The organism is Nonomuraea sp. NPDC003214 (genome assembly GCF_053590035.1).
In genome coordinates, this window is sequence record NZ_JBSFSX010000005.1 from 544,162 (window position 1) to 599,398 (window position 55,237).

Sequence of the window (55,237 nt, forward strand, 5' to 3'; positions counted from 1 at the left end):
CGTTCCGCATGCCGCCTCCGGTGGGTCGGTTCGGGCGCGTCCGCAATGCCGCCGCCGGTGGGCTGCTCCCGGCAGGCGCCCGGGGTCGCGCCCCCCCGCAGCCCTCGCCCTCCCGGTGTGGTCGGTTCGGGCGCGCCCGCATGCCGCCCCGGTGGGCCGTGGCCGGAGGCGGGTCCTCGCAGTTGTCTCCAGGTGGGGCGGGTCTGGTGCGGGGGTTGGGAAGGGGGCTTCTCGCGGCAGCGGGCGGGATTGACTTGTCGTCAGTGTCAGGGTTTTAGCGTGGCGGGGTTCGGGCGGGCCGCGCGGGGCGCGGCGGTGATCGGGGGTTGGGCGATGAAGTTCGGGATCAGCTATGGGACGCCGCATCAGGGGGTCGATCCTGACAAGCTGGCGGGGTTCGCCAGGCTGGCGGAGGAGTGCGGGTTCGAGTCGCTGTACCTGCCCGAGCACGTCGTGCTGTACCCGGGCGCCAAGGTGGGGGCGTTCGAGCTGCCGCCGACGCTGCCGTACGTGGACCCGCTGGACGCGCTGGCGTTCGTGGCGGCGGCGACGGAGCGGATCCTGCTGGGCACCGGGGTGCTGCTGGTGCCGTACCACCATCCGGTGATCCTGGCCAAGCGGCTGGCCACGGTGGACGTGCTGTCGAAGGGCCGGATGCGGCTGCTCACGGTGGGGGTGGGGGCGCTGCCGGGGGAGGCCGAGGCAGTGGGGGTGGAGTTCCGGACGCGGGGGCGGCGCGCTGACGAGGCGATCGACGTGCTGCGGCTGCTGTGGGAGGGCGGGGCGGAGGGGGTGGGGTTCGCCGGGGAGTTCTTCTCGTTCGAGGCGTTGTGCAGTTATCCGAAGCCCGCCGGGCGGCTGCCGATCCACGTGGGGGGATCGTCGCGGGCGGCGGCGCGGCGGGCGGGGCTGCGGGGGGACGGCTACTTCGCGGGCGGCGCGCTGGGGCCGGAGGAGCGGGCGGCGCAGTGGGAGCTGGCCCGCGAGACGGCCGCGGCGGCGGGCCGCGATCCGGACGCGCTGGAGTACACGCGGTTCGGGTCGATCGGCATGTCCGGGGAGCGTGTCGCGGAGCTGGCCGGGCAGGGGGTGACGCGGCTGGTGGTGAGCTCGTCGGCCACCGATCCGGGCGAGCAGCGCGAGGAACTGTCGGCGTTCGCCGAGCGGTGCGGTTTCCTGCCCTAGCATTTCGCACGTGACCGCCTACGACGATCCCGACCTGTTCGAGCATCTGAACGTCTCGGCCCTGCCGCCGCGCCAGCAGCGCATCCTGGCCACGATCCGCGACTGGGTGGTCAGGCACGGCTACCCGCCGAGCACCCGGGAGCTCGGCCGGGCGGTGGGGCTGCGGTCGTCGTCGGCGGTGTCGAAGCATCTGCGGAGCCTGGAGGAGAAGGGGTTCCTGACGCGCGGGTCGTCGGTGAGCAGGCCGATCGACGTGCGGATGTTCCTGCACGGGGCGGCGCCTGAGCAGGCGCGCGACCTGGTGAGCGTGCCGGTGGTGGGCGACATCGCGGCGGGCGCGCCGATCCTGGCGGACGAGCGCCTGGACGACACGCTGACGCTGCCGCGCGACCTCACCGGGCGCGGCAACGTGTTCGGCCTGCGGGTGCGGGGCGATTCGATGGTCGACGCCGCGATCTGCGACGGCGACCTCGTCGTCGTACGGCAGCAGCCCGAGGCGCACTCGGGCCAGATCGTCGCGGCGATGATCGACGGGGAGGCCACGGTCAAGGTGTTCCGCCGGCGCGGCGGGCACGTCTACCTGGAGCCGCGCAATCCCGCGTACGAGGTCATCGACGGCGACGACGCGGTGGTGCTGGGCATCGTGGTGTCGGTCCTGCGCAGCGTCTGAGCAGCCGTCTCTGGGCGGTGTCAGGAGCTGTGCGAGCGGGCGAACTCGGTCACCGTGACGGCCCGGAGCAGGCCCGGGTGCAGGAGTTCGGCCCGGTGCCGGGGTAATCCGGCGGCCAGCGCGGCGTCGGTGAGCGCGGCGGTGACCCAGCGCGCGTCGACGTCGCGCCCGTGGGGGCCGGTGATCAAGGGCTCGCCGGCGGCCCGGCCGCCGCACAGCTCGCGCAGCAGCGGGCGGGCGCGCGGCGGGATCGGGTACGCGACGGGCCCGTCGGGCTCGCCGTGCAGGACGAGCACGAGGGGGTGTTCGCCGCCGGGCAGCGCGTGGATGTCGTGGACGGTGAGCGCGGCCAGCGCGTCGACCGACGCGCCGGTGGCCTCCAGCAGCGCGACGGCCAGGGCTTCGGCCGCCCTGCCGTCCTCGGCCAGCCGGGCGACGCCGCCGCGCAGCAGCCGCCGCTCGGCCGGGGTGAGCGGCGGTGCGCCGTCGGCGGAGCGCCGGGCCCGGGTCGCGCCGGACGCCTCGGCGAAGGCGTGGAAGGAGGCCAGGACGGTGCGCCTGCCGGCGACGGTCGCCTTGGCCAGCGGCCTGCCGGCGGGGCCGACGCCGGTGGTGAGCGCGGTGTAGCAGTAGGCGTCCAGGTGGGACCCGGTGGCCGCGAGAGGTTCGAGCGCCGGTTCGGCCGCGTACAGCCAGCGCAGCCACGAGGCGAGGACGCGCAGGCAGGTGCGGCGCCGGGCCGCCGACGGGCGGCCCTGGAGCCAGGCCACGGCCACCTGCCACGTCAGCGGGTCGAGCCCGTCGATCAGCTCGACGTCGGCGGCGGGGACCTGGCCGGGGCGCAGGCCGTCGATCCGCCCGACGCTGGTGAGGTCGGGGTCGGCGGCGCGCGTCACGACGCGACCACCGCGCCCGCACCCGCGCCCGCGCCCGCATCGGGCATGGCGCCGGCGCGCGGTCGCGCGCCGGACCCGGGCAGGGGCGCGCCGTCGGACCTCGTGGCGGCGCCGTCAGCCGACGCCCGGGCGAGCCCGGCAGGGCGGCCCGTGCCTGACAGACCCATCATGAACTAGATCATCTCACGGGTGCGCCCTCCGCGATTCTCGATCGGCGGAGTCAGCGGAAGTCTCGGCCGTGGTCAAGGTGACGCCGATCTCCGCCATCCGCCCGGCCGCGTAGCCGGGGTCGATCAGCGACTCGGGCGTGTGGAGGCCGGGCGGCACGGGGTCGCCGCGCAGGCCGAGCAGCCGTTCGACGCCGAGGGCGATGCCGAGCGCGGTCAGCGGGCGCTGTCCCTCGGGGTGGAGGAGGTAGTGGCTGGTCGTGAGCGGCGCGCTCGCGTGGTCCACGCCGCCGAGGTCGATCCTGACCTCGGTGGACGGCGGCCCACCGCGCCGCCTGCCCGAGGATTCGCCGAACGCGAACGCGAAGCCGACGTCGGGCGCCCCCGTCGCGAGGGCCAGGCTGGGCACGTCGGGGATGGGGACGTACTGGGCGGGCAGCACGGTGCCGTCGGCGCTGGTGACCTCGGTCTGCGCCTCGGCGCCGGGGACCCAGTGGAAGACGCCGTCGCGGCGGACGTACCCGGAGGAGGTGGCGGCCAGCAGGCGCTCCAGGTCGGTCGCCGCCGCCGGTCCGCCGCTGTCGAGCTCGTCCAGCACGCCGCCGACCCGGATGCTGTCGAGCCTGCCGAACTCCCGGGCGAGGTCGAGCACGGCCAGGACGACGAGCCCGGCGTACCAGTGGCTGGCGAGCAGGACCGGCGCCGCGCCCGGCCGCGCGGCGGCGGCGACGACCTCGGGCCCGATGTCGACGAGGCCGCTGGAGATGCTGAGGTACGGCAGGCCGCGCTCCTGCGCGTAACGCAGGCCGTGCAGGCGGCTGTCCCACACGGTCGCCACGACCGCCGAGTGGGCGGCGTCGTCCGCGAGGCCGAGATCGCTCCGGTCCAGGTCGGCGGTGACGGCGGTCGCGGCCCCCAGGTCGTCGGCGACCCGGCGGGCGCGGCCGAGGTCACGGCCGGCGATCGTCAGCGGCAGGCCGGGATGCCATCGGCGCAGGAGGGCAGCGGTCGCCGAGCCTGCCTGCCCGGAGCCGCCCAGGATGAGTACGGAGTGTTCCACGGGGGTGTCCTCTCACTAACCTACATTCTGTAACTTACATTTTGTAGCTTAGGCTGGGGCGGCGACGCAAGGAGGACGATGACCACCGGATCCACCCGCCTGTCCAAGCAGGCCCGGCGCGAGCAGCTGCTCGACACCGCCCTGGCGATCGTGCGCGCCCACGGCACCGACGGCCTCACGCTGCTGAGCCTGGCCGAGGCCGCCGGGGTGAGCAGGCCGATCGTCTACGACCACTTCGGCACCCGGCCCGGCCTGCTCATCGCGCTCTACCGGCGGCTCGACGAGCGCCACCGGGCAGCCTCGGAGGAGGCCCTGCGCGGCGCCCCGGCCGTCCCCGGCGAGATCGCCCGAGTCCTGAGCGCCGCCTACTTCGCCTGCGCCACCGACATGCCCGAATGGCACGCCGTCTCCGCCGCGCTCAAGGGCAACCCGGAGATGGAGGCGATCGAACGCGACCTGTTCGACGACTACGCGGAGCTGATGGCCACCGCCCTGCGCCCCCACACCGGACTCCCGCCCGAGGCGCTACGGCTGCGCTGCGCCGGGGTGCTCGGCGCGGCCGACGCGCTGGCCGCCGAGCTGAACCAGGGCCGCGCCAGCGCCGCCGACGCCGCCGAGGCGCTGACCGCCCTCATCGTCGGCAGCCTCGACGCCCCGCCCTGACGCCGCCCCGCATGTGGCGGCCCTGTGGAGGTATCGGGCGGTTACCGTGCAAACCATCGCCCCGGCCGGGCGCCGCCCCTAGCGTCGCAGGGTATGCAGACAGTGGACGCCCTGGTCGTGGGCGCGGGCCTGGCCGGGCTGAGCACCGCCCGGCTGCTCGCCCGGCAGGGGCTGGACGTGCTGGTGACCGAGCGCCGCAGGACGCTGACGGCCGGCATCCGCACGACCGGCATCTTCGTACGCCGCACCCTCGACGACTTCGACCTGCCGGACCACCTGCTCGGGCCCGGCGTACGCGACGTGCTGCTGTACCCGCCGTCGCGGCGGGCGCCGATCCGCCTCACCAGCGACCGCGACGAGTACCGGGTCGCCGACATGGCCGGCGTGTACGAGCACGCGCGCCGCGAGGCCGAGTCGGCCGGGGCGCAGGTCCGGCTGGGCGCACGGTTCCGCGGCGTGCGGGCGGGAGTGGCGCGGTTCGAGGGGGCGGAGCCGGTGGCGGCCCGGTTCGTCGTCGGCGCGGACGGCGCCCGCTCCCAGGTGGCCCGCGACCTCGGCCTCGACGTCAACCGGCGCTTCCTCGTCGGCGCCGAGCTCGTCCACCCGGTCGCGTCCGGCACAACCGTCCCGGCGTTCCACTGCGTGCTCGACCCCAGGATCGCCCCCGGCTACCTGGGGTGGGTCATCGACGACGGCCGCCACGCCCACGTGGGCGTCGCGGGCCGCCCGGACGCGATGCGCGCCGGCGTACGCCACCTGCTGGACGCGTTCGCCGCAGGCGCGCCCGGCCGCGCCGACCCGGCCGGGCCGGTCGAGCGGCGCGGCGGCCCGATCCCGGTCGGCGGCGTGCTGCGCCGGCTCGCGTGCCCCGCCGGGCTGCTCGTCGGCGACGCGGCCGGCGCGGTGTCGCCGCTGACGGCGGGCGGCCTGGACCCGTGCCTGCGGATGGCGGCCCTGGCCGCCTCCGTCACCGCCGCCTACCTGCGCACCGGCGACCGGCGCGAGCTGGAGCGGTACGACGGCGCCGCGCTGCGCGCCCGGTACCGGACCCGGCTGATGCTGCGCCGCGCCTTCGCCGGCATCCGGTCGCCGGTCGCGGCGGAGGCCGCCGTGGCCGCCCTGCGCGGGCGCGCCGGACGCGCCCTGGCGGCCCGCATCCTCTTCGGCGACGGCTCCTTCCCGAACGTGGAACCGGCGCCCGCGACAGGCTGACGCGCCCCCGCTTGCGCCGGAGGTCAGGCCAGGGCGAGACGGCGTACGCCTGTCATGGTCGGGGTCGGCATCAGCTCCGGGGGGTCGTCCGGGTCGGTGCGCAGGGACGGGAGGCGGTCGAGCAGGATGTTCAGCGCGACCCGCCCCTCCAGCCTGGCCAGCGGCGCGCCCAGGCAGAAGTGGATGCCCCGGCCGAACGCCAGATGCGGGTTCGGGTCGCGGCCCGGATCGAACATGTCCGGATCGGGGAACTGCCTCGGGTCGCGGTTGGCCGACCCCAGCCACGCCATGACGAGCTGGTCGGCGGGGATCTTCACGCCGCCCAGCTCGGCCTCCCGGGTCGTGGCGCGGCCGAGCGCGGCGAACGGCGTGAGGTAACGCAGCGACTCCTCGATCACGGCCGGGATCGTCGACCGGTCGGCCCGCGCCCGCTCCTGCTGCTCCGGGAACGCGTCCAGGCAGAGCACCGTGTTGCCGAGCAGCATCGTCGTGGTGACGTGCCCGGCCAGCAGCAGGACGATCGCGAAGTTCACCACCTGGGTGTCGGGCAGGCGCTCGCCGTCGACCTCCGCCTCCACCAGCAGGCTCAGCAGGTCGCCGCGCGGCCGGGCCCGGCGCTCGGCCGCGTGACCGGCGAGGTAGTCCGACATCTCCTTCCACGGGCGCAGCGACTCCTGTCGCTGCGCGAGCTGCCTCTCGTCGGGCTCGGTGAGCGAGACCTTGGTGTCACGCTGGAACAGCGCGTCGGCCCACCGCTTGAACAGCGCCCGGTCGGTGGCGGGCACCCCGAGCAGCTCGGCGATGACGATGACCGGCAGCGGGTAGGCCAGGTCGGTCACCAGCTCCAGCCGGCCGCGCTCGCGGGCCGCGTCCAGCAGCTCGTGGGTGAGGGCGGCGATGCGCGGCTCCAGATCCGCGACGATCTTGCGGGTGAAGGCGCTGCTGACCAGCCTGCGCAGCTTGCCGTGCGCCGGCGGGTCGATCTGTGTGATGAAGCCGTCGAGCGAGAACTCCTCGACCTCGGGCACCAGGCCCTTCGGCACCACCCGCATGGTGTCGGAGGAGAACGTCGCGGGGTCGCCGAGAACCTCGTGCAGCTCCGGGTAGCCGTAGACGTTCCACATCCCCGAGGCGGGGTCGAACTCGACGGGCGGGCCCGAGCGCGGGCCGTGCAGCCAGAAGTGCTGTTCGGGGATTCCGTACCGTTCGGCGAAGTCGGCCATCGCCTCTCCTTGGTCGTAGATCCGCGTCGGCGTGGGGCGGCCACCCCAGGTCCTTACCCCGCCTTGGCAGCCGGGGCCCCTGCCCGTGCGGGGTGTTTTCGCGTACGTACGAGATCCGCGCGGTCGCTCATGGAAGGGCGGTCGCTCATGGGAAGGGGAGCAAACCGGACAGCGGGGCGGACGGCGAGGGGGCGGGCGGCGGCGGCTCGGTGGGCTCGGCGCCGGTCGGCGGCGGCGTGGCGGGCCGGTCGGTGGGCTCCTGGGCGGGCGGCGCGGCCGGCCGGTCGGTGGGCGCGTCCGTGGGGGAGGGGGCGGTGGCGGTCACGGTCGCGGACGCCGACGGCGTGGCCAGCGGGCCGGTCGCGGACGGCGTGGGCGACGGGGAGCCCGACGGCGTCGGCGAGACCGGGTACGGGCGGGAGTGGCGCAGGGCGGGCTCGGTGCGGCGGTCCTTGCCGGCGTCCCGGCCGGCGGGCACGGCCTTGCCTTCCGTCGCGCCCTTGAGCTGCTCGGACACCGTCTGCCCGGCGATCGCCTGGTAGATCAGGATGCCGCCGAAGCTGAGCGTGAACACCAGCGCCGCCGCCCCGCCCAGCCGGAGCCACCCCACCCGCCCCGCCGGGGCCTGGTCCGTGGGGTGGGCCTGGTCCGAGGGATGGGCTGGGCCGGAGGGGCGGGCCCGGTCCGACGGGCGGTGCCGCCTGCCGGTGACGGTGTGCTGCCTGACCTTGGCGCGGGTGCGGCGCAGGTAGTGGGTGTACAGCTCGGTGCCGACCGTGGTGGCCACGCTCATGACCGCCGCGCCGATCACCGTGCCCGCCACGCCGAGCCACGAGGCCGCCACCGCCGCCGTGAGCGCGGCCATCGCGCCCCCGGCCACCTGCACGACGCTCACCCGCCCCCGCCACTTCCCGGGCGCGTCCGGGTCCGGGACGGCATCCGCGCGGACGGCCGCGCCCGTACGCGCCCCGGCGACCGCGCCGGTGGCCGCCTCGGTGGCCGCGTCGAGGCTCGCGCCGGTGGCCGCACCGGTGGCCACGCTGGTGGCCGCCCCGGTGGCCGCGCCGGTGGCCACGCTGGGGGCCGCCCCCGTGGCCGCGTCGGGGGTGGTGAGGTCGGTCGGGGTGTGTCGCCTGCCGGTCATGCTTACGCTGGCCAGCCTTCCTCGTGGTCGGGCGCGAGCGCGCCGCGGGTGTGGGATCGTGATCCGCCGAACCGGGCCCGGCCACGAGCGTGGCGCGCGGCACGCCGGTCAGGGCCTGGGACGGCCGAGCGACGGCCTCCCGGGGGGCGGCTGCTGGGACGAGTCACGATGGCATACCCGGGCAAAGCCGGTCAGCGCGCCACGCGGCGTACGGCGACCTTCTGGGGAGGACATTGCCATCCCCGACCACACCCCTGACCTGGCGGAAAATGAGCGATATGTGACGCATTTATGGACTTATGGTCACAGCCCGGTGATTGATAGGTTGCGCGAGAAAGTTGCCATTGATCGTCGGGGGAATGCGCGGTGGGCATGAACGTGCGCGCGAAAGGGCAGGGCCTGGCCGGGGAAATCCAGGCCGAGCTCGCCCTGTGGACGGACCGTACCGGCTCGGCGGCCGAGGTGTGGGCGCTGCCGGCCGGGGCCGTGCCGCCGCGCGCGAGCGAGGCGGCGCTGTCGGTCGTCCGCCTGGTGCTGTCGGCCGCCGAGGCGCACGACCCGGTCCCCGTGGTGTCGCTGGCCGTCACGCTGGCGGCGTCCGGGCTGCGCCTGACGGTCAGCTTCGAGGCGAGCGGCGCGGCGGACGGGACGCCACTGCCCGAGGCCCGGATGCGTGCCGCGTTCGCCGAGGCGGGCGGCACGCTGAAGGTGGCGGCGTCGCAGTCCGGCGGCGTCACGGTCAGCGCCGCCGTCGCCGCCGACCGGCTCAGGTGACGGCGGGCGAGCCCAGCAGGGCGGCGTCGATCCGGGGGCCGAGCACGTCGGCGCCGTCGGTCACCTCGTTGGGCCGCCCCACGCCGGTGGTGACGAGCTCGCGCAGGCTGTGGCCCACGTAGAAGCCCCAGCTCCGGTGGCAGACCTCGTAACACTCGAACTCCGGCAGCAGCCCGACATGGGTGAAGCGCAGCTCGGCCGGGCCGTCGCCGGGGCCGGAGATCTCGAAGCGGATCTCGGTCCCGGTCCACTCCGCCTGGTCCTCGGTGAAGGAGAAGGCGTTGTCGAGGACGCGCCAGACCACGCGCCGGCCGGGGACGACCTCGGTGAGCCGGATGCGGCACCGGTGGACGCCGGGCACCTCGTAGCCGAACTCGTCGCCCTCGGCGGCGGTGGCGCCGGTGACGTTCCTCGACCACCAGCCGCGCACGTCGAGGACGGCGGCGAACACCTCGGCGGGCGGCCGGGGCAGCTCCAGGGTGATGGTCGTGCCCTGATCGGTCATGATCCCTCCGTACGGTCCGCGGTGCGCTGGATCTCCTCGGCGATGCGCTTGATGCGCCGGAGCCTGGCGTCCCACGCCGCGCCGACGGAGGAGAGCTGGGCGACGGCCCGGGCCAGTTGCGCCTCGTCCACCCGATACTTCCTCTCCCGCCCGGCGGGCGAGGCGTGCACCAGCCCGGCGCGGTCCAGCGTGCCGAGGTGCTTGGTGATCGCCTGGCGGGTCACGGGCAGCCGCTCGCTGAGGCTGGTGGCGGTGCCGTGGCCGTCGGCCAGGAGCAGGTCGAGGATGCGCCGCCGGGTCGGGTCGCCGACGGCCGACCACAGCTCGTCGTCGACGGCCGCCGTCACGGCGTGGCCACCAGGCGCGTGACGTACTCGCCGAGCCGGGGCACGAACGTGTCCCAGCCCTGGCTGTGGTCGCGGTGGCACTCCGCCAGCTTGGCGGCCTCCCAGCCCAGCTCGCGGAAGCCGGTCTCGGTGAGCCGGATCAGCGTGCCCGCGCCCGCCGGGGTGAGCTCGAAGGTGACGAGCAGCGAGGCCGACCCGGTCTCGCACCAGCGGAAGGCGAACAGCCGGGGCGGCTCGGCGGTCACCACGGTGATGGGGGCGACCTGCTCGCGGTCGCCCCAGATGAGCTCGCCGGTCGCGCCGGGGACGGGCTCGATCGAGGCGTCGTCGCTCCACCAGCGGGAGATGTGCTCGGGGCGGCTGACGACCTCGAAGACGACCTCGGGGGTGGCGTCGACGTGGATCTCGCGTTCGATGCTGCCGTACTCCATGCTGATCTCTCCAGACCTTACGTGCAACCTTTGGTTGCGTGTAAGGCTAGCGCGTACGGCACGGATCGCGCAACCAAAGGTTGCGCATGTTCACCAGCCGACCTCGTCACAGCCCCGGTGGTCGGCGGGCTCGACCTGGAGGGTTGCGTGGGCGATGTGGTGACGCCGGCTGAGCACGTCGCGCGCCTGGTCCAGGACGGCGTGGTGGTCGGCCGGCTCGGCGGTGACCAGGTGGGCGGTGGCCACGTTCATGCCCGAGGTGAGCGTCCACAGGTGCAGGTCGTGCACATCCCGTACGCCCTCGATGGCGGACAGGTCGGCGGCCACGGCGTCGGGGTCGACGCCCTCGGGCACGTGCTGGCCGAGCACGGCGAAGACCTGGCGGCCCAGGGAGACGGCGCGCACGGCGACGAACAGGCCGATGGCCAGGGCGACGAACGTGTCCCAGAACGGCTGGCCGGTGGCCGACACCAGCCAGCCCGCGACGATCACGCCGACCGAGCCGGCCGTGTCGGCGACCACCTCCAGGTACGCGCCGCGCACGTTGAGGCTCTCGCCCGCGCCGGAGCGCAGCAGGAGCAGCGCCACCAGGTTGACCAGCAGGCCGATCGCGCCGACGATCATCATCGGCCCGGACGACACCTCGGCCCGCTCGCCGATGCGTCCGATGGCCTCGATCACCACGTAGAGCGCGACGCCCAGCATCATGACGACGGCCAGCAGCGAGGCGAACACCTCGGCCCGATAGGAGCCGTAGCTGCGCCGGCCGGTCGTGTCGGGACGGGTGGCGATGCGGGTGGCGACCAGCGCCGCGCCGAGCGTGACCACGTCGGCGGCCATGTGCCCGGCGTCCGACAGCAGCGACAGCGAGCCCGACAGCAGGCCGAAGACGAGCTCGACGACGAAGAAGACGCCGATCAGCACGAACGAGACGGCCAGCCGCCAGCGGTGGCGGCCCGCCGCGTGCCCGTGCCCGTGGCCGGAGCCCATCACGACCTCCCGTCGCGCTCGGGGTGGATGGCCTCGGTGTGCTCGGTGTGCGCGAGCGCCACGTCGAGCAGCATCCGTACGTGCGGGTCCTCCAGACGGTAGTACGCCATCCGGCCGGAACGGCGTGCCGCCACGATGCGGTGCGCGCGCAGCAGCCGCAGCGCGTGGGAGACGGCCGACTCGCTCTGGCCGGTCACTGCCGCCAGGTCGCACACGCACAGCTCGCCGTCCAGCAGCGCGACCAGCAGCCGCAGCCGGTTGGGGTCGGCCAGCAGGCCGAAGACGTCGGCGGTGTCGGTCACGTCCTCGGCGGCCGGCATCCGCTCGCGCACGGCGCTCACCCGGTCGGCGTCGACGACCTTGACGGCGCACCCGTCCACCATCAAGATGCCTTCATCTGAAGAGGTGTTCATATGTACAAGATAGCGAAGAGCGCGGAACGACTGTCAACCCCCGGTTCGCGGCAGCGCATTTCACCGGCCGATGAATCGGTTGGCTAGCATCGTCGGCGTGAGGATCACCGTCTTCGGCGCCACCGGCGGCACCGGCAGGGCCGTCGTCCAGCGCGCCCTGACCGCGGGCCACGAGGTCGTCGCCGCCGTCCGCGACCCGGCCAGGCTGCCGCTCTCCCACCCCGCGCTGGAGATCGCCACCGCCGACGTCTTCGCCCCGCGCACCCTCGAACCCCTCCTGACCGGCAGCGACGCCGTCCTGTCCGCCCTCGGGCCCAACAGCCGCAACGACACCTCGCGGGTGTGCTCGGCCGGCATCGCCGCCATCCTGACGGCCATGGACGCCACCGGCGTCCGCCGCGTGCTCGCCCTCAGCGCCCAGCCGGTGCTGCGCACCGGCGCCGGGGAGTCGCTGCTGTGGCGCAGGCTCGGCATGCCCGCCGTCCGCGCCGTCTTCGGCACCGTGTACGCCGACCTCGAACGCATGGAGCGGACCCTGGCCGCGAGCACCGCCGACTGGACCGTGCTGCGGCCTCCCCGGCTGACCGGCAAGCCCGCGACCGGCCGCTACCGCAGCGCCGTGGACGCCAACGTGCCCGGCTCCATGACGCGCGGCGACCTGGCCAGGGCGATGCTCGACATGCTGCCGGACCCGTTCACCGTGAGGCGGGCCATCGGGGTCGCCGGGCCGCGCCGCTGACGTACGATCTCGGCACGTCCAGCAGGCACCGTCCAGCAGAAAGCGCCCCATGCACCTCCACCACTTCAGGGCCGCCGGCGTGTCCGTGGTCCTCGAATGCCCGCCCGACGCCCTGCCCGCGATCCTGCACTGGGGGCCCGACCTCGGCCCGCTCGCCGACGACGCCCTGGAGCACCTGGCCGCCGAGCTGCGGCCGCGCCCCGACCAGACCTCCGACGCGCCGATCCGCACGGCGCTCGTCCCCGAGGCGCGCACCGGCTGGGCCGGCCTGCCCGGCCTGTCCGGCCACCACCAGGGCGAGAACTGGTCGCCCGCGTTCACCGCCGTCACCTGCGAGACGGCCGGGCGGCGCCTCACCGTCACCGCCGCCGACCCGCACGCCCGCCTCGCCCTCGCCCTCACCGCCGAGCTCGACCCGTACGGGCTGCTGCGCGCCCGCGCCGAGCTGCGCAACGAGCACGACCTGCCCTACACGCTCGACGCGCTCAACCTGGCCCTCCCGGTCCCCGGGCACGCCACCGACGTGCTCGACCAGGCGGGACGCTGGTCCAAGGAACGCGTCCCGCAACGCCGCCCGCTCACCGTCGGCGCCCACCTGCGGGAGAACCGGCGCGGACGCACCGGCGCCGACGCCGCCACCGTCCTGTTCGCCGGCACCGCCGACCTCGGCTTCCGGCGCGGCGAGGCGTGGGGGCTGCACGTCGGCTTCAGCGGCGGCCACCGCCACTACGCCGAGCGCACCGCCACCGGCCGCACCTTGATCGGCGGCGGCGAGCTGCTGCTGCCCGGCGAGATCGTCCTCGCCCCCGGCGACACGTACCGGACGCCCTGGATCCACGCCACGTACGGGCGCGGCCTGGACGAGGCGGCCCGCCGCTTCCACGACCACCTGCGCGCCCGTCCCGCCCACCCGGCCTCGCCCCGGCCCGTGGTGCTCAACACGTGGGAGGCCGTCTACTTCGACCACGACCTGGACCGGCTGCTCGACCTGGCCGCCCGCGCCGCCAGGGTCGGTGTGGAGCGGTTCGTGCTCGACGACGGCTGGTTCCTCGGCCGCCGCCACGACCGCGCCGGCCTCGGCGACTGGCACGTCGACCCGGCCGTCTGGCCCGACGGGCTGCACCCGCTCGTCAAGCGGGTCAGGGAGCTCGGCATGCAGTTCGGCCTCTGGTTCGAGCCCGAGATGATCAACCCGGACTCCGAGCTCGCCCGCGCCCACCCGGACTGGATCCTGCGGACCGGCGACCGCCTGCCGCCCACCGCCCGCCACCAGCAGGTGCTCGACCTCACCAACCCCGCCGCGTACGCCCACATCAAGGAACGGCTGCTCGCCCTCGTCGGCGAGTACGAGCTCGACTTCGTCAAGTGGGACCACAACCGCGACCTCGTCGACGCCGGGTCGCCCCACCGGCAGGGCCGCGCCGCCGTCCACGCCCAGACCCACGCCGTCTACCGGCTGCTCGACGAGATCCGCGCCGCCCACCCCCGGCTGGAGATCGAGTCCTGCTCCTCCGGCGGCGCCCGCGTCGACCTCGGCATCCTCGAACGCACCGACCGCGTGTGGGCCAGCGACTGCATCGACCCGGCCGAACGCCGCCAGATCATGCGCTGGACCGCCCAGCTCCTGCCGCCCGAGCTCATCGGCAGCCACATCGGCGCCGGCCGCTCCCACACCACCGGCCGCCGCCACGACCTCGCCTTCCGCGCCGCCACCGCGTTCTTCGGCCACTACGGCGTCGAATGGGACCTCACCGCGCTCACCGACGCCGAGCTCGCCGAGCTCGCCGGGTGGATCGCCCTGCACAAGGAGCACCGCGAGCTGCTCCACGGCGGCGTCATGGTCCGGCTCGACGACGTGCCCGACGGCGTGGAGGCGCACGGCGTCGTCGCCCCCGACGGGCGCGCGGCCCTCTTCGAGATCGCGCTGCTCGACCGCCCCGCCACCTGGCCGCCCGGTCTCCTCCGCCTGCCCGGCCTCGACCCCGGCACCCTCTACCGCATCCGGCCCCTGGTCCCCGTCGACTCCCACGGGGCCGCCCCCGCCTGGACGTCCGGCGGCGCCGTGCTGCCCGGCTCGGCGCTGGCCGCCTCCGGCATCGCGGTGCCGCCCCTGTTCCCGGACCGCTCCGCGCTGCTCCACCTCACGGCCGTGGAAGCGCCGCGATGACCGGGGCCGCGATGACCGGGGCCGCGTCTTCCGGGGGCGCCGCGTGACCGGGCTGGAGGAGGCGCTGGCCGCCGTCCCGGTGATCGCCGTCGTCCGGGCCGCCGCGTCGCGCCACCTGGCCGCCGTGCTGGCGACGCTGGCCGGCGGCGGCGTACGGGCGGCCGAGGTCACGATGACGACGCCCGGGGCGCTGGAGGCGATCCGGTGGGCCGCCCGGGGCGGGGTCGAGGGGGTCGCGGTGGGCGCGGGCACCGTGCTGACGGCCGAGGCCGCCCGGGAGGCCGTCGGCGCCGGAGCGGGCTACCTGATCACCCCGGCGGTTCTGCCCGAGGTGATCGAGGAGGGGCGCAGGCTCGGCGTCCCCGTCGTGCCGGGCGCGTTCACGCCGACGGAGATCCTCCAGGCGTGGCGGGGCGGGGCGGCCCTGGTCAAGGTGTTCCCCGTGAGAGCGGCGGGCGGCCCCGGCTACGTCAGGGACGTGCTCGCGCCGCTGCCGGAGGTGCCGCTCGTGCCGACCGGCGGCGTCCGGATCGAGGACGTGCCCGCCTACCTGCGCGCGGGCGCCCGCGCCGTCGGCATGGGCGCACCGCTGCTCGGCGACGCCTGCGCGGACGGCGACCTGGCCGCCCTCGCCTCCCGCGCCCGGCGGCTGCTCGGCGTCGTCGCGCAGCACCTGGAGGAGCGGGGCTGAGCCTCAGGAGGAGCGCTGAGCCTCAGGAGCGGGGCTGAGCCTCAGGAGCGGCTGAGCCGCAGGATCGCGCGAGGCGGTCAGCCGCCCGGCTCTCCCACACCGTGCGACGTCGTGACCGTCGGCCCGGAAGCGCCGGGTGAGGCCGTGATCGTGGTCCCGGCCTGCCCGGCGAGCACCGCCGCCGCGTCCCGCAGCGCGCCGATGGCCGCGGGCCGCCCGGTCGCGGTGACGAACCTTACGCACGCCTCCGCCTTCGGCCCCATCGACCCGGCCGGAAACCGCATCGCGCGCAGCTCGCCCACGTCCACCGACGACAGCGGCCGCTCCCTAGGGGTGCCGAAGTCGCGCCGGACCGCGTCGACGTCGGTGAGCACCACGAGCCGGTCGGCCCCCAGCTCGATCGCCAGCAGCGCCGCCGTGAGGTCCTTGTCCACGACGGCCTGCGCGCCCTCCAGCCGCCCGCCGGGCCGGGGCAGCACCGGCACCCCGCCCCCGCCGCCGCAGATCACCGACGTGCCGGCGGCCACGAGACGCCGGATCGTCGGCAGCTCGACGACGCGGCGCGGCGCCGGGGACGCGACGACCCGCCGCCACGCCCCGCCCTCGCCCTGCCGGGCCACGGTCCACCCGTGCTCCAGCGCCAGCCTGCGCGCCTCGGCCTCCGGGTAGCTCTGGCCGACGAACTTCGTGGGCGCGGCGAACGCCGGATCGTCCGCGCCCACCTCCGTCTGGGTGACGAGCGTGACCACCGGGCCGGGCAGGCCCGCGTTGGCCAGCTCCTGCGCCAGCCAGTAGCCGATCATGCCCTGCGTCTGGGCGCCGAGCGTGTCGAGCGGGAACGGGTGGGCCAGGTCCGGGTCGTTCGCGCTCTCGACGGCCAGCATGCCGATCTGCGGCCCGTTGCCGTGGCAGAGCACCAGCGTGTGCTCGGCGCCCAGCGGGGCGAGCGCGCGGGCGGCCGCCCGCACGTGCCGCCGCTGCACCGCGGCGTCCGGGCGTTCGCCCCGTTCCAGCAGGGCGTTGCCGCCCAGCGCGACGACGAGCAGCATGTCACTCTCCCAGCGCCGCGACGAGCACGGCCTCGACGGTACGGGGCGCTTCTCCGCAGGGTGCCACCCGGGGAGGCGCCCGGGCCAGCCCGGCACGCCGGACGTTCCCGGCCGGGCGGAAGCCGTCCGGCCGGGGGACTCAGCCGGTCGTGGCCTTGAGGGCGGCTTCGAGGATGTCGACGCCCGCGTGCAGGTCGTCCTCGCGGATCGTGAGGGGCGGAGCGATGCGGAAGATGCCTCCCATCCCGGGCAGCTGGACGATGTTCATGTGCAGCCCGCGTTCGAGGCAGGCGCGGGTGACGGCGGCGCCGAGCGCGTCGGCGGGGGCCCTGGACGCCTTGTCGCGGACCAGCTCGACGCCCTGGAGCAGGCCGCGGCCCCGGACGTCGCCGACGACCTCGTAGGCGTCGCGCAGCGCGAGCAGCCGCTCGGTGAGCTGGTCGCCGAGCCGGGCGGCCCGCTCGACGAGGCGTTCGCGCCCGATCACGTCGAGCACGGTGAGCGCGACCGAGGCGGCCAGCGGGTCGGAGACGTGCGTGGTGTAGAAGAGGAACCCGCGCTCGTGGCAGACCCGCTCGATCTCCGCGGTGGTGACGACGGCCGCCACCGGCAGCCCGGCCCCGAGGGTCTTCGACAGCGTGAGGATGTCGGGCGTGACGCCGTCGCGGTCGAAGGCGTACATCGTCCCGGTGCGGCCGAGGCCGGTCTGCGCCTCGTCGAGGATGAGCAGCATGCCGCGCTCCTCGCACAGGTCCTTGAGGCGGCGCAGGTAGCCGGGAGGCAGGTCGATGATCCCGCCCGAGGACAGGACGGGCTCGACGAGGCAGGCGGCGAGGCTGCCGGAGGACTGCCGGTCGACCAGGGCGAAGCCGTAGTCCAGCTCGGCCTCCCAGTCGTAGGAGCCGTCGGGGGAGCGGAACGGCGACCGGTAGGCGTTGGGGGCGGGCAGGGCGAGGTTGCCCGGCGTGGGCGGGCCGTAGCCGCGCCGCCCGGCCGAGTAGGTCGCGGCGGCGGCCCCCTGGGTCATGCCGTGCCAGGAGCGGTCGAAGGAGACGATCTCGTAGCCGCCGGTGGCGAGCTTGGCCATCTTGATCGCCGCCTCGTTGGCCTCGGCCCCCGTGGTGAGCAGCAGCATCTTGCCGAGCTCGGGCGGCAGGGTGGCGGTGAGCCTGGCGGCCAGGTCGAGGACGGGGGCGCTGAGCATGCCGCTGTAGAGGTGGTCCAGGGAGGCGACCGCCGCCGAGACGGTCGCGACGATGTCCGGGTGCGCGTGGCCCAGGATGGCGCTCATCTGCCCGGAGGTGAAGTCGAGGATGGGCGTGCCCTCGCGGTCGTAGACGTACGAGCCGGAGGCCCGTTCGATGAGGCGCGGGGTGAAGGCGGCTCCGTAGCGGATGAGGAGCCGGTCCGCGTCCTCCAGGAATGTCGTGTCCATGTCCATTGACGTCGTCACCCTTTCCCACCGGGCGTACGGCGATGTATTCGCCCGGCCAAAACGGAGCATATGCCGGAAATGCGATCAAATGGAGGGGGCGGCGCCTTGACCGAATGCTGGGTTATTCCACGGTGAAGGCGAGGAACGTTCACCGGGTGTATCCGGCGGCGCGTGGGCGGCGGGCGTGAGGGCCGCGCCCGCCGGCAGGTTGTCCGTGCGGGCGACGCTGGCGCTGGCCGCCGGCGTGTTCTCCCTGGTCGTGCTGAGCGCGATCGGCGTGCTCGCCGACGTGGCGATCCGCGCCACCATCGAGCGCGGCGTCTTCGACGAGACCGAGCGGGCGGCGACCGACTGGATCGGGTCGATGACCACGAGGCGGCCGTCGCCGCCGGTCACCGCCTCGGACGTCGACCTCATGCAGCTCGTCGACTGGTCCGGGAACGTGGTGTCGGCCAGCAGGGCGGCCGCCGGGCGCCCGCGGCTCAGCGCGTTCTGGCCGCGGGCGGAGGACCGGATCGAGCACCGGACCGAGTGCTCGCCGGCCGGGTGCGTCATGTTCACCGCCACCCGGCCGTCGCCCCAGGAGGAGCAGGTGCTGTGGGGCGGCGAGTCGCACGTGGTCTACGCCGGGCGGATGCAGCCGGAGATCCTCGCCACGCACCGGCTGGAGCTGTTCCTGGGCGCGGGCGTCCTGGCGGCGAGCGCCCTGATGGTGGGGGTGGCCTGGGTCCTGACCGGCCTGGCGCTGCGGCCGGTCGAGGCGATGCGGCGCCGGCTGGCCGAGGTGACCGTGACCGACCTGAGCCTGCGCATCCCGGAGCCGCACGGGAGTGACGAGTTCGCCCGGCTGGCGCGTACCGCGAACGTGACGCTGGCCCGGCTCCAGGCGGCGGTCGAGCAGCAGCGCAACTTCTGCTCGATGGTGTCCCACGAGCTGCGCACGCCGCTGACCGGGATCCGGACGCAGCTGGAGGAGGCGCTGCTGTATCGGGAGGTGGACCCGCACCAGGCCATCCGCGACGCGCTCGGCACCGCCGACCGCTGCCAGTCGATCATCGACGAGATGCTGATGCTGGCCCGGGTCCGGGCCGCCCCGCACGGCGCGGAGCGGGTGGACCTGGCCGAGCTGGTGCGCGGCGAGGCGGCGGCGCGGCGCTCGGGGGTGCCGGTCCGGGTCCGGGTCGAGGAGGGCGCCGAGGGCGTCCGGGTGCGCGGGAACTCCGTCCAGATCTGCGAGGTGCTGGTCAACCTGATGGCGAACGGGCAGCGTCACGCCCGGTCGGGTGTGGAGGTCAGCGTCGCCCGGGTGGACGGCCACGCCGTCGTCACGGTGCTCGACGACGGCGACGGCATCGCGGAGGCGGACCGGGAGCGGGTGTTCCAGCCCTTCGTCCGGCTGGCCGAGGCGCACCGGCGCGACCCGAAGGGCAGCGGTCTCGGCCTGGCCATATCCCGTGCCATCGCCGAGGCGCACCAGGGCTCGCTGAAGGTCGGGGACTCGGAGGCGGGCGCGGCTTTCGTGTTGCGGCTGCCGCTCGCCGACGCCGATTGAGCCGTTCTTCCTTTCCCTTTTCTGTCAGGGAAAGGCGTCATGGCGTTTTTGGGAAGTGGAATACCCCAGGCTGGGGGGCGGCTTGTGTGACGGGTGAAAGTGTTTCTTCGGCGGAGACGAGCTTTTCTCGTCCGGTCAACCCAATTTCCCGGAGGAATCCTTGAAAATGGCGAAAAACACCAATTTCGTCACCAGGGGCGCCGGGGCGCTCCTGGGCGCCCTGCTCGCGGTCTCGGCCGCCATGCCCGCCGCCATGCCCGCCGCCGCGGCGGACACGCTGTCGCGGCCCGGCACCGACCGCGGGGACGTCTTCTACATCGTCGCCGAGCACAGCCGCCAGGCGATCACCGCCCAGACCCACGGCCCGCGCCCGCTCGGGATGATCCAGGTGCCCGTGCGCGGCCTGTCCACGCAGCAGTGGCGCGTCGTCCGCTGGGACCACGCCTGGCTCCTGGTGAACCGCCACTCGGGCCTGTGCGCCGCGATTCCCCGCGAGCGGCACGCCCGCCTCGTCCAGGACGTCTGCGGCCGGTTCGGGCACGTCAACCCGCGTGCGCTGTGGAACGCCGACCGGCCCGGCGCGCTGTCCGGCAGGCCGGTCATGTGGCGCTCGGCGTACAACAAGGAGTGCATCGACGTCTTCGGCCACTCCCACGACCACTACACGGTCGTCCAGCACCACCGCTGCCACGGCGGCGAGAACCAGACCTTCCGCCTGGTGCCGGTCGCCGACTCCTGACCCGTGGGGCGGGGGCGCGCGATCCGCGCCCCCGCCGTCACGTGGCGCCGGGGGAGTCGGGCACCAGCCCGTGCTCGGTCAGCTCCCAGTGGAAGCGGCGGCTCGGCCGGGCGAGCTGCACCAGCGCCCGGAACGCCGCCACGCTCATCAGCGCCCAGTAGAGCGGCACCAGCAGCATCGTGCGGACCGCCTCGTGCACCGAGCGTTCCAGGCAGCCGGCCATGTGGGCGAGCATCAGCAGCAGGTTGCCGGCCACCATGACCACCGTGCCCAGATAGAGCGCCACCCCCGGGAACAGCGCCTCGACCGCGCTGGGCCCCGCCACCAGATAGAGCGCCGTGAGCGCCCACAGCACCGGGTTGAGCAGCGTGCACAGCACCGAGAACCCCACCGTGAACTGGAAGCTCCAGAACCCGCGGGCCCCCAGCTCCCGCCACAGCCGCCGGGGCGAGCGCATGTGGACGAGCCACGTCTGCATGTAGCCCTTGATCCACCGGCTGCGCTGCCGCACCCAGTTGCCCAGCCGGCTGTTGGCCTCCTCCTCGGTGACCGAGTCCATCATGCGCACGCTCCACCCGCGCCGCGCGATCCGGATGCCCAGGTCGGCGTCCTCCGTGACGTTGTACGGGTCCCACGCCCCCAGCTCGCGCAGGGCGTCCGCGCGGAAGTGGTTGGAGGTGCCGCCGAGCGGGATCGGCATCCGGTAGCGGTCGAGCCCGCGCAGGAAGAGGCTGAAGTTCAGCGCGTACTCGGCGGTGAAGCACCGGGTGAGCCAGTTGGTCCACGGGTTCCAGTAGTGCAGCTCGGCCTGGACGCACACCACCCAGCGGGGCGCCCCGGCGAACGCGGCGACCGCCTTGCGCAGCTGCGACGGCTCGGGCCGGTCCTCGGCGTCGTAGATCACGCAGAACTCGCCGCGGGCCCGCTCCAGGCCGACGTTGCACGCCTTCGGCTTCGTCCTGGGCTCGCCCGCCGGGATCAGCACGAGCTCGAAGCCCGGGGGCAGCTCGTCGGGCAGCGCGGCGGCGGTGTCCTCGTCGTCCTCCTCGACCAGGAGCAGGACCTGCAGCCGGTCGGCCGGGTAGTCGAGCGCGGCCAGCCGCCGCAGCAGCGCGGGCACGACGCGGCCCCTCGCGGTGCAGCGGCACGAGCACCGTGTAGGGCGGCAGGCCGTCGTCCCCGGGCAGCTCGGCGAAGCGCAGCACGTCGCCGCCCCGCGCCTGGAAGATCAGCCACAGCTTGTAGCCGACGCCCGCCGCGTACAGCAGGGTGACGGTGACCATGCAGGCGGCCAGCACCGTCACCACCCCGGTCAGCGCCATCGCTCCGGCCAGGACGAGCGCGCCCGCCCCGGCGGTGATCCGCTGCCCCCGGCTCAGCGTCACGTGCGCGCTCACCGGCCCGCCCCCGCCCGGTAGACGACGCGGTCGCCGTCGTCGTAGACCGGCGTGTAACCGCGCAGCGCCGGGGCGCCGTTCAGCGCCTTCCACACCCGGTCGCGGTCGCCCGGCGTGCGGCGCATGTGGATCCACCGCACGCCGCTGCCCGCCGGGTCGTCCAGCGCCGCCCGCCACTGCCGGAAGCTGCCCTCGTACAGGATGGACCCGGTGGGCACCCGCGAGTGGAAGGTCAGCACCTCGTTGCCGAACGACTGCATCAGCACCCTGCCGCCGTCGTAGTGGGATCGGAGCCAGGCCGCGGCCCGCAGTCCCGACCGGACCGCCTCGCCCGACCGGAACGCCTCGGCCTCGCGCCGCACGTCCAGCTCGCCGGTGGCCAGCGGGCACACCAGCACGGCGACCGCGCCGGCCAGCGCGGCGACCGGCCGCCCGGCCCGCGCCGCCTCGGCGGCCAGCCCGCCCGCGAGCAGCGCCGCCGGCAGGATCACGATCAGGCCGAAGCGCACGTTGTACAGGTCGCCGGCGATCTCCTCCACGTGCAGCGGACGCTGCCCGGCGTAGAGCGCGTAGACGAAGAACACCGCCAGCAGCAGCGGCGTCAGGCACACCGGGTCGCGCCGCCGCAGCACGTGCGCCACCAGCCCGGCCAGCGCCAGCACGGGCAGCACCGGCCCCAGGTTGCCCACCACCGCGTAGCCGTACGTCATCAGCGACGTCCCCCAGTCGCCCGCGGTCAGCTCGTCGCGCGACACCCACAGCGACGGCTTGGCGTACTCGCCGGCGTAGAAGTAGAGCGGGTCGCCGAAGATGACCACGTTCCACAGCAGCCACAGCGCCATCCCGGCGAACGCGAGCGTGCCGTAGAAGATCACGTGCGCCTCCGCGCGGGAGCGGCGGCGCGGGCGCGGCGAGCGCCGCCACACGGTCCAGCCCACGATCAGCGCCGCGACGGCGGCGATCACCCACCCCTCGTAGCGGGTGAGGGTCGCGAGCAGCGCCGCCGCCCCGGCCGCGGCCAGGCTCCGGTAGTCCTCGGTACGCCGCCACGCCGTGAGGTGGTAGACCGTCGCGGCCAGGCACGCCAGCAGCGGCAGCTCGGTCATGGGCGTGCTCTGCAGATACAGCACGGCGGGGCAGAGCGCGAGGACGGCCGCCGCCGTGACCCCGGCCCACCGGCTGCCGGTGAGCAGCAGCGCCGTCCGGTAGAGGTAACGGGTCGCCAGCACGTACGCGATCATCGAGACGACGGTCGCCGCCATGCCGGACCGGTACCAGCCGTCGATCCACACCAGCGGCAGCGTCAGCAGGTGCGGCAGCGGCAGCCAGACGCCGCCGAGCTGCGCCAGGCCCGGCGTGGGCGAGCTGATCACCCGGCGGGAGATGAGCAGGTGCGAGATCGCGTCCGGGTACGCCAGCCGCGCCGCGCCGAAGTGCTGCCAGGCGACCATCGACAGCACGGCGGCCAGCACGGTGAGCACGGCGAGGACGGGGTCGCGCGGCCGGAGCAGCCGGTGCGCGGCCCGGCCCACCGGGGTCGCGGGCGACACCTCGGCCCACAGCGACAGCAGGCTGCGCAGCGACCGCAGCGCGACCGGCAGCCTGCCGCCGCTCTGCTCGCCGTGCAGCCTCGGGAAGTGCTCCACCGGGCGCTGGATGATCCGCGCGCCCACGCCGCGGGCCTTGGCCAGCAGCTCGGGGGAGATCGTCGCGGCGTCGGCGCGCAGGTCGAGGCGTTCGAGCACGCGCCGGTCGAACAGCTTGTAGGCGCAGTCCACGTCGCGGGCCCTGATCCCGAGCAGCAGCCGGTTCAGCCACGTCCAGGCTCCGCCCGCCAGCCGGCGCCCCAGCGGGTCGGCGCGCGGCAGCCGGTAGCCGATCACCACGTCGGCGCGCTCCCGCTCGGCGTCCGCGACCAGCTCCGGCAGGCCGTGGGCGCGGAACTGGCCGTCGGAGTCGGTCAGGAAGATCCGCCGCGCCCCGGTCTCCGCCAGCGCGTGCGCGATGCCCGTGCGCACGGCCGCGCCGTAGCCCAGGTTGGCCTGGTGGTGCACGACCTTGACCCGGCCGGGGAAGCGGCTCGCCAGCCGGTCGGCGACCTCGCCGGTGCGGTCGGGCGAGCCGTCGTCGACGACGACCACCCAGTGCTCGTCCCCCTCCAGCGTCGTGAGGAAGTCCTCGACGGTCGCCGCCAGATTGGCTTCCTCCCGGTAGGCGGGCATCACCACGGCCACGCTCACGCGAGTCCCCCCATACGCGAAAGAAAGATGCCCTGACCAGCGGAAACTGGAGAATCACCGCCGACAGTACGCACCAGGCACGCAGGGTGTCAGGGAACACGCCGCAGGTTTTCGCCCAGAAGGGGTTCAGAAGGGGTAACGTGGCGGCTCGCCCCGCATGGTGATCCACCGGGTCTCGGTGAACGCCTCGATGTTGGCCGCCGCCCCGCCGAACCGCGACCCGGTCCCGGACGCGCGCACGCCGCCGAAGGGGGCGTTGGCCTCGTCGTTCACCGTCTGGTCGTTGATGTGCACGATCCCGGTCGGGATGCGCTCGGCCACGGCCAGCCCGCGCATCGCGTCGCGGGTGACGATGCCCAGCGACAGGCCGTACTCGCTGGCGGCGGCGATCTCGGCGGCCTCCTCGGCCGACGAGACGCGGGTGACCGGCGCGACCGGGCCGAAGACCTCGTCGGCGAAAGCGGGCGCGGTCAGCGGCACGTCGGCCAGCACCGTCGGCCGGTAGAAGAGGTCCTCGTAGGAGCCGCCGGAGGCGAGCCTGGCGCCCTGGCCGACGCTCTCCGTGACCAGGCGGTGGATCTTGTCGCGCTGCCCGGCGTCGATGACCGGGCCGAGCGCGACCTCGCCGGTGGCCGGGTCGCCGACGGTGAGCGCGCCCGCCTTGGCGGCCAGGCGCTCCACGAACTCGTCGTAGAGGCGGCCGTCGACCAGGTGGCGGCCGGTGGTCATGCAGATCTGGCCCTGGTGGAAGAACGAGCCCCAGGCGGCCAGGTTCACCGCCGACTCCACGTCGGCGTCGTCCAGCACCAGCAGCGCGGAGTTGCCGCCGAGCTCCAGGTGGGCCCGCTTGAGATGGCGGCCGGCCAGCTCGCCGATGCGCCGGCCGACCGGGGTGGAGCCGGTGAAGGAGATGACGCGCACGTGCGGGTCGGCGATCAGCGCCTCGCCCACGTCCGGGCCGCCGGGCAGCATCTGGAGCACGCCCGGCGGCAGCCCGGCCTCCTCGAACACGCGCGCCATCAGCGTGCCGCCGGTGACGGCGGTACGCGGGTCGGGCTTGAGGAGGACCGCGTTGCCGAGCGCCAGCGCCGGGGCCACGGACCGGATGCCGAGGATGATCGGCACGTTGAACGGCGAGATCACCGCCACCACCCCGGCCGGCATGCGCCGGGCCATCGACAGGCGCGGCTGCTCCGACGGCAGCACCTCGCCGATCGCGCGGCCGGGCAGCGACGCCGCCTCGTAGCACTCCTCGGCGGCCACGTGCAGGGCGAACCCGGCCATGCCGGGCACCGCGCCCACCTCGCGGACGTTCCAGCCGCTGATCTCCTCGGCGTGCCGCTGCCACAGGTCACCGGCCCTGCGCAGCACGGCGGCCCGCGCGGTGTGCGGCAGGGCGGCCCACTCCCGCTGCGCCTCGGCGGCGGTGCGGGCGGCCTCGGCCACGTCCTCGGGGGAGGCCAGGCCCATGCGGCCGAGCTCGCCGCCGGTGGCGGGCTCGACGACGGCGTAGTCGCCGCCGCTCCCCGGCGTCCACGCGCCGGTCTTGAAGATCTTTCCTTGCCAGTCGGTGCCGTCGAGCAGTGTCACGGCCGTTCCCTTCTGTGTGAGTGTGGTGGTGCGGGCAGGGGCGGGGTCAGCCGCTCGACCAGGCGGGCGGCGTCGAGGACCAGGTCGTCCCGCCCGGCCGCGCCCGCCAGTTGCAGCCCGACGGGCAGTCCGCCGGCCAGCGCCACCGGCACCGAGACGGCCGGCAGCCCGGCGGCGTTGAACGGCGAGGTCAGCCGGGTCAGCAGCAGCTCGATCGGCCACTCGACCGGCCCGGCCGGCCCGGCGACCACGGCGGTCATCGCGCCGATCGGCGGCGCGGTGATCGGCACGGTCGCGCTGACCAGCACGTCGCAGGAGTCCAGGGCCCGCTCCAGCCGGGCCGTCATCCGGCGCAGGGCCTCCTCCTGCCGTCCGGTCTCCTCGGGTGCGGGCGGCGGCATCCGCATCAGCTCGGCCACGTCGGCCCCGAACAGGCCGGGCTCCCGCTCGAACGCCCGCCGGTGGAACGCGCCCGCCTCGCGCACGATCCTGGCCAGCACCGCCCCGGGCATCAGCGGCTCGTCGGGCACGGCGACGTCCTCGACGGGCACGCCGTGCTCCTCCAGCCGCGCCCGGGTGGCCGCGAGCGCCGCCCGCACGCCCGGCTCCAGGACCGCGTCGAAGTAGCCGCCCAGCCAGCCCACCCGCGGCGGCCGGGACGGGCCCGGCGCGAGCGGGGCGGCCAGGGCGCTCATCAGCCGCGCGGCGCCGTCGACGGTCGGGGCGAGCACGCCGAGGTGGTCCAGCGACGGCGCCAGCGGCAGCACCCCGTCGAGCGGGACGCGCCCCCGGGCCGGCTTGAACCCGACGCACCCGCTCAGCGCGGCCGGGATGCGCACGCTGCCCGCCGTGTCGGAGCCGAGCGCCCCGAGGCTGCTCCCGGCGGCGACCGAGGCCGCCGACCCGCCCGACGACCCGCCCGGCACGTGCCCGTGACGGTAGGGGTTGTGCGTGGGCCCGAAGAACGCGCTGTCGGTGCGCCCGCCCCAGGCCAGCTCGTGCGTGGCGTGCTTGCCGAGGATCACCGCGCCGGCCTCGCGCAGCGCGCGCACCGCGCTCGCGTCCCGCCCGGGCACGTGATCGGCGAACCGCGGCGAGCCGTACGCGGTCCGCACGCCCGCCGTGTCGATCAGGTCCTTGATCCCGATCGGCAGGCCGTGCAGCGGCCCGCGCACCGGCCCGGCCTCCAGCTCGGCGGCCCTGGCGCGGGCCTGCCCGGCCGTGACGAGGGCGTACGCGTTCAGGTGCGGCTCGGTCGCCTCGATCGCCGCCAGCATGCGCTCGGTCAGCTCGACCGGCGACGGCTCACTCGCGGACATCGGGCCTCCTCACGTGATAGCCGACGGGGAACAGGCTCAGCCCCGTACGGGAGCGCACCAGCCCCCACAGCCCGCCGGGCAGCCAGAGCGCCACCGCGATCCCGACCGCTCCCAGCACAACCAGATACCAGGAACCGTAGTCGGCGAGGAACTGCTGCATCGTGAAGAACACCAGCGCGCCGATCAGCGGCCCCTCGATGAACCCGATCCCGCCGATCACCACGATGAAGATCATGTACGCGGACCACTGCACGCTGAAGATCGCGTCGGGGTTGACGCTGAGCGAGCTGACCGTGATCACCCCGCCGGCCGCGCCGCACCCGGCCGCCGAGACGAGATAGACCAGCCGCTTGGCCCGCCCCACGTCGATCCCCGCCGAACCGGCGGCGGTCTCCTCGTCCCGCACCGCCATCAGCGACAGCCCGAGCCGGCCGCGCAGCAGCAGGTAGCAGCCCGCGATCGTGGCCAGCGCCAGAGCCAGCGCGATCCAGTACGTGAGCGCCCCGCGCAGCGTCTGGTCCAGCCCCGACAGCCCGGTCAGGCCCTTGCCGCTGCCGCCGCCGAGGCTGTCCACCCGCACCACCAGGAGCCGGTAGACCTCGGCGATCACCCAGGTGCCGACGGCGAAGTAGTCACCGCGCAGCCGGAACGCTAGCCACGACGTCGGCACCGCGAACACCGCGCAGGTCAGCGCCGCCAGCGGGACCGCCAGGTACGGCTGCACGCCCAGGTCGGCCAGCGCGATGACCGTGTAGGCGCCGATGCCCACGTAGGCCTGCTGGCCCACCGACACCAGCCCGCCGAAGCCCGCGAGCAGGTTCCACATGCTCGCCAGCGCGACCAGCACGAACAGGTTGACCAGCGTGTCGGTCACGGTGCTGAACACCAGGAACGGCAGCGCCGCGAGCAGGGCCGCGCCGGCCCCCATGACCAGGCCGGACAGCCGGGAGGCGCGGGCGGCCCGGCTGACGTGCGGCCCGCCCGCCGCGCGGGCGGTCACGAAATCGGAGAGCGTCATGCGGTCCGTCCAGCGAGCAGGCCCTGCGGCCGGAAGGCCAGCACGGCGAGGAAGACGAGATGGCCGGCGAGCAGGGTCAGCGCCGGGTCGGCCTGCGCGCTCAGCGACTGCGTGATGCCGAGCACCATGCCGCCGAGCAGCGTCCCCCACAGCGACCCGAGCCCGCCGATGACCACGGCCTCGAACGCGAAGATCAGCCGCGACGGCCCGATCGACGGGTCGAACGAGGACCGGATCGCGAACATCAGCCCGGCCAGCGCGACCGTCGCGAACGCGATGGCCGTGGCGATGCCGTAGACGTGCCGGCTGTCGGCCCCCATGAGCCTGGCGGTCTCCGCGTCGTCGGACGAGGCGCGCAGCATCCGGCCCAGCCCGGTACGCGACAGGAACAGCTGGATGCCGATCAGCACGGCCCCGGCCAGCACGAACGTCGTCAGCGACAGGTAGCCGACCGAGATCGCGCCGGACAGCTCGAACGAGCCCGTGGCGAACGCGCCGCCGTCGAGCGTGCGCGTGTCGGCGGAGAAGATCTCCAGCAGCACGTTCTGCAGCACGATCGACAGGCCGAACGTGACCAGCAGCGTCGCCAGCGGCCCGGCCGCCAGGCTCCGCTGCAGCAGCACCCGCTGCGTCAGGTAGCCGAGCAGCGCGAACAGCGGCACCGTCACCGCCAGCACCACCCACAGCGGCAGCCCCGTGCCGCCGATTAGCGCCAGCGCCAGGAACGAGGCGACCACGGCGAGGTCGCCGTGCGCCAGGTTCACGATGCGCATCACGCCGAACATCAGCGACAGGCCGGTGGCGAACAGCGCGTACAGGCCGCCCAGCAGGATTCCCTGGACGACGGCGTTGAGCCAGCCCATGTCAGTCGTGTCCTTCCTGGCCGGCAGGCCGGGCGTCGAGGCCGAAGTAGGCGTGCTCGACCTGTTCGGCGGTCAGGTCCCCGGGCCGCCCGTGCAGCACGGACCGGCCTTCGAGCAGGCAGTGCACCCGGTCGGCGACCCGCATGGCCTGGGAGACGTCCTGCTCGACGATGAGCGCGGTGGTGCCCGCGCCGACGATCTCCGGCAGCGCCTCGTAGATGCGGCGCACGATCACCGGCGCGAGGCCGAGCGACAGCTCGTCGATGAGCAGCAGGTCGGGGTTGGCCAGCAGCGCCCGGCCGATCGCCACCGCCTGCTGCTCGCCGCCCGAGAGCTGGGCGGCGTTCTGGCCGCGCCGCTCGGCCATCCACGGGAACAGCGCCTGCACGGCGCCGAGCGTCCACGGGCCGGGACGGCGCCGGTAGCCGCCGGCCAGCAGGTTCTCCTCCACGGTGAGGGAGCGGAACAGCCTGCGCCCCTCCGGCACCAGCGCGATCCCCGCCGAGACCCGCTTGTGGGCGGGCAGCCGGGTGATGTCGCGGCCGGCGAAGCCGATGGTGCCGGACGTCGGCAGGATCAGCCCGGCCAGCGCGCGCAGCAGCGTGGACTTGCCCGCGCCGTTCGCGCCGATGATCGCCAGCACCTCGCCCTGCCGCACGTCCAGGCTGAGGGCGTCCACGGCGCGCAACTGCCCGTGGTGGACGGTGAGGTCGCGGATGGACAGCAGAGTCACGGCCGCTCCTCCTCACCGGTGGTCGTCTCGGTCTCGGGTCCGCCGCCCAGGTAGAGCTCGCGCACCTTCGGGTCGGCCAGCACCCGCATCGGCTCGCCGTCGGCGACGACAGCCCCGCCCGCCAGGCACACCATCCGGCCCACGGTCTTGACCAGCGCGTGCACCACGTGCTCGATCCAGACCACGGCCAGCCCGTCGGCGTGCAGGCCGCGTACGACCGCGACCAGCTCGGCCACCTCCGGCTCGGTCAGGCCGCCCGCGACCTCGTCCAGCAGCAGGAGCCGGGGCGCGGTGCCCACGGCCCTGGCCACCTCCAGGCGCTTGCGCTGCAACAGCGTGAGCCGCCCGCCCGGGGTGTTGGCCAGCGCGGCCAGCCCGGTGCGCTCCAGCACGTCCATGGCGTGCGCCTGCGCCCGGCCGCCGCGCAGGCCCGCGCCCTGGTGGGCGCAGACCAGCACGTTCTCGAACACCGTGAGGTGCTCGAACGGCCTGGGCACCTGGTAGGTGCGGCCGATGCCCGCCCGGGTGCGCGCGTACGGCGGCACGCCGGTGACCTCCCGGCCGCCGAACCACACCGCGCCCCCGTCGGGACGCAGATCACCGGAGATCATCGCGAACAGGCTGGACTTGCCCGCGCCGTTCGGGCCGACGATCCCCAGCGCCTCGCCCGCCTCCACCGACAGCGTCAGCTTCTCGGCGACGGTCACCCTGCCGAAGCTCTTGGTGACGCCGTCCAGCCGCAACAGCGCCGCCATCACGGGTTCGTGGGCAGGAGGTCGCCGCCGACGGGAACGTCCTTGTTGGCGGAGTTGTCCACGATGACCACGTCCCACGGGAAGCGCTCACCCTTGCGCCACTGGCCACCCACCGGGTGCTGGATCGCGATGCCCGGCTGCGGCCCGGCGGTGAAGTCCAGCTTGCCGCTCATGCACTCGATCTTCATGCCGCGCAGCTTCGCCGCCACCTCGTCGCGGTCCTTGGGGTCGTCGGCCTCCTTGAACGCCTGCACCGCGATCTCGAACAGCGAGTACACCGAGCCGAGCGCCTGCGTCCACTGCTTGCCGGTCGCGGCGGCGAAGTCGTCGGCGAGCTGCTTGGCGCTGCGGCCGTCCAGCGTCGAGGCGTACGGGTGCGCCGGGCTCCACCAGAAGTCGGTGGCGATGTTGTCCGTCAGATCGCCCAGCGCCTCCGCCTCGGACGGGAACAGCATCACCTTCGCCACCGTGGCCAGCTTCGGCCTGAACCCCTGCTGCCTGGCCTGCTTCCAGAACGTCTGGAAGTCCGGCGGGATCGGCGCGCAGGTGAACAGCTCGGCCTCGGCCTCCTTGAACGCCGCGATCTGCGCGGTGAAGTCGGTGGCGCCGTTCTGGTACGCGCCGCCGTCGACCGGCGTGTAGCCGGACTTCTTCATCATCGGGCCGAGCCCCTGCCGGAAGGCGTTGGCGTCGGTGTCGTTCGGCCACAGCGCGGCCACGTTCTTGCCGGTCACACCCATGCGGTCCCACATGGGGAAGAAGCAGTCGGCGAACTCCTTCATGCCGAAGAAGAACAGCGTCGTGTACGTGAACCCCTCGCCGTCCTTGCCGCCCCGGCCGTGGAACCACGCCTCCCAGGGGGCGATCGTGGTCACGTTCGGGACGCCGTTGGCCTCGCACTGGTCGGCGACCGGGTTGGTGGTGTCGGGCGTCGACGAGCCGACGATCAGGTCCACCTTGTCGCTGTTGATGAGCTGGCGGGTGACCTCCGTGGCGCGGTTGGCGTTCGACTGGGTGTCCTTGACGACGATCTCGATCCGCCGCTTCACGCCGCCCGCGGTGAAGCCGTTGCGCAGCGCCTCCTGGATCTGCTCGACCACGAAGTTGTCGGCGGTGGCGAACCCGGCCAGCGGACCCGTCTGCGGGCTCACGTACCCGATCTTGAGGACGTCGGAGGACGAGCCGCCGGTGCCCTTCAGCCCGCCGCACGCGCCCACCAGGGACGTCCCGCCGAGCGCGGCGGCCGCTCTGAGGAAGGAACGGCGGTTCAGGCCGCCCGTTGAGGTGTCGCTCACGCCAAACTCCTTGTGTCGACGGTGCTCGGCGGGCATGAGGGGGCCGCGAGCACCGCGCTCGCTCTGGGGGTGGTTCGCTCGGCCACCTCGTCGCCGGGGGACGGCGCTGACCTGCGGTGGCGGGAAGTTGAGGCGACCGTACGGCCGCGTCAGCACCAGAGCAACACTCTGTTTCACGGGTTCGAACGCGATTTTCCTGGTCCGAACGCGCTATCCGTTCGGGCGGTACCCCAGGCGGCGGGAGATCTCGGCGGCCGTGCGCCGCAACGGCGGTTCGAGCCGCCCCGACAGCGTCTCCAGCGTGGTCGGCGCGATGGTCAGGTGCACCGCGACGTTCACCGCCGCCACCACCTCGCCCGTCCGGTCACGCACCGGCGCCGAGAACGACCGCAGCCCCGGCGCCAGCTCCTCGTCGTTCACCGCCACGCCGCTCTGCCGCACCTTGGCCAGCGCCGCGATCAGCTGCTCCCGGTTCGTGATCGTCCTCGGGCCGCGCCGCGCCATCTCCGTCCGGTCCAGAATCTGCCGCAGCGCCGCCGGATCCTTGTACGCCAGCAGCACCTTGCCCATCGACGTGCAGTAGGCGGGCAGCCGGGAGCCCACGTGCAGGTTGAGATCCATGGCCAGGGCGCTGCGCCGGCCGCTGCGCCTGCGGTCCACGTACACGACGTCCGGACCGTCGCACAGGCCCATGCTCACGGTGCAGCCCGTCTCGTCGGCCAGCGCCTGGAGCAGCGGCGCGGCCACCCCCGTGAGCTCCATCGAGTCGATCGCCGCGAATCCCAGGTCCACCACCTTGGGGCCGAGGAAGTACTTCTTGCTGTCCGGGTCCTGGCGGAGGTACTCCAGCTTGACCAGGGTCGTCACGTACCGGTGGGTCGTGCTCTTGTTCAGCCCGACGACCCGCGCCAGGTCGGCGATGCCCAGCACCGAACGGTCCGCCGTGAAGGCGGACAGGATGCGCAGCCCGCGCTCCAGGGACACCGAGAACGTGGCGGAGGCGCCCGTGGCGGCCCGGGGGCGGGCGGAATCGTCAGCGGTCACGGTTGGAATATAGTTCCAGCGTTTCGCAGGTTCGAACACATCCGAGCAAGGAGAGCGGGGCTCCATGCACAGCGAGAGCGCCCGGCCCGCCCAGGGCACCGGCACCGGCGGTCCCACGGGCGGCTTCACCGGCCATTTCATCGACGGCGAGTGGGTCGCCGCCCGGTCCGGCCGCTCCTACCCCAACCGTTCACCCTGGACGGGCGAGGTGCTCGGCGAGGTCGCCGCAGGCGACGCCGACGACGCCGACCGCGCCGTCGACGCCGCCCACCGCGCCTTCCCCGGCTGGTCCCGCCTGCCGCCCGCCGAACGCCAGCAGATCTTCCTGCGCGCCGCCGACCTCCTGCTCGCCCGCCGCGCCGAGGCCGCCGCCGCCCTCGCCGCCGAAACCGGCTGCGGCCGCCACTTCGGCGACGTGCAGATCGACTTCTCCGTACGGCTGCTCCGCCAGGCCGCCCAGCTCGCCTACCGCCCCACCGGCGAACTCCTGCCCTCCGACCTGCCCGGCACCCAGGCGATGGCCGTACGCCGCCCCGTCGGCGTCGTCGGCGCCATCGCGCCGTGGAACTCCTCGCTCGCCCTCGGCGGCCGGGCGAGCATCGGGCCCCTCGCCCTCGGCAACACGGTCGTGCTGAAACCCTCCGAGGAGTCACCCCGCACCGGCGGCGCCCTGTGGGCCGAGATCCTGCACGAGGCCGGGCTGCCCGCCGGCGCGTTCAACGTCGTCACCCACGCCCCCGGCGAAGCCGGCGCCGTCGGCGACGCGCTGCTGGCCTCCCCGCACGTCAAACGCGTCAACTTCACCGGCTCCACCGCCACCGGACGCCGCCTCGCCGAGAAGGCCGGACGCCACCTCAAACGCCTCGTCCTCCAGCTCAGCGGCCAGAACCCGCTCATCGTCGCCGCCGACGCCGACCTCGGCCACGCCGTCGACGCCGCCATCTACGGCGCCTTCGTCCACCAGGGCCAGGTGTGCATGTGCGCCCGCCGCGTCTACGTCGAACGCCCGCTCGCCGACGCCTTCACCGCCCGCTTCGCGGCCAGGGCGGCGGCGCTGCCCACCGGCGACCCGGCCGACCCCGCCACCGTCGTCGGCCCCGTCATCAACGAATGGGCGCTGGCCCTGCTCGACCGCCGCGTCAAGGAAGCCGTCGCCCTCGGCGCCCGCGTCCTCGCCGGCGGCCACCCGCGCCCGCCCTGCTACCCGGCGACCGTCCTCACCGACGTCCCCGCCGAGGCCGAGCTCGCCCAGGCCGAGACGTTCGGGCCGGTGGTGATCCTGGAGGTGGTCGACACCGCCGAAGAGGCGGTCGCCCGCGCCAACGCCTCCGACCTGGGCCTGGCCGCCTCCGTCATCACCGCCGACCCCCGCCGCGGCCTCCGCCTCGCCGCCGCCCTGGAAGCCGGCATCGTGCACGTCAACGACCAGCCCGTCAACGACGAGCCGCACATGCCGTTCGGCGGCGTCAAGGACAGCGGCTGGGGCCGCTTCGGCCTCGGCTTCGCCGCCGAGGAGTTCTGCGACCTCCAATGGATCACCACCCGCGACACCCCCCGCCCCTACCCCTTCTAACCCCACCCTCGTCCCAGGTCCCGCGGGTGCCGCGGGTCCGCCCCCACCCTCGTCCCAGGTCCCGCGGGTGCCGCGGGTCCGCCCCCGCCCAGGCCCGCGTTCGCTCGGGTCCGCCCCCGCTCGGGTCCGCGTTCGCTCGGGTCCGCCCCCGCTCGGGTCCGCGTTCGCTCGGGTCCGCGTTCGCGCCACTTCGGAGTGGGGCCTGACCCCCCGGGCCGGGGGTTGGGGGGCGGTGCGGGGACAATGCGGGCATGAGCGCTCTGCTGTCCCACCTCGGAGCCGGCCTGCCGATCCTCGCCGCGCCGATGGCCGGTGGACCGAGCACCCCCGACCTGGTGGTCGCCGCCGCACGCGCAGGCGGCCTCGGGTTCCTCGCCGCCGGCTACAAGAGCCCCGACCTGCTCGCCACCCAGATCCAGGCGGTACGCGCGGCGGGCGTGCCGTTCGGCGTCAACGTGTTCGCCCCCAACCCGGTCCCCGTCGACCCGGCAGCCTACCGCGCGTACGCGGCCGAGGTGCGGCGCGAGGCCGACCCGTACGGCCTCACCCTGCCCGCCGACCCGATCGAGGACGACGACCACTGGGCCGACAAGCTCGACCTGCTCGTCACCGACCCCGTCCCGTGGGTGTCGTTCACCTTCGGCCTGCCGGGCAGCGCGGCCGTCACGGCCCTGCGCGACGCCGGCACCACCGTCCTGCAGACCGTCACCACCGCCGACGAGGCCCGCGCAGCCGCCGACGCGGGCGTGGACGCGCTCATCGTCCAGGCCCCCGCCGCCGGCGGCCACTCCGCCACCCTGACCCCGGCCACCCCGCCGCCGCTGTCCGTCACCCTCCCCGACCTGATCGCCCAGGTACGCCAGGCCGTCGGCGGCCTCCCGATCATCGGCGCGGGCGGGATCGCCACCGCCGCCGACGTGGCCGCCACCCTGCGCGCCGGAGCCGAAGCCGTCATGGTCGGCACCGTCCTGCTGCGCACCCACGAGAGCGGCGCCTCCGAACCGCACAAGAACGCCCTCACCGACCCCGCCTTCGACGGCACGGTCGTCACCCGCGCCTTCACCGGCCGCCCCGCCCGCGCCCTGCGCAACCACTTCACCGACCGCTACGACGCCGTCGCCCCGCCCGGCTACCCCGCCCTGCACCACCTCACCAGCCCGCTCCGCAAGGCCGCCACCGCCGCCGGCGACGCCCGGCTCATCCACCTCTGGGCCGGCACCGGCCACCGCCACGCCCGCCCGGAACCCACCCCCGAAACCCTCACCCGCCTCGCCGCCGCCCTCTGACCCCTCCCAACAGCCCCGAACGCCTGTACCCCCGCAGCCTCCCCGCCGAGGCCACCAGCCGCCCGCCCCCGTGGGCCGTCCCCCGGGCTGGGCGCACCTGATCCGGGCGCGCCTGTGCGGGGCGCATCCCGCGCCGGGCGCACCTGTGCGGGGGCGAACCCCTTGCCGGGCACACCTGTGCGAGTGCGCACGTGCCGGGCCCACCCTGAGCGGGGGCACCCGTGTAAGGGGCGCACCCCCGTGCGGGGCTTCCCCGTGCGGGGCCTTCTCGTGCGCGCCTCCCAGGGCGGCGCTTCCCCGTGTAGGAGCGCACCCCGTGCGGGGACGCTCCGTGCGGGGACGCTTCGTGCGGGGACGCTTCGTGCGGGGACGCTTCGTGCGGGGACGCTTCGGAAGCAGCGGGCTGCCCGGTGCCGGGGGGTGCGCTGGAGGTCACGCAGGGGGTGGGAGGAGGGCGTCGCAGGTGGTGGTGATGAGGGTGTCGACCGTCGCGGGCGGGGGCCGGTGGTCCAGGAGGTGGCGGCGGACGGCGGCGTACGGGACGTCGATCGTGGCGAAGGTCAGGCGCTCCCGGTCCACGCCCGGGTGGCGGGCGGTGTAGGCGTCCAGGGCGTCGCCCACTTCGGCGTTGAGGGTGGCGAGGTCGGGGCCGAGTTCGGCGGGCCATCGGGCGGCCAGGTCGTGGCGCCGGTGGAGCAGCAGCAGGGCGCCTTCGGCGGGGTGGCGGCGGCACCAGCGGGGGGTGTGCAGTGCCGCCTCACGGGCGTCGCCGGCGGTGAGCGCGTCGACGAAGCCGCGCTGGAAGCTCCGTACGGTGCGGATCCACAGGGTGGCGAGCATGAGGTCGCGGGAGCCGAACCGGTGGTACAGGGACCCGGTCGGAGCGCCGAGCCGGGCGGCGACGGCGCCCATGGTGGCGGCCGGGGGGCCGTCGGCGGCCGTGATGGCCAGGGCGGCGTCGAGGATCTGGTCGCGGTCGAACTTGGCTGCTCTGCCCACGCGGTGTACCTTCCGGTAATAGTGAGTACGTTCTAGAATATCGCATCTACAAAGAGGAGTCCGCATGTCCACGGCGTCCGAGGTCGTCCGAGGCTTTTACCGCGCCGCCCAAGCGGGCGACGGTGGCGCGATCCTCGCGCTGCTGCATCCGGAGTTCCGCGCCCGCACCGCGCCGGGCATGCCGTGCGGGGCGGGAGGCGCGTTCGAGGGGCCGGAGGAGACGCTGGTCCGGGTGTGGGGTGCGGTGTTCGCCGCGTACGACACCGCGCCCTACGCCGAGAGCTGGCACGAGACCGCCGACGGCCTGGTGGTGGTCACCGGCTCCTACCGGGGCGCGTCGCGCGCGAGCGGCCGCGCGTACGAGGCGGAGTTCGCCCATCTGTGGCGTGTCACCGACGGCCGGATCTCCTGGCTGCACCAGTACACCGACACCGCCCGCTGGCACGAGGCCCTGGCCGCACCCGCCTGAGCCGCCCCCGGGCGGGGGTGCGGATAGGCTGCGCTGTCGTGGAAGCGGGGGCCGGGCGGTTCGTCATCGGTGAGGGGTACGCGTTCTACCGGGGGCCGTCGGCGGGCGTCGGCGAGCATCGGCACGCCGCCTACCAGGTGACCGCCGCCGACGTGGGCGAAGCGGTCGTGGTGGACGAGTCGGGCGTTTGCCATCGGGGCGCGGCGGTGATCGTGCCGCCCCTGGTGCGCCACCGCATGCCGGCGGCGGCCGGGCTGCGCACCTGGTTCGTGGAGCCGCAGTGCGCGTTCGCCGCCGTGCTGCGCGCTCGCTGCGGGACCGGCGTCACGGTGGCGGGCGACCTGCGCGGGCTGCGGGAGGAGGACGTGCGGTTCGCCGGCCGGCCGTCCGGCGCGCTCGACCCGAGGCTGCTGGCGGCGATGGAGGCGCTGGCCCGCCCGGACGTACGGGTCGCCGCCGCGGCGGCCGAGGCCGGGCTGTCCCCGCAACGCCTGCGCGCCCTGGCCGTGCGGCAGCTCGGGATGCCGCTCGCGCGCTGGCGCATCTGGCGCTGCCTGACGCGGGCGGCCAGGGCGTTGAGCGAGGGACGCTCGATCGCCGAGGCCGCGGTCGACGGCGGCTTCGCCGACCAGGCGCACTTCCACCGGCGGCTGCGCGAGATGATCGGGCTCACCCCGGCGGCCGTGGTCCCGATGGTGCGCCGGTCAGCCCCGCGCGGCGACGTACACGGAGATTGAGCCGGTCACCGTGGGCACCACGGCGGTTTCCCGTACGTCATCGAACCCCGCGCCGGTCATCAGCGCGGGCAGCACGCCGTCGGCGTTGGGCTGGGTGTCCTGCCGCCCGTCGGCGAGCTGCACGGTGCGGAACGCCAGCCGCATCAGCGCGGTCCGCTGCAGCCCGTAGTCGGCGATCACCAGCTTACCGCCGGGCCGCAGGACGGCGTGCGCCGAGGCGAGGATCGCCCGTTTCATCGGCAGCGGGCACTGGTGGAGGACCAGGCTCGACACGGCGGTGTCGGCGGAGCCGGGGGCGATGAGCCCGGTCAGCGCGTCGCCCATGCCGAGCAGCCAGCGCGGGGCGTGCGGGGCGTCGCCGGACTTGCGCCGGGCCAGCGCCAGCGTCTCCGGGCCGGGGTCGACGCCGACGATCCGGGCCCGGGGTTCGAGGCGGTGCAGGAGCATCGCCTGGGTGCCGGTGCCGCAGCCGACGTCCACGATCGTGTCGCCCGGCCGGGGCGCCACCTGCGCGGCCACCAGGCGGCGCCAGAGCCGTTCCCGGGTGAGGGCGCGCAGCACCGGGTCGTACAGCCGGGTGAGGCCGAGGCGGCCCAGGGCGGGGGTGAAGGTCCGTTCAGACATGGGCGCAGTATCGGCCGCCCGGCGGCGCGCGGTCTTGAACGGAACGCTCGCCCCTGAGGAGGGAGGGGGCTCAAGTGGGCAGGGTCGCGGTGGTGGTGAACCCCGGCTCCAGGTGCGCGGTGTCGTTGAAGCGGCGCAGGACCCAGCGGGCGCCGGTCAGGACCAGGTGCGACACCGACCCGTTGTCCGCGCCGAGGAACGCGAACGGCCGCGACCCCGTGGCCTGGGCCAGCGCCTCCGCGATCACCCCGGCGTGGGTGACGACGACGATCCGCCCGTCCGGGTGGGCGGCGGCGAGCCGGGCGAGCGCGTCGCGGACCCGGCCGGAGAAGGCCGCCGCGGGCTCCGCGCCCGGGATCGCGTCCCAGCGTTCCTCGGCCGTCATCCGCCGGGCGGCCGGATGCCCTTCGGCGACCATGCGCCGGAACAGTCCGCCCTCCCACTCGCCCAGGTGCACCTCGCGTAGTCCCGGCTCCACGACCGGCGTCAGGCCGAGCCGCGCGGCCAGCGGCGCGGCGGTCTGGACGGTGCGCCGCAGCGTCGTCACGTAAACGGCGTCGACGCGCTCGGCGGCGAGCCGCCGCGCCACCCGCTCGGCCTGCTCGCGGCCCTCGGGCGCGAGCTCCGGGTCGCCGTGGCCGTCCACCAGCGGGAACGGCCGGTCCGGGCGCGCCGGCTCGGACTCGCCGTGCCGCACCAGCAGAACCTCGGCGGCCCCGGGCGGCGTACGGAACCGGCTCTGCCGGTACGCGACCGGCTTGTCACTCACAGATCCCACAGCTACCGAACATTACTCTACTGATCGGGTCCGCGCCCGGGCCCGTAGGCCGATTCGTTGCCGGGTTCGGTCTTGACGCGCCCGAGATCACCGGCAAGCATCACCGCAACCGGACCGGCAGCCGCCGCCCGGCGCGGCAAGGAAGGTGATCGCGTGGCCCAGCCCGGCACGCCCTCCGCCCCGGCGCGGACACCCGCGTGGCGCTACGCCATCGGGATGTTGGGCACGTCCATCCCGATCAACATGATCAAGGGATCGATGATCCTCTTCTACGTCGACATCCTCGGGCTCGACGTCCGGGCGTACGGCGCGGTCATGGTGATCTACGCGGTCATCGACGCGATCGACAACCCGCTGCTCGGCCACCTCTCCGACCGCACCAGGACCCGGTACGGCCGGCGCCGGCCCTGGCTGCTCGCCGGCGCGCCGATGCTCGCCGCCTGCATGATCGCGTTCTTCTCCGCGCCGGAGTCGCTGGACGGCATCGGGCTCGTGCTGTGGTTCGCGGTGTTCGCGATCCTGTGCGAGGCTTTCGACTCGATGCTCAACGCCAACTACGGCGCGCTGCTGCCCGAGCTCTACCCGAAGGAGCGCGACCGGGCGGTCGCCAACAGCCTGCGCCAGGGCTTCCAGCTCGTCGCCCTGGTCATCTCGCTCGCCGTCACCCCGGTGCTCACCACCGGCGTGTTCGGCACCGAGGACAGCACCGAGGGCTTCCGGACCACCGCGATCATCTACGGCGTGATCGCGTTCGCCGTCATCGCGTTCATGGCGCTCGGCGCGCGCGAGCGGCCCCGCTACTCCACCCGGGAGCGGCCCCGGCTGCTGCCCAGCGTGTGGTCGATCGTGCGCAACCGGATGTTCTGGACGGTCGGGCTCACCGGGGCCTGCTACGGGATCGCGATGGCGCTCGTGCTCTCCGGCATCCAGCTCTACGTCCGCTACTCGCTCGGGCTGCCCGTCGGCAACGCCCTCTACCTCCAGGGCATCGTCATCCTCGTCACGGCGGGCGGCCTCGTCGTGTGGACGCGCGTCGTGGCCCGGCGCGGCGCGCTGCGGGCCTGGCGGCTCGCCTTCGCGGTCCTCGCGGTCGGGTTCGCCGCCCTGTTCCTCGCCACCGACCTCGTCACCGCCATCGCCGCCGGGGTGCTCGTCGGGGCCGGCTGGTCGGGGATGCTCGCCACGAACGACCTCATCGTCGCCCGGGTCCTGGACGCCGACGCGGTGCGCAACGGGGAGCATCGCGAAGGGCTCTTCCTGTCGGCGTTCGGGTTCTTCGGCCGGCTCAACGGCATCGTGACCGGGCTCGCGCTCACCTCGCTGGGCGTCTTCTTCGGCTACAACTCGGGCGACGACCCCGGCGCCGACCCGGGCCTCGCCTTCCGCGTCTACCTGTGCGTCTACCCGTTCGCCCTGACGGCCGCCGGCGCGATCGCGGCACGCTTCGTCTCCGTACCGCTGGAGACGGTCCCGCTGGAGACGGTTCCCCTGGAGACGGGCCCGCCGGAGACGCCGCCCAAGGCCGCCGACCCGCCGCCTGCCGACTCGCAGCCTGCCGACTCGCCGCCCGCGGACTCGCCGCCTTCCGGTCCGCCGCCCGCTGGCCCGGCGGGCGAGGCGGCGGGGGAGCGTTCCCCGTGACGCGGCGGGTGGTGATCACGGCGGACGACCTCGGCAGGGAGCCCGGGACGACGGATGTCATCGCCGGCCTGCTCGCCGAGGGGCACGTCAGCGCGACGACGCTCATCTGCGTCTCGCCCGAGGCCGATCGGGCCGCCGCCCGGGTGCGCGAGCTCGGCGTCGTGCCCCGGGTGCACGTGACGCTCACCAGCGAGCGCGGGCTCCCGCGCTGGCGGCCGCTGAACGGCGGGGCGAGCCTCGCCGACCCCGACGGCACGCTGAGCGACGACCCGATGGTGCTCGGGGCGCGCGGCGAGGCGGGCGACGTCATCGGCGAGGCGGACGCGCAACTGCGCTGGATGCGTGAGCGCGGCGCCGCGCCCGTCGCGGCCGACTCCCACGCCGGCACCCTGTACGGGCTGCACGGCAGGTCATGGCTGGCCGAGGCGCTCGAGTGGTGCGCCCGCCACGGCCTCGCCTTCCGGCTGCCCCGCGACCCGGAGCCGTACTTCGGCAGGCCGCTGCCGCCCCCGCTGGCCGCGGCGCACGAGCGGGCCGTCGCGTACGCCGACGCCCTGGGCGTCGCCCTCCCCCGGACGATCGCCACCAACCGGCGCACGGCCGCCGACCTGGGCGGCTACGAGCGGCTCCGCGACGACTACCTGCGCCGGCTCGCCGCCCTGCCGGAGGGCACCAGCGAGCTGTTCCTGCACCCGTCGAGCGAGGACGCGGTCACCGGCCCCGACGGCGTCGTCCGCACGTGGGAGGCGCGGCTGCTGCGGGACCCGGTGTGGCTCGACGCCCTCCGCAGCGAGGACGTCGAGGTGGTCCCGGGCTGGTGGCCCTGATCCCGGCCGAGCTGGGCCTGGCCCCGTAAGGCCCAGCCGGCCTGCGGCCCGCTGCCCGGCCAACTGCCAGTGCCGGCCAACTGCCAGTGCCGGCCCGCCGTCAGTGGCCGACGGGCTGGTGGCCGCCGCTGTTGGCGGCGCGGGCCGGCAGGAGCAGGGCCGTGGCGACCACGGCCACCGACAGCACCGCCCCGATGACGAACGCCAGCCGCATCCCGCCGAGCGTGGCGAGCGTGTCGGTGACGCCGGTCGCCTTCAGCGTCTCGGCCCGCGCGCTCATCACGGTGACGACGAGCGCGGTGCCGAACGCGGCGGCGACCTGCTGCAGCGTGCTCAGGATCGAGCTGCCGTGGGAGTAGAGCGGCGGCGGGACGGCGCCGAGCCCCAGCGTGAACACCGGCGTGAAGGTCGCCGCCAGGCTCACCATGAGCAGCGCGTGCAGGCCGAGCACCTGCCAGTAGGGCATGGTCATCGACACCTGCGTGAACCCGGCGAGCGCGAGCATGATCCCGATCGCCCCGGGGACGACGAGCACCCGGCCGCCGAACCGGTCGAACAGGCGGCCGACGGTCGGCCCGAGCAGCCCCATCGCCAGTCCGCCCGGCATGACCAGCAGGCCGGTCTCCAGGGCGCTGAGCCCCCGGACGCTCTGCAGGTAGAGCGGCAGCAGGATCATCGAGCCGAGCATCGCCATGAAGGCCACCGACATCATGATCAGTGCCACCGTGTAGGTGCGGTGGCGCAGGGTGCGCAGGTCGAGCAGCGGCACGCCACGCTTCTGCAGCGAGAGCTGGCGCAGCACGAAGACGCCGATGGTGACGAGCCCGGCCACCACGATCGCGGAGGCCACCCGGACGTCGCCGCCCTCGAACCGGCTGAGCCCGTAGACGAGGCCGCCGAAGCCGGCCGCGGCGGTGACGGCGCTGAGCCAGTCGATGCTGCTCACCTGGCTCTCGCCGACGTTCTCCAGGCGCTTGAGCCCGCCCCAGGTGATCAGGGCGGCGATCGGCAGCACGACGGCGAACAGCAGGCGCCACGACCCGAAGTGGAGGATGATGCCGGACACGGTCGGGCCCATCGCGGGCGCGACCGACATGGCCAGCGTGACATTGCCCATCACCCGGCCCCGGTCCTCCTCGGGCACCACTCTCATCAGCGTGGTCATCAACAGCGGCATCATGACGGCGGTGCCGGCCGCCTGGATGATCCGGGCCCCCAGCAGCACCTCGAACGTCGGCGCCACGATGGCCAGTGCGGTGCCGGCCAGGAACAACCCCATCGCGGTGGCATAGGCGCTGCGGGTGGACACCCGCTGCAGGAACCAGCCGGTGATCGGGATCACCGCGGCCATGGTCAGCATGAAGGCCGTCGAGAGCCACTGCGCGGTCTGCTCGGTGATGTGCAGCGCGCTCATCAACCGGGGGATCGCGTTGATCATGATGGTCTCGTTGAGGATGACCACGAAGGTGGCCAGCACCAGCAGCCGGATCACGGGCGGCGTGCGGCCTTTCCTGGTGGCCGCGGGCGTGGCAGGTGGATCGAGCAGTCGGCTGGACACGGTACCTCGTTCGGGGTCGCGGGGTGGAAAGCGGTCAGGGCCGGTGTCCCGGCCGTCGGTCTCACATGAAGATGCGGACATGTACAGACTGACCGGCGCCACTGACAAAACTCATCGACCGTGCCCAGCATTCCGGGATGTGCGGTGAGATGTCACCTGGTTTTCACCGCACGGTTCCCGGGAAAAGATCAGCGGCCCGCCGCCGCCGGCGCGTCGCGGGCGGCATGGCCGAACACCTCGTCCCGCACCCGGGCGAGCGCCAGATCCATCGCCCCGACCAGCACCGGGTTGCCCTCGACGGCCGACAGCAGCACCCGCAGCCGCTCGGCGTCGAGCACCCGCAGCTCGCGCTCGACGAGGTCGCGCAGCCGTTCGCCACCGGCTGACACCAGGCTCCCGGCCAGCACGACGAGCCCCGGGTCGACGACCGAGGCGATGGTCGCCAGGCCGAGCGCGATCCGCGCGGCCACCGTGCGCAGCCCGGCGGCGGCCTCCTCGGCGGCCCGCCCGGTGCCGCCCGCCAGGCGCACGGCGGCGGCGACCGACTCGTGGAAGTCGGCGCCGTGGACGCCGTAGGAGCGCAGCAGGTCCTGCACGGCGGGCCCGCCGGCCAGCGCCTGATAGCCGTGGTGACCGAACCTGCCGCCGCCGTCGCGGGCGGTGGCCGCGCCCGGGATGGGCATGTAGCCGATCTCGCCCGCGCCGCCGAAGAAGCCGCGGTGCAGCCGCCCGCCGATCACCAGCGCGGCCCCCAGACCCTCGCCCGCCCACAGCAGCACGAAGTCGGGGCACCCGGCCGCCGCGCCGTGCGCCTGCTCGGCGAGCGCGACGAGGTTGACGTCGTTCTCCACGTCGACGGTGACGCCGAGACCGGCGGTGAGCGTCGGCACCAGGTCGGGGATCTGCCAGCCGGGCATGTCCTCGGCGGTGGCGTAGTCGAGCCGCCCGGTCGTGGGGTCGACGGCCCCCTGCACGCCGATGACGACGCGGTGCAGCGGGCCGGGCGGACGCGCCGCCTCGACGGCCGCCCGCAACCGCGCGGTCAGGTCGCCGTCCGCCGGTGACGGCGCGGGACAGCGGGCCTCGCCGGCGACCGCGCCGGTGATGTCGGCCACCTGTACGTCGATCCGCTCCGGCGTGACGTCGAGCGCGGCCACGTACGCGGCGGCGGCGTTGACCCGGTAGACCTCGGCGGTGCGGCCGGGCTGGCCCGCCCGGACGCCGTCGCTGACCACCAGGCCCGCCTCCTGGAGCCGGGCCAGGAGCTGGAAGGCCGTCGGCTTGGACAGGCCGGTCAGCTCGCTCAGCTCGGGCCGGGTCAGCGGGCCCTTCTCCAGCAGGATGCGCAGCGCGGCGCGGTCGTTGATCGCGCGCATCAGCCTCGGAGTGCCGTGGACAGGCGGCTTCACGTCACCTCCCGCGTCGGCGTCACGTTGACGTCAACGTGAGAGCGTACAGGGCGATGGCCGCGAAATCGTCGGCCGGCTCGGAGGCCTGCCAGGAGCGGACGTCGTCGGCGAAGCGGCTGCCGTGGCCGGTGAAGCGCTCGTAGCGGTCCTTGCCGTCGGCGGGGCAGGGCGGCATCTCCTCGAAGTGCCCGCCGAGGCCGTCCTCGAACAGTTTCGCGTCGTTGGGCCCGTTGACGACGGCGCCGGTGGCGGGCCTGCCGGTGATGTTGGCGATCTGGTGGTGCGGGCAGGCGATCGAGCGCTTGCCCACACCGGCGACGAAGGAGACGCCCCACGGGTTCGCGCCGAGCGCCCAGTTGCGCTGCTGGGTGCCGAAGGCGTCGTAGGCGCGCGACCCGGTCGCCGACCGGTAGAGGCGGGCCGTGGCGGCCAGGCCGAAGGCGTGCGGCACCGAGTCGAACGCGTCGTAGCGCGCCCCGGCGCGGAACGGGTCGGCGGCGGCCCGGCGCGCCCCGAGGTCGAGCTGCGCCCGGAGCCCGGCGACGAGGTCGGCCTCGGTGACGGCCAGCCCGCCCGAGCCCGCCGCGCGCATGGCCTTGAGGAGGTCGGCGTGGGCCAGCGCGCTCACGTCGTACAGGTTGAGCGTGTCGCCCTGCTCCTCGTCGAGGTAGCCGCGCGCCCAGCGGGCCGACTCGGCCAGCCAGCGCCCGGCGCGCGGGTCGCCCAGGCGCTGCGCGGCCAGGGCCAGCTCGGCGCCGCCGAGCTGCATGTCGTCGCGCCAGACGCTCTCGGGGTAGAAGGCGTGCGGCAGGGAGGTCACCAGCCGGTCCACGCCGGTCGTCCTGGCCATGCCGTAGACGGAGGCCGCCTTGGCCAGCAGCTCGCGGGCGCGTTCGAGCGAGGGTTCGAGCTGGGCGGCCAGGGCGAAGGCGGCGGCGGTGCGCCCGGCCAGGTTGGGGCTGATCGGCGCGCCGGGGGCGGCGGCGCGGAAGACCGGGCGGTTGCGGATGAAGTGGTGGCCTGCGGCGGTGTCGCCGTCGTCGGCCTCCGGCAGGCGCCAGACGTCGTGGTCGCCGACGAACGTGCCCTCGGCGTTGCCGGCGCCGATGCCGACCTGGATGTAGAGGGTCTTCGACTCCTCATCCCACATCTTGTCCAGATATTTCAGCCCGTGGGTGGCTTCGGCCCGCAGGGCGGAACCGCGTACCTCGCCGTCCCGCTGGGCCGCCCACAGCAGCGTGTCCACGTACGCCAGGATGTGCGTGAACTTGAGATAGTCGCCCGCGTCGAACCAGCCGCCCTCGACGTCGACCGGCCCGCCGATCTTCTTCAGCTCGCCCTTGACCTGGTCGGTGTCGGGCCCGGTGAACTCGGGCCAGTCGTAGACCGAGGCGGCCCGGTCGTTGAGGTGGCTGGGCCTGCGCGTCGCCTCGGCGCCGTCGCGCTGGAGGCCGAAGAAGCCCACCACCTTGGCCGCCGTGTCGCCCTTCGGCGCGATCTCGAACTCGGCCGAGGTCGCCCCGCCCGCCTTGACCCGGTAGCGGCCGGGCGTGCGCAGCCGGGTCAGGTCGAGGTCGTGGACGTGCGGGTAGCGGCTGTTCCAGGCGCCCCGGTCCCGGCCGGCGCGCCCGGTGAGCACCACCCGGCCCCGGTGGTCGACCACGGTGAAGCGCCCGGCGGCCCGCTGCCGCGTCATCAGGTAGGCGTGCTTGGCCTCCTCCGGCCAGTAGCCGACCTGGTCCACCCGGACGTGCGCGGGCGGCGCGGCCTGGGCGGGGGCGTTCGTCGTGGCCAGCGTGGCCGCCAGCAGAGCCGGCGCGAGCGCGGCGGGGATCAGCTTTCTCATCCGCTCCTCCTGAAGTGATCGCGAACACGGGTCCGCGCGGTCTCGGCCGCGCCGAGCAGGTCGAGTCCGGCCAGGGCGGCGCCCGCGACAGGGGGGAGGGTGCTGACCACGACGCTCGCGTCCGGCGCGCTCGCGCCGATCGCGGACTCGATCATCCCATGCAGGTACGGGTCCCGCGCGGTCAGCACGCTCCCGCCGAGCACCACCTCGGCGGGCGTGCGCAGCAGGCCGAGCCGGTCCAGGCAGACCGTGGCCATCACCGCGACCTCCTCGGCCTGCCGCGCGACCACGCCCCTGGCCACGGCGTCGCCGTCGCCGGCCACGGCGAGCAGGCCCGGCACCAGCTCGTGCAGCCGGGCCGGATCCAGCTCGCCGAAGTGCAGGGCGAGCACCACCTCCGTGACGCTCGCCGTGCCGAAGTGCGTGACGACCAGGTCGGCCAGCGCGGTGGCCGGGCCGCGGCCGTCCTCCATGCGGGCGGCGTGCCACAGCACCCGGTCGGCCAGGTCCTCGCCGCCGCCCCAGTCGCCGCTGCGCCTGCCGAGCGCGGGGAAGCGCGCGACCTCGCCGGACGGGGAGACGCCCGCGGCGTTCATCCCGGCCCCGCACACGACGACGACGCCCCACGGCCTCGACGCGCCCGCCCGCAGCACCGCGAACGTGTCGTTGGCCACCGACACCTCGCCCGCGCAGCCGAGCGCCAGGAACTCGGCGCGCAGCGCGTCCTCCTCGGCGGGGAAGTCGGCCCCGGCCAGGAAGGCGGCCATCACGTCGGCGTACGGCGCGGCCAGGCCGTCGCGCAGCGCCCGCGCGCCGCGCTCCACCACGCCGGCGGCGACGTCCACCCCGGCGCTCTGCGGCACGAACGGGCCGGTCCGGCCGGTCGCGAGCACCGCGCCGTCCTCGGCGACCAGCGCGAGGTCGGTCTTGCTGTTGCCGCCGTCGACCGCCAGGATCGTCCTCATCCGGCGGCCTCCAGCAGCCCCGCCAGCTCGCGCGCCAGGTGCTCCTGGCCGACGAGCGGGTGGGCGAGCAGCGCGTCGGTGACCCGGTCGCGCCCGCCGCGCAGGGCGGCGTCGAGAGCCAGCGTCTCGTACGCCGACACGTGCGCGACCAGGCCGGCGTACAGCGGCTCCAGCGGGGCGACGGGCAGCGGCTCGGCCCCGGAGGCGGTGATCCTGGCCGGGACCTCGATGACCGCGTCGTCCGGCAGGAACGGCAGCGTGCCGCCGTTGCGCACGTTGACGACCTGGGTGTCGCCCCGGTCGCCCAGCAGCGAGGCGATCAGCGCGACGGCCGCCTCGGAGTAGAACGCGCCGCCCCGCCGCGCCAGCAGCTCCGGCTTGGCGTCCACCGACGGGTCGGCGTACAACTGCAGCAGCTCCCGCTCCATCGCGGCCACCTGCGCCGCCCGGGGCGGCTCCGCGCGCTGCTCGGCCACGACGAGGTCGTGGGCGTAGTAGTAGCGCAGGTAGTACGACGGCACCGCGCCGAGCCTCGACAGCAGCGCCCGCGGCAGCCCGACGTCGGCGGCGATCTCCTGGCCGCGCTCGCGGAGCAGGTCCGGCAGCACGTCCTCCCCGTCGAGCCAGACCGCGCGCACCCACGTCAGGTGGTTGAGCCCGGCGTGGCCGAGCGCCACCCGCGACGGCTCGACGCCGAGCATGGCGGCGAAGCGGCGCTGGAAGCCGATCGCCACGTTGCACAGCCCGATCGCCCGGTGCCCGGCGTCCAGCAGCGCCCTGGTGACGATCCCCACCGGGTTGGTGAAGTCGACGATCCAGGCGTCGGGGGCGTGCGCGCGTACCTGCTCGGCGAGGTCGAGGACCACCGGCACCGTGCGCAGCGCCTTGGCCAGGCCGCCCGCGCCCGTCGTCTCCTGGCCGACGCAGCCGCACCGCAAGGGCAGCGTCTCGTCCGAGGCGCGGGCCGCCTGCCCGCCCACCCGCAACTGCAGCAGGACGACCGCCGCCCCGGCGACGCCCTCGCGCACGTCGCCGGTCGCGGTCACCGTCGCCGGGTGCCCGGCCGCGCGCAGCATCCGGCGGGCCATGCCCGCCACCAGCTCCAGCCGCTCCGCGGCCGGATCCACCAGGACCAGCTCCGTCAGCGGCAGCTCATCCCGTAACCGGGCGAACCCGTCCACCAGCTCCGGCGTGTACGTCGAGCCGCCCCCGACCACGGCGAGTTTCAACCCTTGACTCCCGTCAATGTGACGCCCTCGATGAAGACCCGCTGGGCGAAGAGGAAAACGATGATCACCGGCGCCGTCACCAGCAGGGTGGCGGCCATGGTGAGGTTCCACTGCACGCTGTGGAACGCCTTGAAGGTGGCCAGCCCCAGCGACAGGGTCCAGCCCTCCTGGTCGACCCCCGCGTACAGCAGCGGCCCGTAGTAGTCGTTCCAGCAGTAGAAGAACGAGAACAGCGCCACCGCCGCGATCGCCGGGCGGGCCATCGGCAGGATGACGGTGAACAGGATCCGCACGTCCGAGCAGCCGTCCACCCGGGCCGCGTCGGTGTAGTCGCGCGGGATCGTGATGAGGAACTGGCGCAACAGGAAGATCGAGAACGCGTCGCCGAACAGCATCGGCAGGATCAGCGGCCACAGCGAGTCCGTCAGGTCCAGCCGCGCCCACACCAGGTAGATCGGCACCGCGACGACCTGCGGAGGCAGCATCATCGCGCTGATCACCACGAGGAACGCCGCCCTGCGCCCCCGGAACCGGAACCTGGCCAGCGCGTAGGCCGCCGGGACCGACGACACCAGCATGAACAGCGTCGCCAGGGACGCGTACAGGAAGGTGTTGACCGTCCACGTGAGCAGCTCGGAGCGGGCGAACACGTCGGCGAAGTTGGCCCAGTTCCACTGCCGCGGCCACAGCTCGCTCGTGAGCGCCTGCTCGTCGGTCATGAGCGCGGTCAGCGCCACGAACACGACAGGGCCGAGGAACATCAGCGCCAGCGCGATGGCCAGCGCGTGCTGGGCGATCCACATCAGCGTGCGCCTGCGCGTCACGACGCCGCCTCCGCCCGGCCGAACTGGCGCAGCAGCACCAGCGTGAAGCCCATCGCCACCACGAACAGCAGCAGCGCGTGCACGCAGGCCAGCCCCATCGACCAGTCGCGGAACCCGGTGTGGAACAGGTGCTGGGGCAGCGTGAGCAGCGAGCCGTCCGGGTAGCCCGGGGTGAACGTGGTGCCGGCCGAGTCGGTCGCCCCGGACGCCACCCGGGAGGCGATCATCGCCTGGGTGAAGTACTGCACCGCGTAGATCACCCCGGTGACCGCTGAGAACATCAGCACCGGCGAGATGACCGGCAGCGTGACGCTGCGGAACTGCCGCCAGGCGCCCGCCCCGTCGATCGCGGCGGCCTCGTACAGGTGCCTGGGCACGTCGAGCAGCGCCGCCAGGAAGATCATGATGGTGTTGCCCGCCCCCCACAGGGCGAGCAGGGTGAGGCTGGGCTTGGCCCACGCGGCGCTGCCGAACCAGTCGGGGCCGGTGATCCCGAGCCGGGCCAGTGCCTGGTTGACCGGGCCGGTCGCCGGGTTCAGCAGATAGACGAAGGCGACCGTGCCGGCCACCATCGGCACCAGCGACGGCAGGTAGAAGATCGTCCGCAGCACGCCGCCGCCGCTCTTCAGCTTGGCCAGCAGTTGCGCCACGCCGAGCGCGAACACCACCTGGGCCGGGACCATGAACACCACGAGCCACAGCGTGTTGAGCGCCGACTGCAGCACGCGGGGGTCGGAGAAGGCGTAACGGTAGTTGTCCAGGCCGATGAACTCCAGCGTGAACAGGTCGTAGCGGTGGAAGGAGAAGTAGACCGTCGACAGCAGCGGGTAGACGAAGAAGAGCGCCACGCCGACGAGCCACGGCGACAGCCACAGCAGGGCGCGGGCGCCCTCGCCGCGCCACCACCGGGGCGGTGGCGCGATCCGGGTGGAGACCATCTCAGCCTCCGGCGAGCTTCAGCTTGTCGTTGATCCGCTTGTCGACCCCGGCCAGCCCGGCGTCGAGGTCGCTGACCGCGCCCTTCTCCCACTGGGTGAGGAACGTGGAGAAGGCGTCCTGGTTGAAGACGCTGTTGACGTTCGCGGGCAGCGTCGAGGTCTTCGGGTGGGCGAAGATGTCGAGGAACGTGCTGAAGTTGGCGTCCCTGGCCAGGTCCGGGTGCTCCATGGCGGCCTTGGTGGTGGGCACGTTGCGCAGTGCGTTCGACAGCGTCACCAGCGACTCGGTGTCGGTGGTCAGGTGCTTGACCAGCTCCCAGGCGTGCTGCGGGTGCTTGGCGCCGCGCGGCACGCCGATCACGGTCCCGGCGGTGAAGCCGCTGCCGTACAGCTCGGGCTTGTCGTCGGCGACGGGCAGCGGCGCGGTGCCGTAGTCCATGTCCTTGGCGTCGGGATCGGCGGCGATCATGGCGTTGCGCCACTCGCCGTCGAGCACCATGGCGACCTTGCCCTCGAAGAACGGGTGCTCGGCGCCCCACTCGTCGCCCAGGCCCTTGCGGAACTTCTCCAGCTTGTCGTAGCCGTACCAGTCGACGAGCTCCTTCTGCCAGCGCAGGAGCTGCTTCCACGCCGGGTCGGAGCCGATCGCCGAGGTGCCGTCGGGGTTGTACCACTTCGCGCCGACCATCGGGCCGAGGTGGCTGGGGGAGTTCTCGTAGTACTGGAAGCTTGGGATGAACCCGGCGACCTTGATGGTGCCGTCGGCGTCGCGGACGGTGAGCTTCTTGGTCAGCTCGGTCAGCTCCGACAGCGTCTTCGGCGGCTGCTCGCCCTTCATCAGCGCCTTGTTGTAGTAGAGCCCGTACGCGTCGGCGAGCAGCGGCATCGTGCACCGCTTGCCCTCGAACTCGGTGTAGGCCCGGGAGGCGGCAGGCAGCACGGACAGGTCGATGCCGTCCTGCTCGATGACCGGGGTCAGGTCCTGGAACGCGCCGGACTTGCACCACTGGGCGACGTTGTCCGTGGTGAAGGAGGCGGCCACGTCGGGCGCCTTGCCGCCGCGGATCGCCTGGGTGATCTGGTCGTCCTGGATGCCTTTCTTGGTGACGACCTTGATCTGCGGGAACTTCGCGGTGAAGGCGGTGACGGCCTCCTCGAACGCCTTCGTCTCGACGTCGGTGGAGAAGCCGTGCCACAGCTCCAGCGTGGCGGGGGGCAGGGCGGCGGCGGCCGGTCCGGTGCCGCTCGCGGTGGGCTTGGGCTGGGCGCCGAGCGACGGCGGCGCCTCCTTGCCCGCGGTGCATGCGGTCAGCGACAGGGCCAGTAACCCGGCCACCGCGAGAGGGACGAAGCGCACGGAGGTCTCCTATGAGCCGGGGAGTTAGTAAAGACTCCTAACTTTGAATGGGACCGTAGGCGGCGGAACCGGCACGGTCAAGGCCCGAAACCAACTCGTGATGCCACTGGTTCTGGTTTTGGGGGCAGGAACCCTAACTAACTCTCCAGGGCGGCGATGACCGGCCACACGTGCGCGTTGAGCTCGGCGATCAGCGCCTCCAGCGCGGCCTGCGCGTCACCCAGGTTCGGCAGCCCGCCCGCGCGCGGCCGGGTCGGCACCGGCAGCCGGCCGGTGTCGAGCGGCAGCCGCAGCTCCAGCGACCACAGCGCGGCCTTGCGGTCGTACGGAGGCACGGCGAACGACTGGTCAGCGGCCATCGAGCCGCCCGTTGAGCTGCCCGTCGAGCCGCCCGTCGAGCCGCCCGTCGTGGTGCCCGGGGGCTGCCAGTCCTGCCAGCCGCCGGGCAGCTCGACCTGCTGGGGCGCGGCCAGCTCGACCACGGCCAGCAGCAGCGCCGTGCCCTCCGGCCGGTGGCAGGTGGCGTCGAGCACGCGCGGATGGCGGCGCACGTACGGCGGGTCGGCGACCGGGCCGGTGGCCAGCTCCCAGGCGGCCAGCGCGTAGTGCACCGGGTCGAGCCCGACGCCGCCCGCCTCCGGCTCGTCCCCGGTGGCGGCGAACGCCGTCCGCCAGGCGGCCAGCCGCTCCCCGTACAGCTCCTGAAGGGGCTCGCCGTGCGCGAACCCGGCCTCGATCCAGAAGGCGGTCGCGGGCATGTCGTGCGGCATCGTCGGTCCCAGGTCGGTCGGGCAGGCTCTTCCACCAGTCCGTCTACCCAGGTCAGTCCCCCTTCAGGCAGGGAAGGGGGGAGGTCACCTGGCCTTCAGGCGGCGCCCGCCGTCACGGGGAGCAGGTGGCGAGCATGTCCGTCAGGGCGGACTTCTCCGCCTCCGTGACGCGGAGCCCGTAGTGGTGCTTCACGCCGATCCAGGCGCGGGCGTAGGTGCACCAGTAGGCGGTGCGCGGCGGGCGCCAGGTGACCGGGGTGCGGCCGCCCTTGTCGAGGTTGACCGACTCGCTGACCACGACCAGCTCGGGGCGGGTGAGGTCGTTGGCGAAGGCCCGGCGCCGCTCGGGGCTCCACGCGTCCGCCCCCGACCGCCAGGCGTTGGCCAGCGGCACCACGTGGTCCACGTCGATCTGGTCGGAGCTGGTCAGCGTCCGGCCGTCGTACGGGCTCTCCCAGGTGCCGGCGACGGGCCGGCAGTCGGCGTCGGCCTGGACGCCGTGGCCGTCGCGCAGCAGGACCGTCTCGCGGGTGTCGCAGGCGCCCTCCTGGGCGGCCCACTCCGGCATGAACGAGCTGTGGCTGTAGCCCGCCAGCGAGCCGCGCGGCCCTACGGTGAGCGCGTCGAGCTGCTCGCGCGCCTGGCCGGCGGTGCCCAGGCCGGGCAGCCTGCCGTGGTCGGCCGACGCCGAGGCCGCCTGGCCGGGGAGCGCGTGGACCGAAAGCGCGTGGACCGAAAGCGCGTGGACCGAAAGCGCGTGGGCCGGGAGCGCGTGGGCCGGGAGCAGGAGTGCCGTCGCGGCCAGGGCGCCCGCGAGCCGCCGGGCCCGCCGCCCGCCGTGGTGGCCGTCGCGGCGTTCGATGAGCAGACGCTGCGCCATGCCCTGGTCCTCCCGAGGCTCGTGGGTGCTACCGGCGTGACGATAGCGAGGGTTGCGGTCACGGAACGTGTCAGTGGCGACTTGCGGTGAAATGTCGCCGGGGTCGCGCGGCGGAGGGGTAGGCCGCCGCGCGAAGGCTCCCGTGACGGGCCGGGACCGGGGCCCCGGCCCGTCACCGGCTCACAGGCCGAGCAGGCCGCCGAGCAGCCCCCGGCCGCCCCGGTCACCGGGGTAGTGGCCGGTGTAGCTGTTGTAGCCCGTGTAGCAGTGGAGGCCGCCGTAGCGCGACCACAGGTCGCAGTGGTCCCAGTGCGACCCCGTCGGGTTCGCGGCCTCGGCGCCGGCCGCCGGGGCGGCGGCGAGCGCCACCGTCCCGGCCCCGGCGAGCGCGACGGCGATGGTGAGGAGCTTGGCAGCGGTACGAGTGAACATGTGGTTCCTTCCTGGTCCGGATGTCATCGGGTGAAGAGGGCGTAGCCCCCGCGCTCCCGCACGCAGCTGTAGTCGGTGGCGTCGGTGAACAGCACCAGCGCCTGGCCGCTCTGGCCGCACAGCCAGCCGGTCGGGAACTGGCCGACGTAGCGCCAGTGCCGCCCGCCCCCGTACGGGTCGGCCTGCGCGGCCACGGGCGCGAACATGAGGAGCGCCGCGACGGCCGCGCCGACCGTCGCCGTGCGTCGAATTGCCGTCCTGCTTTTCATGGATCCTCCTGAACGGCGGGCGGTCCCGACTGGCCTGCGGGCCACCCTCCGGCATGCATCGTTCCTGCGGTTTCTCGTCGCGGGTCAGGTCATAGGCGGCCTCCTCGGCCGGGACGACGGATCAGGGGGACCGAAGGATCACGGGGGTCACGGGGGAGCCAGGGCGAGCACCACGTTGTGCCCTCCGAAACCGAAGGAGTTGCTCAGCGCGAGCCCGGTCCCCAGCGGGCGCGGCGAGCCGGTCACGACGTCGAGGTCGATCTCCGGGTCCTGGACGTCGAGGTTGGCGGTGGGCGGGATCAGCCCCTCGCGCAGGGACAGCGCGGCGCAGGCGGCCTCCACGGCGCCCGCGCCCGCGATCAGGTGGCCCAGCGTGCCCTTGAGCGAGGTGACCGGCACCCCGTGGGGCAGCACCCGGCGGATGACCCTGCTCTCGGCGGCGTCGTTGAGCACGGTCCCGGTGCCGTGGGCGTTGACGTGGCCGACGTCGCCGGGCCCGGCGCCCGCGTCGCTCAGCGCCAGCCGCACCGCCCGCTCGGCCCCGGCGCCGCCCGGGTCGGGGGCCGTGGGATGGTGGGCGTCGTCGGTCGCCGCGCAACCGGCGAGCACGGCGTACGGGCGGCCGGCACGGGCCCGGGTGTCGCCGAGGCGTTCGAGCACCAGCATGCCCGCGCCCTCCGCCATGACGAACCCGTCCCGGGCGGCCTCGAACGGGCGGGACGCCCCGGCGGGGTCCTCGCGGCGGCGCGACAGCGCGCCGAGCCGGTCGAAGCCGGAGATCACCAGCGGGCTGATGTCGCAGGTCGCGCCCCCGGCGATGATGACGTCGGCGGCGTCGGACCGCAGGAGCTCGCGGGCCAGGTGCAGGGCCATCGCGCCCGACGCGCACGCCGCCGCGACCGCGAGGCAGGGCCCGCCGGCGCCGAGGGCGATGGCGATCTCCCCGGCGGCCATGTTCGGCAGCACCCGCGTCATCGCCAGCGGCGGCACCTTGCGCGGCCCGCCCTCCAGCATCCGCCGCTGGGCCTCCTCCCAGCTCGGCATGCCGCCGATGCTGGTGCCGACGATCACACCGACGCGGCTGCCCTCCCAGGTCGCCGTGTCGAGCCCGGCGTCCGCGACCGCCTCGATCGCCGCGGCCATCGCCATCTGGGCGAAGCGGTCCATCCTGCGCGAGACCGGCCCGCCCAGGGTCGCCGCCGCGTCGAAGCCGGGGATCCAGCAGGCGAAGTCCACTGCCAGCCCGGTCAGGGCCGGGTGCGGGCGGGCCGTGGGGCGGCCGTCGCACAGCCCTTTCCAGGTGGCCGCCGTCCCGAGTCCCGCCGGGGTGAGCATGCCGATCCCGGTGATGGCGACGTCCGGGCGCGGGGTGCGCCGCCGGCCGGAATGGTGCGTCATCAGCGCCTCTCCTGAATCGCTTCCATGAATTCCGCGCCGGCTGCGGAGTGATTATCGAGTGGACGGTCATGCCGCTTCCGCCGGCATCGTCAATTTTTCACGCGGGCTCCGGAGCGGCAAGA

The 55,237-nt window shown here is 74.4% G+C and carries 54 protein-coding genes; 16 read left to right on the top strand and 38 right to left on the bottom strand.

Annotated elements, in window-relative coordinates; genetic code table 11:
• Positions 1–333: 333 nt before the first annotated feature.
• Together ACWDXC_RS18260 and lexA are read left to right on the top strand one after the other, a co-directional pair.
• Positions 334–1,185: a TIGR03619 family F420-dependent LLM class oxidoreductase gene (locus ACWDXC_RS18260; RefSeq protein ID WP_449983070.1), complete on the top strand. Its 852-nt coding sequence runs from the start codon at positions 334–336 to the stop codon at positions 1,183–1,185.
• A gap of 10 nt (positions 1,186–1,195) precedes the next feature.
• Complete coding sequence (gene lexA / locus ACWDXC_RS18265) at positions 1,196–1,855, top strand: transcriptional repressor LexA (RefSeq protein WP_449983073.1); 660 nt, start codon at positions 1,196–1,198, stop codon at positions 1,853–1,855.
• Between the two features lie 20 nt (positions 1,856–1,875).
• On the opposite strand, the gene ACWDXC_RS18270 is transcribed toward lexA, so the two are convergent.
• The 3 genes from ACWDXC_RS18270 to ACWDXC_RS18280 are packed head-to-tail and all read right to left on the bottom strand — an operon-like array spanning position 1,876 to position 3,978.
• Positions 1,876–2,751 (bottom strand): hypothetical protein, encoded by an 876-nt coding sequence (locus ACWDXC_RS18270; protein ID WP_449983076.1) that lies wholly within the window; start codon positions 2,749–2,751, stop codon positions 1,876–1,878.
• Positions 2,748–2,921 (bottom strand): hypothetical protein, encoded by a 174-nt coding sequence (locus tag ACWDXC_RS18275; protein WP_449983079.1) that lies wholly within the window; start codon positions 2,919–2,921, stop codon positions 2,748–2,750. Before ACWDXC_RS18275 ends, ACWDXC_RS18270 begins: the two co-directional genes overlap by 4 nt.
• 13 nt (positions 2,922–2,934) lie before the next feature.
• Positions 2,935–3,978, bottom strand: coding sequence for a hypothetical protein (locus ACWDXC_RS18280; protein WP_449983082.1), 1,044 nt, complete (start codon positions 3,976–3,978; stop codon positions 2,935–2,937).
• 78 nt (positions 3,979–4,056) lie between these two features.
• Between ACWDXC_RS18280 and ACWDXC_RS18285 the strand changes: the two genes are divergently transcribed.
• Positions 4,057–4,641: a TetR/AcrR family transcriptional regulator gene (locus ACWDXC_RS18285; protein WP_449983086.1), complete on the top strand. Its 585-nt coding sequence runs from the start codon at positions 4,057–4,059 to the stop codon at positions 4,639–4,641.
• 93 nt (positions 4,642–4,734) lie between these two features.
• A complete protein-coding gene (locus tag ACWDXC_RS18290) occupies positions 4,735–5,853 on the top strand; it encodes an FAD-dependent oxidoreductase (protein WP_449983088.1) in 1,119 nt (372 codons plus the stop codon).
• Between the two features lie 23 nt (positions 5,854–5,876).
• On the opposite strand, the gene ACWDXC_RS18295 is transcribed toward ACWDXC_RS18290, so the two are convergent.
• A complete protein-coding gene (locus ACWDXC_RS18295; protein WP_449983090.1) occupies positions 5,877–7,076 on the bottom strand; it encodes a cytochrome P450 in 1,200 nt (399 codons plus the stop codon).
• A gap of 145 nt (positions 7,077–7,221) precedes the next feature.
• On the bottom strand, positions 7,222–8,220 hold the full coding sequence (locus ACWDXC_RS18300) for a hypothetical protein (RefSeq protein WP_449983093.1): 999 nt from the start codon (positions 8,218–8,220) through the stop codon (positions 7,222–7,224).
• Positions 8,221–8,592: 372 nt separating this feature from the next.
• Here ACWDXC_RS18300 and ACWDXC_RS18305 point away from each other — a divergent pair, with 372 nt between their 5' ends.
• Positions 8,593–8,994 (top strand): hypothetical protein, encoded by a 402-nt coding sequence (locus tag ACWDXC_RS18305; protein WP_449983095.1) that lies wholly within the window; start codon positions 8,593–8,595, stop codon positions 8,992–8,994.
• On the opposite strand, the gene ACWDXC_RS18310 is transcribed toward ACWDXC_RS18305, so the two are convergent.
• From ACWDXC_RS18310 to ACWDXC_RS18330, 5 genes are all read right to left on the bottom strand, one after another.
• Complete coding sequence (locus tag ACWDXC_RS18310) at positions 8,987–9,499, bottom strand: SRPBCC family protein (protein ID WP_357590979.1); 513 nt, start codon at positions 9,497–9,499, stop codon at positions 8,987–8,989. The genes ACWDXC_RS18305 and ACWDXC_RS18310 overlap by 8 nt on opposite strands.
• Positions 9,496–9,846 carry an ArsR/SmtB family transcription factor gene (locus tag ACWDXC_RS18315; RefSeq protein WP_364182443.1) on the bottom strand — a complete coding sequence of 117 codons (351 nt, stop codon included), beginning with the start codon at positions 9,844–9,846 and terminating at the stop codon, positions 9,496–9,498. Before ACWDXC_RS18315 ends, ACWDXC_RS18310 begins: the two co-directional genes overlap by 4 nt.
• A complete protein-coding gene (locus ACWDXC_RS18320; RefSeq protein WP_449983098.1) occupies positions 9,843–10,277 on the bottom strand; it encodes an SRPBCC domain-containing protein in 435 nt (144 codons plus the stop codon). The genes ACWDXC_RS18315 and ACWDXC_RS18320 overlap by 4 nt, the downstream gene beginning before the upstream one ends.
• A 90-nt stretch (positions 10,278–10,367) precedes the next feature.
• The gene (locus tag ACWDXC_RS18325) at positions 10,368–11,267 is read right to left on the bottom strand and encodes a cation diffusion facilitator family transporter (RefSeq protein WP_364182449.1); all 900 of its coding nucleotides are present in this window, start codon (positions 11,265–11,267) and stop codon (positions 10,368–10,370) included.
• On the bottom strand, positions 11,267–11,680 hold the full coding sequence (locus ACWDXC_RS18330; RefSeq protein ID WP_219516661.1) for an ArsR/SmtB family transcription factor: 414 nt from the start codon (positions 11,678–11,680) through the stop codon (positions 11,267–11,269). The genes ACWDXC_RS18325 and ACWDXC_RS18330 overlap by 1 nt, the downstream gene beginning before the upstream one ends.
• Positions 11,681–11,777: 97 nt before the next feature.
• On the opposite strand from ACWDXC_RS18330, the gene ACWDXC_RS18335 reads away from it, so the two are divergent.
• The 3 genes from ACWDXC_RS18335 to ACWDXC_RS18345 are packed head-to-tail and all read left to right on the top strand — an operon-like array spanning position 11,778 to position 15,277.
• Complete coding sequence (locus ACWDXC_RS18335; RefSeq protein ID WP_449983102.1) at positions 11,778–12,419, top strand: NAD(P)-dependent oxidoreductase; 642 nt, start codon at positions 11,778–11,780, stop codon at positions 12,417–12,419.
• Positions 12,420–12,468: 49 nt separating this feature from the next.
• The gene (locus ACWDXC_RS18340) at positions 12,469–14,586 is read left to right on the top strand and encodes an alpha-galactosidase (protein ID WP_449983104.1); all 2,118 of its coding nucleotides are present in this window, start codon (positions 12,469–12,471) and stop codon (positions 14,584–14,586) included.
• Positions 14,587–14,629: 43 nt separating this feature from the next.
• A complete protein-coding gene (locus ACWDXC_RS18345; RefSeq protein ID WP_449983107.1) occupies positions 14,630–15,277 on the top strand; it encodes a bifunctional 4-hydroxy-2-oxoglutarate aldolase/2-dehydro-3-deoxy-phosphogluconate aldolase in 648 nt (215 codons plus the stop codon).
• Positions 15,278–15,354: 77 nt separating this feature from the next.
• Here ACWDXC_RS18345 and ACWDXC_RS18350 read toward each other — a convergent pair whose 3' ends face one another.
• Both ACWDXC_RS18350 and ACWDXC_RS18355 read right to left on the bottom strand, forming a co-directional pair.
• A complete protein-coding gene (locus ACWDXC_RS18350) occupies positions 15,355–16,326 on the bottom strand; it encodes a carbamate kinase (RefSeq protein WP_449983110.1) in 972 nt (323 codons plus the stop codon).
• 139 nt (positions 16,327–16,465) lie between these two features.
• Positions 16,466–17,761, bottom strand: a complete 1,296-nt coding sequence (locus ACWDXC_RS18355) for an aspartate aminotransferase family protein (RefSeq protein WP_449983113.1) — start codon at positions 17,759–17,761, stop codon at positions 16,466–16,468.
• Positions 17,762–17,975: 214 nt separating this feature from the next.
• Here ACWDXC_RS18355 and ACWDXC_RS18360 point away from each other — a divergent pair, with 214 nt between their 5' ends.
• Positions 17,976–19,313, top strand: a complete 1,338-nt coding sequence (locus ACWDXC_RS18360; protein ID WP_449983117.1) for a sensor histidine kinase — start codon at positions 17,976–17,978, stop codon at positions 19,311–19,313.
• A gap of 166 nt (positions 19,314–19,479) precedes the next feature.
• Complete coding sequence (locus tag ACWDXC_RS18365) at positions 19,480–20,052, top strand: RICIN domain-containing protein (RefSeq protein ID WP_449983119.1); 573 nt, start codon at positions 19,480–19,482, stop codon at positions 20,050–20,052.
• 37 nt (positions 20,053–20,089) lie between these two features.
• Here ACWDXC_RS18365 and ACWDXC_RS18370 read toward each other — a convergent pair whose 3' ends face one another.
• The 10 genes from ACWDXC_RS18370 to ACWDXC_RS18415 all read right to left on the bottom strand — a co-directional run bounded on the left by ACWDXC_RS18370 (position 20,090) and on the right by ACWDXC_RS18415 (position 32,306).
• Positions 20,090–21,172 (bottom strand): glycosyltransferase family 2 protein, encoded by a 1,083-nt coding sequence (locus ACWDXC_RS18370; protein WP_449983122.1) that lies wholly within the window; start codon positions 21,170–21,172, stop codon positions 20,090–20,092.
• A gap of 273 nt (positions 21,173–21,445) precedes the next feature.
• Positions 21,446–23,689, bottom strand: a complete 2,244-nt coding sequence (locus tag ACWDXC_RS18375; protein WP_449983125.1) for a glycosyltransferase — start codon at positions 23,687–23,689, stop codon at positions 21,446–21,448.
• A 126-nt stretch (positions 23,690–23,815) separates the two neighbouring features.
• On the bottom strand, positions 23,816–25,279 hold the full coding sequence (locus tag ACWDXC_RS18380; RefSeq protein WP_449983128.1) for a benzaldehyde dehydrogenase: 1,464 nt from the start codon (positions 25,277–25,279) through the stop codon (positions 23,816–23,818).
• Positions 25,276–26,598 (bottom strand): amidase, encoded by a 1,323-nt coding sequence (locus ACWDXC_RS18385; RefSeq protein ID WP_449983131.1) that lies wholly within the window; start codon positions 26,596–26,598, stop codon positions 25,276–25,278. The genes ACWDXC_RS18380 and ACWDXC_RS18385 overlap by 4 nt, the downstream gene beginning before the upstream one ends.
• Positions 26,585–27,616 (bottom strand): branched-chain amino acid ABC transporter permease, encoded by a 1,032-nt coding sequence (locus ACWDXC_RS18390; RefSeq protein ID WP_449983134.1) that lies wholly within the window; start codon positions 27,614–27,616, stop codon positions 26,585–26,587. Before ACWDXC_RS18390 ends, ACWDXC_RS18385 begins: the two co-directional genes overlap by 14 nt.
• On the bottom strand, positions 27,613–28,479 hold the full coding sequence (locus ACWDXC_RS18395) for a branched-chain amino acid ABC transporter permease (RefSeq protein ID WP_449983138.1): 867 nt from the start codon (positions 28,477–28,479) through the stop codon (positions 27,613–27,615). The genes ACWDXC_RS18390 and ACWDXC_RS18395 overlap by 4 nt, the downstream gene beginning before the upstream one ends.
• A 1-nt stretch (position 28,480) precedes the next feature.
• Positions 28,481–29,212 carry an ABC transporter ATP-binding protein gene (locus tag ACWDXC_RS18400; protein ID WP_449983141.1) on the bottom strand — a complete coding sequence of 244 codons (732 nt, stop codon included), beginning with the start codon at positions 29,210–29,212 and terminating at the stop codon, positions 28,481–28,483.
• Positions 29,209–29,967 carry an ABC transporter ATP-binding protein gene (locus tag ACWDXC_RS18405; protein ID WP_449983143.1) on the bottom strand — a complete coding sequence of 253 codons (759 nt, stop codon included), beginning with the start codon at positions 29,965–29,967 and terminating at the stop codon, positions 29,209–29,211. The genes ACWDXC_RS18400 and ACWDXC_RS18405 overlap by 4 nt, the downstream gene beginning before the upstream one ends.
• A complete protein-coding gene (locus ACWDXC_RS18410) occupies positions 29,967–31,262 on the bottom strand; it encodes an ABC transporter substrate-binding protein (RefSeq protein ID WP_449983146.1) in 1,296 nt (431 codons plus the stop codon). Before ACWDXC_RS18410 ends, ACWDXC_RS18405 begins: the two co-directional genes overlap by 1 nt.
• Before the next feature lie 210 nt (positions 31,263–31,472).
• Positions 31,473–32,306 carry an IclR family transcriptional regulator gene (locus ACWDXC_RS18415; protein ID WP_308126143.1) on the bottom strand — a complete coding sequence of 278 codons (834 nt, stop codon included), beginning with the start codon at positions 32,304–32,306 and terminating at the stop codon, positions 31,473–31,475.
• Between the two features lie 64 nt (positions 32,307–32,370).
• Here ACWDXC_RS18415 and ACWDXC_RS18420 point away from each other — a divergent pair, with 64 nt between their 5' ends.
• Positions 32,371–33,879: an aldehyde dehydrogenase family protein gene (locus tag ACWDXC_RS18420; RefSeq protein WP_449983151.1), complete on the top strand. Its 1,509-nt coding sequence runs from the start codon at positions 32,371–32,373 to the stop codon at positions 33,877–33,879.
• A gap of 251 nt (positions 33,880–34,130) precedes the next feature.
• Complete coding sequence (locus ACWDXC_RS18425; protein WP_449983154.1) at positions 34,131–35,165, top strand: nitronate monooxygenase; 1,035 nt, start codon at positions 34,131–34,133, stop codon at positions 35,163–35,165.
• Between the two features lie 432 nt (positions 35,166–35,597).
• On the opposite strand, the gene ACWDXC_RS18430 is transcribed toward ACWDXC_RS18425, so the two are convergent.
• Complete coding sequence (locus tag ACWDXC_RS18430; protein WP_357591009.1) at positions 35,598–36,164, bottom strand: TetR/AcrR family transcriptional regulator; 567 nt, start codon at positions 36,162–36,164, stop codon at positions 35,598–35,600.
• Between the two features lie 64 nt (positions 36,165–36,228).
• Between ACWDXC_RS18430 and ACWDXC_RS18435 the strand changes: the two genes are divergently transcribed.
• Together ACWDXC_RS18435 and ACWDXC_RS18440 are read left to right on the top strand one after the other, a co-directional pair.
• Entirely contained in the window at positions 36,229–36,633 is a 405-nt protein-coding gene (locus ACWDXC_RS18435) for a nuclear transport factor 2 family protein (RefSeq protein ID WP_364182504.1), read from the top strand.
• 38 nt (positions 36,634–36,671) lie between these two features.
• On the top strand, positions 36,672–37,370 hold the full coding sequence (locus tag ACWDXC_RS18440; protein WP_449983157.1) for a helix-turn-helix domain-containing protein: 699 nt from the start codon (positions 36,672–36,674) through the stop codon (positions 37,368–37,370).
• On the opposite strand, the gene ACWDXC_RS18445 is transcribed toward ACWDXC_RS18440, so the two are convergent.
• Together ACWDXC_RS18445 and ACWDXC_RS18450 are read right to left on the bottom strand one after the other, a co-directional pair.
• The gene (locus tag ACWDXC_RS18445) at positions 37,338–37,994 is read right to left on the bottom strand and encodes a class I SAM-dependent methyltransferase (protein WP_449983160.1); all 657 of its coding nucleotides are present in this window, start codon (positions 37,992–37,994) and stop codon (positions 37,338–37,340) included. The genes ACWDXC_RS18440 and ACWDXC_RS18445 overlap by 33 nt on opposite strands.
• A gap of 70 nt (positions 37,995–38,064) precedes the next feature.
• On the bottom strand, positions 38,065–38,763 hold the full coding sequence (locus tag ACWDXC_RS18450) for a histidine phosphatase family protein (protein WP_219513164.1): 699 nt from the start codon (positions 38,761–38,763) through the stop codon (positions 38,065–38,067).
• 162 nt (positions 38,764–38,925) lie between these two features.
• Here ACWDXC_RS18450 and ACWDXC_RS18455 point away from each other — a divergent pair, with 162 nt between their 5' ends.
• Positions 38,926–40,413 (top strand): MFS transporter, encoded by a 1,488-nt coding sequence (locus ACWDXC_RS18455; protein ID WP_449983163.1) that lies wholly within the window; start codon positions 38,926–38,928, stop codon positions 40,411–40,413.
• Positions 40,410–41,240: a carbohydrate deacetylase gene (locus ACWDXC_RS18460; protein WP_449983166.1), complete on the top strand. Its 831-nt coding sequence runs from the start codon at positions 40,410–40,412 to the stop codon at positions 41,238–41,240. Before ACWDXC_RS18455 ends, ACWDXC_RS18460 begins: the two co-directional genes overlap by 4 nt.
• 100 nt (positions 41,241–41,340) lie before the next feature.
• Here the strand turns inward: ACWDXC_RS18460 and ACWDXC_RS18465 are convergent, their stop codons facing one another.
• The 13 genes from ACWDXC_RS18465 to ACWDXC_RS18525 all read right to left on the bottom strand — a co-directional run bounded on the left by ACWDXC_RS18465 (position 41,341) and on the right by ACWDXC_RS18525 (position 55,115).
• A complete protein-coding gene (locus ACWDXC_RS18465; protein ID WP_449983169.1) occupies positions 41,341–42,798 on the bottom strand; it encodes an MDR family MFS transporter in 1,458 nt (485 codons plus the stop codon).
• A gap of 188 nt (positions 42,799–42,986) precedes the next feature.
• Positions 42,987–44,207, bottom strand: a complete 1,221-nt coding sequence (locus ACWDXC_RS18470; protein WP_449983171.1) for an ROK family transcriptional regulator — start codon at positions 44,205–44,207, stop codon at positions 42,987–42,989.
• 19 nt (positions 44,208–44,226) lie between these two features.
• Entirely contained in the window at positions 44,227–46,053 is a 1,827-nt protein-coding gene (locus tag ACWDXC_RS18475) for a glycoside hydrolase family 9 protein (protein WP_449983173.1), read from the bottom strand.
• Positions 46,050–47,018: an N-acetylglucosamine kinase gene (locus ACWDXC_RS18480; RefSeq protein WP_449983176.1), complete on the bottom strand. Its 969-nt coding sequence runs from the start codon at positions 47,016–47,018 to the stop codon at positions 46,050–46,052. Before ACWDXC_RS18480 ends, ACWDXC_RS18475 begins: the two co-directional genes overlap by 4 nt.
• Complete coding sequence (locus ACWDXC_RS18485; protein WP_449983179.1) at positions 47,015–48,247, bottom strand: 6-phospho-beta-glucosidase; 1,233 nt, start codon at positions 48,245–48,247, stop codon at positions 47,015–47,017. The genes ACWDXC_RS18480 and ACWDXC_RS18485 overlap by 4 nt, the downstream gene beginning before the upstream one ends.
• On the bottom strand, positions 48,244–49,071 hold the full coding sequence (locus tag ACWDXC_RS18490) for a carbohydrate ABC transporter permease (RefSeq protein ID WP_308126096.1): 828 nt from the start codon (positions 49,069–49,071) through the stop codon (positions 48,244–48,246). The genes ACWDXC_RS18485 and ACWDXC_RS18490 overlap by 4 nt, the downstream gene beginning before the upstream one ends.
• A complete protein-coding gene (locus ACWDXC_RS18495; protein ID WP_219513192.1) occupies positions 49,068–50,009 on the bottom strand; it encodes a carbohydrate ABC transporter permease in 942 nt (313 codons plus the stop codon). Before ACWDXC_RS18495 ends, ACWDXC_RS18490 begins: the two co-directional genes overlap by 4 nt.
• Before the next feature lies 1 nt (position 50,010).
• A complete protein-coding gene (locus ACWDXC_RS18500) occupies positions 50,011–51,366 on the bottom strand; it encodes an extracellular solute-binding protein (protein WP_449983183.1) in 1,356 nt (451 codons plus the stop codon).
• A gap of 137 nt (positions 51,367–51,503) precedes the next feature.
• On the bottom strand, positions 51,504–52,136 hold the full coding sequence (locus ACWDXC_RS18505; protein ID WP_449983186.1) for a hypothetical protein: 633 nt from the start codon (positions 52,134–52,136) through the stop codon (positions 51,504–51,506).
• Between the two features lie 112 nt (positions 52,137–52,248).
• Complete coding sequence (locus tag ACWDXC_RS18510) at positions 52,249–53,016, bottom strand: HNH endonuclease family protein (protein WP_449983188.1); 768 nt, start codon at positions 53,014–53,016, stop codon at positions 52,249–52,251.
• Positions 53,017–53,196: 180 nt separating this feature from the next.
• A complete protein-coding gene (locus tag ACWDXC_RS18515) occupies positions 53,197–53,448 on the bottom strand; it encodes a hypothetical protein (RefSeq protein ID WP_364182542.1) in 252 nt (83 codons plus the stop codon).
• A gap of 23 nt (positions 53,449–53,471) precedes the next feature.
• Complete coding sequence (locus tag ACWDXC_RS18520; RefSeq protein WP_449983191.1) at positions 53,472–53,717, bottom strand: hypothetical protein; 246 nt, start codon at positions 53,715–53,717, stop codon at positions 53,472–53,474.
• A gap of 147 nt (positions 53,718–53,864) precedes the next feature.
• Entirely contained in the window at positions 53,865–55,115 is a 1,251-nt protein-coding gene (locus ACWDXC_RS18525) for a beta-ketoacyl-[acyl-carrier-protein] synthase family protein (protein ID WP_449983194.1), read from the bottom strand.
• Positions 55,116–55,237 lie beyond the last annotated feature (122 nt).

What these genes read in the sequence shown, in the direction of transcription:
- ACWDXC_RS18520 (WP_449983191.1), bottom strand. Translation starts at nt 53,717, where the DNA reads ATGAAAAGCAGGACGGCAATTCGACGCACGGCGACGGTCGGCGCGGCC.
- ACWDXC_RS18275 (WP_449983079.1), bottom strand. Translation starts at nt 2,921, where the DNA reads ATGATGGGTCTGTCAGGCACGGGCCGCCCTGCCGGGCTCGCCCGGGCG.
- ACWDXC_RS18515 (WP_364182542.1), bottom strand. Translation starts at nt 53,448, where the DNA reads ATGTTCACTCGTACCGCTGCCAAGCTCCTCACCATCGCCGTCGCGCTC.
- ACWDXC_RS18390 (WP_449983134.1), bottom strand. Translation starts at nt 27,616, where the DNA reads ATGACGCTCTCCGATTTCGTGACCGCCCGCGCGGCGGGCGGGCCGCAC.
- ACWDXC_RS18405 (WP_449983143.1), bottom strand. Translation starts at nt 29,967, where the DNA reads ATGGCGGCGCTGTTGCGGCTGGACGGCGTCACCAAGAGCTTCGGCAGG.
- ACWDXC_RS18350 (WP_449983110.1), bottom strand. Translation starts at nt 16,326, where the DNA reads ATGCTGCTCGTCGTCGCGCTGGGCGGCAACGCCCTGCTGGAACGGGGC.
- ACWDXC_RS18295 (WP_449983090.1), bottom strand. Translation starts at nt 7,076, where the DNA reads ATGGCCGACTTCGCCGAACGGTACGGAATCCCCGAACAGCACTTCTGG.
- ACWDXC_RS18395 (WP_449983138.1), bottom strand. Translation starts at nt 28,479, where the DNA reads ATGGGCTGGCTCAACGCCGTCGTCCAGGGAATCCTGCTGGGCGGCCTG.
- ACWDXC_RS18320 (WP_449983098.1), bottom strand. Translation starts at nt 10,277, where the DNA reads ATGGAGTACGGCAGCATCGAACGCGAGATCCACGTCGACGCCACCCCC.
- ACWDXC_RS18495 (WP_219513192.1), bottom strand. Translation starts at nt 50,009, where the DNA reads ATGGTCTCCACCCGGATCGCGCCACCGCCCCGGTGGTGGCGCGGCGAG.
- ACWDXC_RS18330 (WP_219516661.1), bottom strand. Translation starts at nt 11,680, where the DNA reads ATGAACACCTCTTCAGATGAAGGCATCTTGATGGTGGACGGGTGCGCC.
- ACWDXC_RS18435 (WP_364182504.1), top strand. Translation starts at nt 36,229, where the DNA reads ATGTCCACGGCGTCCGAGGTCGTCCGAGGCTTTTACCGCGCCGCCCAA.
- ACWDXC_RS18290 (WP_449983088.1), top strand. Translation starts at nt 4,735, where the DNA reads ATGCAGACAGTGGACGCCCTGGTCGTGGGCGCGGGCCTGGCCGGGCTG.
- ACWDXC_RS18505 (WP_449983186.1), bottom strand. Translation starts at nt 52,136, where the DNA reads ATGCCGCACGACATGCCCGCGACCGCCTTCTGGATCGAGGCCGGGTTC.
- ACWDXC_RS18425 (WP_449983154.1), top strand. Translation starts at nt 34,131, where the DNA reads ATGAGCGCTCTGCTGTCCCACCTCGGAGCCGGCCTGCCGATCCTCGCC.
- ACWDXC_RS18260 (WP_449983070.1), top strand. Translation starts at nt 334, where the DNA reads ATGAAGTTCGGGATCAGCTATGGGACGCCGCATCAGGGGGTCGATCCT.
- ACWDXC_RS18525 (WP_449983194.1), bottom strand. Translation starts at nt 55,115, where the DNA reads ATGACGCACCATTCCGGCCGGCGGCGCACCCCGCGCCCGGACGTCGCC.
- ACWDXC_RS18480 (WP_449983176.1), bottom strand. Translation starts at nt 47,018, where the DNA reads ATGAGGACGATCCTGGCGGTCGACGGCGGCAACAGCAAGACCGACCTC.
- ACWDXC_RS18475 (WP_449983173.1), bottom strand. Translation starts at nt 46,053, where the DNA reads ATGAGAAAGCTGATCCCCGCCGCGCTCGCGCCGGCTCTGCTGGCGGCC.
- ACWDXC_RS18365 (WP_449983119.1), top strand. Translation starts at nt 19,480, where the DNA reads ATGGCGAAAAACACCAATTTCGTCACCAGGGGCGCCGGGGCGCTCCTG.
- ACWDXC_RS18325 (WP_364182449.1), bottom strand. Translation starts at nt 11,267, where the DNA reads ATGGGCTCCGGCCACGGGCACGGGCACGCGGCGGGCCGCCACCGCTGG.
- ACWDXC_RS18385 (WP_449983131.1), bottom strand. Translation starts at nt 26,598, where the DNA reads ATGTCCGCGAGTGAGCCGTCGCCGGTCGAGCTGACCGAGCGCATGCTG.
- ACWDXC_RS18355 (WP_449983113.1), bottom strand. Translation starts at nt 17,761, where the DNA reads ATGGACACGACATTCCTGGAGGACGCGGACCGGCTCCTCATCCGCTAC.
- ACWDXC_RS18305 (WP_449983095.1), top strand. Translation starts at nt 8,593, where the DNA reads ATGAACGTGCGCGCGAAAGGGCAGGGCCTGGCCGGGGAAATCCAGGCC.
- ACWDXC_RS18310 (WP_357590979.1), bottom strand. Translation starts at nt 9,499, where the DNA reads ATGACCGATCAGGGCACGACCATCACCCTGGAGCTGCCCCGGCCGCCC.
- ACWDXC_RS18300 (WP_449983093.1), bottom strand. Translation starts at nt 8,220, where the DNA reads ATGACCGGCAGGCGACACACCCCGACCGACCTCACCACCCCCGACGCG.
- ACWDXC_RS18510 (WP_449983188.1), bottom strand. Translation starts at nt 53,016, where the DNA reads ATGGCGCAGCGTCTGCTCATCGAACGCCGCGACGGCCACCACGGCGGG.
- ACWDXC_RS18420 (WP_449983151.1), top strand. Translation starts at nt 32,371, where the DNA reads ATGCACAGCGAGAGCGCCCGGCCCGCCCAGGGCACCGGCACCGGCGGT.
- ACWDXC_RS18340 (WP_449983104.1), top strand. Translation starts at nt 12,469, where the DNA reads ATGCACCTCCACCACTTCAGGGCCGCCGGCGTGTCCGTGGTCCTCGAA.
- ACWDXC_RS18445 (WP_449983160.1), bottom strand. Translation starts at nt 37,994, where the DNA reads ATGTCTGAACGGACCTTCACCCCCGCCCTGGGCCGCCTCGGCCTCACC.
- ACWDXC_RS18285 (WP_449983086.1), top strand. Translation starts at nt 4,057, where the DNA reads ATGACCACCGGATCCACCCGCCTGTCCAAGCAGGCCCGGCGCGAGCAG.